The organism is Microbacterium sp. (assembly GCF_047607225.1).
Classification (GTDB): Bacteria; Actinomycetota; Actinomycetes; order Actinomycetales; family Microbacteriaceae; genus Microbacterium.
This window is the reverse complement of record NZ_JASGDO010000044.1, coordinates 51,829-109,499: the sequence shown is the minus strand read 5'-3', so window position 1 is coordinate 109,499 and position 57,671 is coordinate 51,829. Positions and strand designations below refer to the sequence as shown.

Annotated in this window: 47 protein-coding genes and 1 tRNA gene (1 of these 48 running past the window's edge); 36 read left to right on the top strand and 12 right to left on the bottom strand. The window is 68.9% G+C overall.

Translation table 11 applies throughout. The annotated features are described in order from the left end of the window. From QM591_RS08545 to QM591_RS08535, 3 genes are all read left to right on the top strand, one after another. A protein-coding gene (locus tag QM591_RS08545; protein WP_415131561.1) for an ATP-dependent Clp protease proteolytic subunit crosses the window boundary here: on the top strand, window positions 1-390 show its 3' portion. It extends 276 nt beyond the left edge of the window; the window shows 390 of its 666 coding nt (coding positions 277-666); its start codon lies off the left edge, out of view; its stop codon occupies window positions 388-390. A gap of 194 nt (window positions 391-584) precedes the next feature. Further along, window positions 585-1,853: an ATP-dependent Clp protease ATP-binding subunit ClpX gene (gene clpX, locus QM591_RS08540; protein ID WP_415131559.1), complete on the top strand. Its 1,269-nt coding sequence runs from the start codon at window positions 585-587 to the stop codon at window positions 1,851-1,853. A 64-nt stretch (window positions 1,854-1,917) separates the two neighbouring features. Next, window positions 1,918-2,478, top strand: a complete 561-nt coding sequence (locus QM591_RS08535; protein ID WP_415131557.1) for a dihydrofolate reductase family protein — start codon at window positions 1,918-1,920, stop codon at window positions 2,476-2,478. A gap of 7 nt (window positions 2,479-2,485) precedes the next feature. Here QM591_RS08535 and QM591_RS08530 read toward each other — a convergent pair whose 3' ends face one another. Then, window positions 2,486-4,561, bottom strand: a complete 2,076-nt coding sequence (locus QM591_RS08530) for a M3 family metallopeptidase (protein ID WP_415131555.1) — start codon at window positions 4,559-4,561, stop codon at window positions 2,486-2,488. A gap of 84 nt (window positions 4,562-4,645) precedes the next feature. Here QM591_RS08530 and QM591_RS08525 point away from each other — a divergent pair, with 84 nt between their 5' ends. Together QM591_RS08525 and QM591_RS08520 are read left to right on the top strand one after the other, a co-directional pair. After that, a complete protein-coding gene (locus tag QM591_RS08525; RefSeq protein ID WP_415131553.1) occupies window positions 4,646-5,242 on the top strand; it encodes a helix-turn-helix domain-containing protein in 597 nt (198 codons plus the stop codon). A 1-nt stretch (window position 5,243) separates the two neighbouring features. Continuing rightward, window positions 5,244-6,611, top strand: coding sequence for an MFS transporter (locus QM591_RS08520; RefSeq protein WP_415131551.1), 1,368 nt, complete (start codon window positions 5,244-5,246; stop codon window positions 6,609-6,611). On the opposite strand, the gene QM591_RS08515 is transcribed toward QM591_RS08520, so the two are convergent. Together QM591_RS08515 and valS are read right to left on the bottom strand one after the other, a co-directional pair. Continuing rightward, entirely contained in the window at window positions 6,561-6,809 is a 249-nt protein-coding gene (locus tag QM591_RS08515) for a hypothetical protein (protein ID WP_415131549.1), read from the bottom strand. The genes QM591_RS08520 and QM591_RS08515 overlap by 51 nt on opposite strands. 1 nt (window position 6,810) lies before the next feature. Then, a complete protein-coding gene (gene valS / locus QM591_RS08510) occupies window positions 6,811-9,381 on the bottom strand; it encodes a valine--tRNA ligase (RefSeq protein ID WP_415131547.1) in 2,571 nt (856 codons plus the stop codon). Between the two features lie 120 nt (window positions 9,382-9,501). Between valS and QM591_RS08505 the strand changes: the two genes are divergently transcribed. Then, window positions 9,502-11,430 carry a glycosyltransferase gene (locus QM591_RS08505; RefSeq protein ID WP_415131545.1) on the top strand — a complete coding sequence of 643 codons (1,929 nt, stop codon included), beginning with the start codon at window positions 9,502-9,504 and terminating at the stop codon, window positions 11,428-11,430. Between the two features lie 15 nt (window positions 11,431-11,445). Here QM591_RS08505 and QM591_RS08500 read toward each other — a convergent pair whose 3' ends face one another. Continuing rightward, on the bottom strand, window positions 11,446-12,105 hold the full coding sequence (locus tag QM591_RS08500) for a pentapeptide repeat-containing protein (protein WP_415131543.1): 660 nt from the start codon (window positions 12,103-12,105) through the stop codon (window positions 11,446-11,448). A 227-nt stretch (window positions 12,106-12,332) separates the two neighbouring features. Between QM591_RS08500 and ileS the strand changes: the two genes are divergently transcribed. The 4 genes from ileS to ndk are packed head-to-tail and all read left to right on the top strand — an operon-like array spanning window position 12,333 to window position 17,917. After that, window positions 12,333-15,755, top strand: coding sequence for an isoleucine--tRNA ligase (gene ileS, locus QM591_RS08495; RefSeq protein ID WP_415131541.1), 3,423 nt, complete (start codon window positions 12,333-12,335; stop codon window positions 15,753-15,755). Continuing rightward, window positions 15,752-17,104, top strand: a complete 1,353-nt coding sequence (locus QM591_RS08490; RefSeq protein WP_415131539.1) for a bifunctional folylpolyglutamate synthase/dihydrofolate synthase — start codon at window positions 15,752-15,754, stop codon at window positions 17,102-17,104. The genes ileS and QM591_RS08490 overlap by 4 nt, the downstream gene beginning before the upstream one ends. Continuing rightward, window positions 17,101-17,502: a DUF4233 domain-containing protein gene (locus tag QM591_RS08485; RefSeq protein WP_415131537.1), complete on the top strand. Its 402-nt coding sequence runs from the start codon at window positions 17,101-17,103 to the stop codon at window positions 17,500-17,502. Before QM591_RS08490 ends, QM591_RS08485 begins: the two co-directional genes overlap by 4 nt. Before the next feature lies 1 nt (window position 17,503). Continuing rightward, a complete protein-coding gene (gene ndk / locus QM591_RS08480) occupies window positions 17,504-17,917 on the top strand; it encodes a nucleoside-diphosphate kinase (protein WP_415131535.1) in 414 nt (137 codons plus the stop codon). Between the two features lie 22 nt (window positions 17,918-17,939). Here the strand turns inward: ndk and QM591_RS08475 are convergent, their stop codons facing one another. Then, window positions 17,940-18,557 carry a vitamin K epoxide reductase family protein gene (locus QM591_RS08475; RefSeq protein WP_415131533.1) on the bottom strand — a complete coding sequence of 206 codons (618 nt, stop codon included), beginning with the start codon at window positions 18,555-18,557 and terminating at the stop codon, window positions 17,940-17,942. Between the two features lie 291 nt (window positions 18,558-18,848). Here QM591_RS08475 and QM591_RS08470 point away from each other — a divergent pair, with 291 nt between their 5' ends. Next, complete coding sequence (locus QM591_RS08470; protein ID WP_415131531.1) at window positions 18,849-21,257, top strand: Rne/Rng family ribonuclease; 2,409 nt, start codon at window positions 18,849-18,851, stop codon at window positions 21,255-21,257. A gap of 1 nt (window position 21,258) precedes the next feature. Here QM591_RS08470 and QM591_RS08465 read toward each other — a convergent pair whose 3' ends face one another. Next, window positions 21,259-21,531: a DUF4031 domain-containing protein gene (locus QM591_RS08465; protein WP_415131529.1), complete on the bottom strand. Its 273-nt coding sequence runs from the start codon at window positions 21,529-21,531 to the stop codon at window positions 21,259-21,261. Window positions 21,532-21,738: 207 nt separating this feature from the next. On the opposite strand from QM591_RS08465, the gene rplU reads away from it, so the two are divergent. From rplU to nagE, 11 genes are all read left to right on the top strand, one after another. Then, window positions 21,739-22,047 carry a 50S ribosomal protein L21 gene (gene rplU / locus QM591_RS08460; protein WP_067160335.1) on the top strand — a complete coding sequence of 103 codons (309 nt, stop codon included), beginning with the start codon at window positions 21,739-21,741 and terminating at the stop codon, window positions 22,045-22,047. Between the two features lie 18 nt (window positions 22,048-22,065). After that, on the top strand, window positions 22,066-22,323 hold the full coding sequence (gene rpmA, locus QM591_RS08455; RefSeq protein WP_067160331.1) for a 50S ribosomal protein L27: 258 nt from the start codon (window positions 22,066-22,068) through the stop codon (window positions 22,321-22,323). A 99-nt stretch (window positions 22,324-22,422) separates the two neighbouring features. After that, window positions 22,423-23,931 (top strand): GTPase ObgE, encoded by a 1,509-nt coding sequence (gene obgE / locus QM591_RS08450; RefSeq protein WP_415131527.1) that lies wholly within the window; start codon window positions 22,423-22,425, stop codon window positions 23,929-23,931. Then, window positions 23,928-24,752, top strand: a complete 825-nt coding sequence (gene proB, locus QM591_RS08445) for a glutamate 5-kinase (protein ID WP_415131525.1) — start codon at window positions 23,928-23,930, stop codon at window positions 24,750-24,752. The genes obgE and proB overlap by 4 nt, the downstream gene beginning before the upstream one ends. A gap of 61 nt (window positions 24,753-24,813) precedes the next feature. After that, window positions 24,814-26,073: a glutamate-5-semialdehyde dehydrogenase gene (locus QM591_RS08440; RefSeq protein ID WP_415131523.1), complete on the top strand. Its 1,260-nt coding sequence runs from the start codon at window positions 24,814-24,816 to the stop codon at window positions 26,071-26,073. A gap of 44 nt (window positions 26,074-26,117) precedes the next feature. Continuing rightward, window positions 26,118-26,345 (top strand): hypothetical protein, encoded by a 228-nt coding sequence (locus tag QM591_RS08435; protein WP_415131521.1) that lies wholly within the window; start codon window positions 26,118-26,120, stop codon window positions 26,343-26,345. Window positions 26,346-26,354: 9 nt separating this feature from the next. Then, window positions 26,355-26,951: a nicotinate-nucleotide adenylyltransferase gene (gene nadD / locus QM591_RS08430; RefSeq protein WP_415131519.1), complete on the top strand. Its 597-nt coding sequence runs from the start codon at window positions 26,355-26,357 to the stop codon at window positions 26,949-26,951. Continuing rightward, window positions 26,948-28,132: a hypothetical protein gene (locus tag QM591_RS08425; RefSeq protein ID WP_415131517.1), complete on the top strand. Its 1,185-nt coding sequence runs from the start codon at window positions 26,948-26,950 to the stop codon at window positions 28,130-28,132. The genes nadD and QM591_RS08425 overlap by 4 nt, the downstream gene beginning before the upstream one ends. Next, window positions 28,129-28,506 carry a ribosome silencing factor gene (gene rsfS, locus QM591_RS08420; protein ID WP_415131515.1) on the top strand — a complete coding sequence of 126 codons (378 nt, stop codon included), beginning with the start codon at window positions 28,129-28,131 and terminating at the stop codon, window positions 28,504-28,506. Before QM591_RS08425 ends, rsfS begins: the two co-directional genes overlap by 4 nt. Window positions 28,507-28,567: 61 nt before the next feature. Beyond that, window positions 28,568-28,640, top strand: a tRNA-Ala gene (locus QM591_RS08415). 216 nt (window positions 28,641-28,856) lie between these two features. Beyond that, window positions 28,857-30,848 carry an N-acetylglucosamine-specific PTS transporter subunit IIBC gene (gene nagE / locus QM591_RS08410; protein WP_415131513.1) on the top strand — a complete coding sequence of 664 codons (1,992 nt, stop codon included), beginning with the start codon at window positions 28,857-28,859 and terminating at the stop codon, window positions 30,846-30,848. Between the two features lie 15 nt (window positions 30,849-30,863). Here the strand turns inward: nagE and QM591_RS08405 are convergent, their stop codons facing one another. The 3 genes from QM591_RS08405 to QM591_RS08395 are packed head-to-tail and all read right to left on the bottom strand — an operon-like array spanning window position 30,864 to window position 33,339. Further along, window positions 30,864-31,574, bottom strand: a complete 711-nt coding sequence (locus tag QM591_RS08405) for an SOS response-associated peptidase (protein ID WP_415131511.1) — start codon at window positions 31,572-31,574, stop codon at window positions 30,864-30,866. 40 nt (window positions 31,575-31,614) lie between these two features. Further along, window positions 31,615-32,652, bottom strand: a complete 1,038-nt coding sequence (locus QM591_RS08400) for an App1 family protein (RefSeq protein ID WP_415131509.1) — start codon at window positions 32,650-32,652, stop codon at window positions 31,615-31,617. A gap of 12 nt (window positions 32,653-32,664) precedes the next feature. Further along, window positions 32,665-33,339, bottom strand: a complete 675-nt coding sequence (locus tag QM591_RS08395; protein WP_415131507.1) for a DedA family protein — start codon at window positions 33,337-33,339, stop codon at window positions 32,665-32,667. Window positions 33,340-33,412: 73 nt separating this feature from the next. Between QM591_RS08395 and QM591_RS08390 the strand changes: the two genes are divergently transcribed. From QM591_RS08390 to holA, 5 genes are all read left to right on the top strand, one after another. Then, on the top strand, window positions 33,413-34,708 hold the full coding sequence (locus QM591_RS08390) for an anthranilate synthase component I family protein (RefSeq protein ID WP_415131505.1): 1,296 nt from the start codon (window positions 33,413-33,415) through the stop codon (window positions 34,706-34,708). A gap of 168 nt (window positions 34,709-34,876) precedes the next feature. Further along, complete coding sequence (leuS, locus tag QM591_RS08385; RefSeq protein ID WP_415131761.1) at window positions 34,877-37,393, top strand: leucine--tRNA ligase; 2,517 nt, start codon at window positions 34,877-34,879, stop codon at window positions 37,391-37,393. 140 nt (window positions 37,394-37,533) lie between these two features. After that, a complete protein-coding gene (locus QM591_RS08380; protein WP_415131503.1) occupies window positions 37,534-38,118 on the top strand; it encodes a helix-hairpin-helix domain-containing protein in 585 nt (194 codons plus the stop codon). Continuing rightward, the gene (locus tag QM591_RS08375) at window positions 38,115-40,424 is read left to right on the top strand and encodes a ComEC/Rec2 family competence protein (RefSeq protein WP_415131501.1); all 2,310 of its coding nucleotides are present in this window, start codon (window positions 38,115-38,117) and stop codon (window positions 40,422-40,424) included. Before QM591_RS08380 ends, QM591_RS08375 begins: the two co-directional genes overlap by 4 nt. Before the next feature lie 9 nt (window positions 40,425-40,433). Beyond that, window positions 40,434-41,468 carry a DNA polymerase III subunit delta gene (gene holA, locus QM591_RS08370; RefSeq protein ID WP_415131499.1) on the top strand — a complete coding sequence of 345 codons (1,035 nt, stop codon included), beginning with the start codon at window positions 40,434-40,436 and terminating at the stop codon, window positions 41,466-41,468. Window positions 41,469-41,550: 82 nt separating this feature from the next. Here holA and rpsT read toward each other — a convergent pair whose 3' ends face one another. Next, on the bottom strand, window positions 41,551-41,811 hold the full coding sequence (gene rpsT, locus QM591_RS08365) for a 30S ribosomal protein S20 (RefSeq protein WP_415131497.1): 261 nt from the start codon (window positions 41,809-41,811) through the stop codon (window positions 41,551-41,553). Between the two features lie 237 nt (window positions 41,812-42,048). Between rpsT and QM591_RS08360 the strand changes: the two genes are divergently transcribed. Beyond that, window positions 42,049-43,428 (top strand): GH1 family beta-glucosidase, encoded by a 1,380-nt coding sequence (locus QM591_RS08360; RefSeq protein ID WP_415131495.1) that lies wholly within the window; start codon window positions 42,049-42,051, stop codon window positions 43,426-43,428. Further along, on the top strand, window positions 43,368-44,660 hold the full coding sequence (locus QM591_RS08355) for an MFS transporter (protein WP_415131759.1): 1,293 nt from the start codon (window positions 43,368-43,370) through the stop codon (window positions 44,658-44,660). Before QM591_RS08360 ends, QM591_RS08355 begins: the two co-directional genes overlap by 61 nt. Here the strand turns inward: QM591_RS08355 and QM591_RS08350 are convergent. Beyond that, window positions 44,598-45,428, bottom strand: coding sequence for an alpha/beta fold hydrolase (locus tag QM591_RS08350; protein WP_415131493.1), 831 nt, complete (start codon window positions 45,426-45,428; stop codon window positions 44,598-44,600). The two genes, QM591_RS08355 and QM591_RS08350, sit on opposite strands and share 63 nt — an antisense overlap. A gap of 78 nt (window positions 45,429-45,506) precedes the next feature. Beyond that, window positions 45,507-50,261, bottom strand: a complete 4,755-nt coding sequence (locus tag QM591_RS08345) for an ExeM/NucH family extracellular endonuclease (RefSeq protein WP_415131491.1) — start codon at window positions 50,259-50,261, stop codon at window positions 45,507-45,509. Window positions 50,262-50,484: 223 nt separating this feature from the next. Between QM591_RS08345 and lepA the strand changes: the two genes are divergently transcribed. From lepA to QM591_RS08310, 7 genes are all read left to right on the top strand, one after another. Then, window positions 50,485-52,335, top strand: a complete 1,851-nt coding sequence (gene lepA / locus QM591_RS08340; RefSeq protein WP_415131489.1) for a translation elongation factor 4 — start codon at window positions 50,485-50,487, stop codon at window positions 52,333-52,335. Between the two features lie 29 nt (window positions 52,336-52,364). After that, entirely contained in the window at window positions 52,365-53,015 is a 651-nt protein-coding gene (locus QM591_RS08335) for a DUF1990 family protein (RefSeq protein WP_415131487.1), read from the top strand. Next, window positions 53,015-54,232, top strand: coding sequence for a radical SAM family heme chaperone HemW (gene hemW, locus QM591_RS08330; protein WP_415131485.1), 1,218 nt, complete (start codon window positions 53,015-53,017; stop codon window positions 54,230-54,232). The genes QM591_RS08335 and hemW overlap by 1 nt, the downstream gene beginning before the upstream one ends. 76 nt (window positions 54,233-54,308) lie before the next feature. Beyond that, window positions 54,309-55,346 carry a heat-inducible transcriptional repressor HrcA gene (gene hrcA, locus QM591_RS08325; RefSeq protein WP_415131483.1) on the top strand — a complete coding sequence of 346 codons (1,038 nt, stop codon included), beginning with the start codon at window positions 54,309-54,311 and terminating at the stop codon, window positions 55,344-55,346. A gap of 45 nt (window positions 55,347-55,391) precedes the next feature. After that, window positions 55,392-56,504 carry a molecular chaperone DnaJ gene (gene dnaJ / locus QM591_RS08320; protein ID WP_415131481.1) on the top strand — a complete coding sequence of 371 codons (1,113 nt, stop codon included), beginning with the start codon at window positions 55,392-55,394 and terminating at the stop codon, window positions 56,502-56,504. 3 nt (window positions 56,505-56,507) lie between these two features. Beyond that, window positions 56,508-57,239 (top strand): 16S rRNA (uracil(1498)-N(3))-methyltransferase, encoded by a 732-nt coding sequence (locus QM591_RS08315; RefSeq protein ID WP_415131479.1) that lies wholly within the window; start codon window positions 56,508-56,510, stop codon window positions 57,237-57,239. Between the two features lie 42 nt (window positions 57,240-57,281). Continuing rightward, a complete protein-coding gene (locus QM591_RS08310; RefSeq protein ID WP_415131477.1) occupies window positions 57,282-57,629 on the top strand; it encodes an HIT domain-containing protein in 348 nt (115 codons plus the stop codon). The last annotated feature ends 42 nt before the right edge of the window (window positions 57,630-57,671 follow it).

The following is a 57,671-nucleotide window of genomic DNA, read 5'->3' as shown; positions in this document are numbered from 1 at the left end:
GCGATCTACGACACCATGCAGTACGTCTCGCCGGAGATCCAGACCGTCGTGCTCGGCCAGGCGGCCTCCGCCGCGTCGGTTCTGCTGGCCGCCGGCGCTCCCGGCAAGCGCCTCGCGCTTCCCAACGCCCGCATCCTCATGCACCAGCCCGCCGTCGGCGAGGCCGGTCACGGCCAGGCATCGGACATCGAGATCCAGGCGGCTGAGATCCTGCGGATGCGCACGTGGCTCGAGGAGACCATGGCGCGTCACACGAAGAAGACGCAGGCCGAGGTCAACAAGGACATCGACCGCGACAAGATCCTCTCGGCGGCCGAGGCGCTCGAGTACGGCATCGTCGACCAGGTGCTCACCTCTCGCAAGCGCACGCCCGCGGCGATCACGGCGTAACGCGCACAGCGCACGAAGGGCCCCGACACGTCGTTGGGGCCCTTCGTCGTGCCACCGAGCGAGCCCCGGGTGACAGACCCGTCTCAATCCGCCTTCATGTCTCTGCCAGAGGTTAGGCTCGAACAGGTTCTGGGAATTGCCTGGATGATAAGCACCGCGACTCGGGCGGCCGGTCGGGGCACAGGAGGTTGATCATGGCACGAATCGGTGAGAGCGCCGATCTGTTCAAATGCTCCTTCTGCGGCAAGAGTCAGAAGCAGGTCCAGCAGCTCATCGCCGGACCCGGCGTCTACATCTGTGACGAATGCGTCGAGCTGTGCAACGAGATCATCGAAGAGCGCATGGCGGAATCGACCGACGGCGCCGTCGCCGAGTTCGACCTCCCCAAGCCGCGTGAGATCTTCTCGTTCCTGGAGGAGTACGTCGTCGGCCAGGATCCCGCCAAGCGTGCCCTCGCCGTCGCCGTCTACAACCACTACAAGCGCGTGCGCGCCCACGGGACCCTCCAGCCCGCAGAGCAGCGCGCCGACGAGGTCGAGATCGCCAAGAGCAACATCCTGTTGCTCGGTCCCACGGGCTGCGGAAAGACCTACCTTGCACAGACGCTCGCGAAGCGCCTCAATGTGCCGTTCGCCGTCGCCGACGCCACGGCGCTCACCGAAGCCGGGTACGTCGGAGAAGACGTCGAGAACATCCTGCTGAAGCTCCTGCAGGCTGCCGACTTCGATGTGAAGCGCGCGGAGACGGGCATCATCTACATCGACGAGGTCGACAAGATCGCCCGAAAGGCGGAGAACCCCTCGATCACGCGCGACGTCTCCGGCGAAGGTGTCCAGCAAGCGCTCCTGAAGATCCTCGAAGGAACGGTCGCCTCCGTGCCGCCGCAGGGCGGACGCAAGCACCCGCACCAGGAGTTCATCCAGATCGACACGACGAACGTGCTCTTCATCGTCGCCGGCGCCTTCGCCGGGCTGGAGGAGATCATCTCCTCGCGGGTGGGCAAGCACGGGGTGGGGTTCGGAGCCCCACTGCATGAGAAGGACAAGGACCTCGACCTGTTCAGCGAGGTGCAGCCCGAAGACCTCCACAAGTTCGGACTCATCCCCGAGTTCATCGGTCGCCTCCCGGTCGTCACGTCGGTGTCGCCGCTCGATCAGAAGGCACTCATCGAGATCCTCACGGGCCCCAAGAACGCCTTCGTGAAGCAGTATCAGCGCATGTTCGAGCTCGACGGTGTGCAGTTGGAGTTCGAAGACGACGCCCTCCGCGCCATCGCCGATCTTGCCGTGGCTCGAAAGACGGGCGCCCGCGGTCTGCGGGCCATTCTGGAGGACGTCTTGGGGCCGATCATGTTCGAGATCCCGTCCACCGAAGACGTCGACAAGGTCATCGTCACTCGCGCAGCAGTGAACGAGGGCGCTCCGCCGACACTCGTGCTGCGCCAGAAGCGCAAGAGCGCCTGACCCCCGTTTCCTGATTAGAACTCGCCCGTGGAGCGATGTCGGACGTGCTTCCTAGGGTGAGGGGATGGCTCGCGTCCTCTTCGATACCGCTTCGTCGCTCAACGGCTGGATCGCCGACGAGCACAACTCCCTCCAATGGCTCTTCGACGTCGACGGCGGAACGGAGCCGGATGCGTCGCTGCTGCCGCAGAACGCGAGCGTGCTGGTCGAAGGGTCCACGACCTACGAATGGCTCCTCCGGGAGTCCGACCTGTTGACGCACCCCGACCGCTGGCTGGAGTTTCACGGAGAGCGGCCGACGTTCGTCTTCACTCGCCGTTCCCTGCCTGTCCCCGAGGGCGCCGACGTGCGGTTCGTCTCGGGCGATGTCGGGGAGGCCATGCCCGCGATCCGCGACGCGGCGGGAGAGGGCGACATCTGGGTGGTTGGCGGGGGCGACCTGGCGGGTCAGTTTCTCGATGCCGGAGAGCTCGACGAGATCGCCGTGTCGTTCGCGCCCGTGCTGTTGACCGGTGGCGCTCCGCTGCTCCCGCGACGCGTCGAGGCCTCCTCCCTGCGGCTCGTGTCCGCGACCGCAGCGGGCCAGTTCGCGCGCGTGGTGTACCGCGTGGAGAGGTCGGGCTGACGCGCGGTCAGGCGTCGAGCGTTGCGTCCAACCCGCGGCGGGCCAACAGGGGTTCGATGCGCGCGTCACGACCGCGGAAGTCCCGGTAGGCCTCCAGCGGATCTTTGGCGCCGCCGACCCCGAGCAGCCGACGCCGGAACCGTTCCCCGTTCGCGCGGCTGAGACCGCCGTTCTCACGGAACCAGTCGACCGTGTCGGCGTCGAGCACCTCGCTCCAGATGTAGGAGTAGTAGCCCGCGCTGTAGCCACCCGAGAAGACGTGGGCGAAGTAGGTCGACGAGTACCGAGTCGGCACCGCCGGATTGTCGAGGCCGATCTCCGCGAGCGCCCGGGCTTCGAACTCCGCGACGTCGATGCCCTCCGCAGCGGAGGCGACATCGAGCGAGTGCCACGCCTGGTCGATCCACGAGGCCGCGAGGTACTCACTCGTCGCGAATCCCTGATTGAAGCGTTCGGAGGCGTGCAACCCGGCGACCACCTCGTCGCTCAGCGGTTCGCCGGTGTCGACGTGCGTCGCATACGCCGCAAGGATCTCGGGCCACAGGATCCACATCTCGTTCACCTGGCTGGGGAACTCCACGAAGTCACGCCGGACGTTCGTCCCGGCGAAGTGGGGGTAGGTCACCGTAGCGAACAGCCCGTGCAGCGCATGCCCGAACTCGTGGAACAGCGTCGTGACCTCGTCGAGCGTCAAGAGCGTCGGCTCACCCACCGCGGGCTGGGGAACGTTGAGGTTGTTGACGACGATGGGGGAGGTGCCCTCCAACCGTGACTGAGTGACGATGGAGTTCATCCACGCCCCGCCGCGTTTGGTGTCGCGCGTGTAGAGATCCAGGAGGTAGAGGCCGAGCCCCGTGCCGTCCTCCTCGATCACCTCGAACACGCGCACGTCGGGGTGGTATCCCGGGATGTCGGGGCGCTCCGTGAACGTCACGCCGTACAGCGCCGTCGCGGCGCGGAAGACGCCGTCGACGAGCACACGCTCTGCCTCGAACCACGGACGGAGAGCCGTCTGGTCGAGGTCGAATCGAGCGGCGCGAACGCGTTCGGTGTAGAACGCCCAGTCATGGGGCTCCAGCGGGAACGGCGCGTCGCTCGCGTCGATGATCTCCTGCAGCGCACGCTGCTCCTCGCGCGCGTTCGCGGCGGCGGGGAGCGCGAGGCGTCGCAGCATCTCGTGTACGGCGCCGGGAGTGCCCGCCGTCTCATCGCTCGTCACGTACGCGGCGTGGCTGTCGAATCCCAGCAGGGCGGCGCGTTCGGCGCGCAGACGCACGATCTCACGAAGCACGTCGCGGTTGTCGTTGGCATTGCCGCGGGATCCTCGCGATCGAGACGCCGTCATGATGCGCTCGCGGCTCGTCCGCCGGGTGAGGGTGGACAGGTACGGGTGCCCCGTGAAGAGCGTCAGCGTGACCACGTACTTACCCTCGAGTCCTCGCTCCGTCGCGGCACGGGCAGCCGCGGAGAGCTCTCCCGTGGTCAGCCCGTCCAGTTCGCCGGCCTCGTCGAAGACGACCGCGAGCTCGTTGGTGTCGGCCAGCAGGTTCTTCTCGAAAGTCGTGGTCAGCACCGACAGCCGCTGATTGAGCGTGGTGAGGCGGGCCTTCTGCTCCTCGTCCAACCCGGCGCCCGCGTGCGACATCTCCCGGAAGTGGCGTTCCACGAGGTACCGGGACTCGTCGTCGAGCTCCAGGCTCTCGAGCTGGTCATGAAGGGTGCGGATGCGCCAGAAGAGGGAGGGGTCGAGCTGGATGGCGTCGTGGTGCGCCGCCATCAGCGGGGCCAGGGCCTCATCGATGGCCTGGATCTCCGGCGTGGCGTCGGCGGACGACACCGTGTAGAACGTCCGCGCGATGCGGCTGAGCAGTGCACCCGAGCGTTCCAGCGGAACCATCGTGTTCTCGAAAGTAGGCATCGATCGCACCCGCGTGATCGCCTCGATCTCTCGCCGATGTTCGGCGAACGCGTGCTCGAAGGCCGGCAGGAAGTGCTCGGGACGGATGGTGCGGTAGTCCGGCAGGCCGAACGGCAGCGCGGAGGTGAGGGAAAGCAGGGGGTTGGACAAGGAGGCATCCGTCATGTCTCCAGCCTAGGCGGGGCGACTCTGTCGCCGTCGACAAAGATCTCTTTGCAAAATACTACTTGCAAAGGTATCTTTGCATTCATGACGGAACCCGCCGAGATCCCCAGTCCCGAGCGCGTGCTCGACGCCGGCGCCCTGCGGGCGCTCGCACATCCCTTGCGCGTACGGATGTACGACATCCTGTCCCAGTTCGGTCCGCAGACGGCCAGCTCGCTCGCACAGTTGACGGGGGAGTCGTCGGGGGCGACGAGCTACCACCTGCGGGCGCTCGCCAAGCACGACCTCATCCGTGAGGTCACGGGCCGAGGATCCTCGCGCGAGCGGTGGTGGGAGCGGCCGAAGGGCTCGGTCTCCTTCACCAACCCCGCAGTCATGAAGACCCCCTCCGGTCGAGCGGCGACCCAGGTCATCATGAGCGAGTTCCTCAACCGCCGCCATCAGCAGCTCCTGCGGTACGTCGGCGACAGCATCAAGACCCCGGAAGACCTCTACGACGCCGCGGCGGTGATCTCCAGCACGACGATCCGCGTGACCGAAGAGCAGGCGCGCGAACTCGCTGAGACGCTCATGGCGGTGCTCAACGATGCCAGCGACCGCTACCGCGATCAGGAAGGCGAGGGTGTCGTTCCCTTCTCCCTCCGCGTCGACCTCTTTCCCCTCCCTCCCGAGAGCAACTGACATGCGCGATTCATCCACCACCGGCCGCCTGCCCCTGGGCGGCGACTTTCGAAAGCTCTGGACCGCAGCCGCGTTCAGCAACCTCGCCGATGGCCTGGGACGCACCGCCGTTCCCCTGGCCGCCACCACCCTCACTCGGGATCCGCTGCTGATCTCGGTGATCGGCGCTCTGGCGTTCCTTCCGTGGCTCGTCTTCGGACTCCCCGCCGGAATGATCGTCGACCGTTACGACCGGCGCGTCATCATGGCCATCGCCAACGCCCTCCGTGGTGGTGTGGCAGTGTGGCTCGCCGTCCTCGCGGTCACCGGTCAGCTCTCGTTGTGGGCGCTGTTCGTCGCGACCGTCGTCTTCGGACTGGGCGAGACGCTGTTCGACAACGCCACGAACGCAGTGATCCCCGGTGTCGTGCGGCGCGAGCAGCTCGACCGAGCCAACGGCTGGATGCAGGCCGCCCAGGTGACGATCGACAGCTTCATCGCGACACCGATCGCCGGAGTCCTCTTCGCCGCTGCGTTGGCACTACCTCTCTGGGTGGGCGGCGCCGGCTACGTGATCCCGATCGCCCTCGCGCTCTTCCTGCCTCTCTCGGCGGCACGCCCGTTGCGCGATCGACCGGGGCCGGCCGCGCGCGATGATGGGGATCTGGCGGCGGGGGTCGTCGTGGAACCGCTGACGGGTGTGCTCGCCCCCACGCCGATCACGACGCGCGAAGCCTTGCGCTACCTGTGGCGCCACCGGTATCTGCGCGCGATGGTCGTGTTCACGTCCGTGATCGGTTCCTCGCTGGCGTTCGCGCAGGCCGTGCTCATCCTCTTCTTCCTCGACACCCTTGACGTTCCGCTCGTGGCCGTCGGCTTCGTCACGGCGGGCATCGGAGCCGGCGCCCTCGTCGGGTCTCTCGTGGCCGCCCGCCTCGTCAGTCGTTTCGGACGGGGTCCGGTGATGGCGGTCGCCATGATCACGACCGGCGTCACCCTGGTGCTGACCGGTCTCGCCCCGACGGCGTGGATTGCCGTGGCCGTGTTCGCGGTCTCGGCCGCGGCAGTCTCGGTGTGGAATGTGCCGTGGGGGAGCCTTCGGCAGCAGATCGTCCCTCAGGAGATCTTCGGGCGCGTTCTCGGTGTCATCCGAACCGTGACCTGGGGCCTGTTTCCCGTCGCCACGCTCCTCGGAGGCATGGTGGGCCGCGTCGACCTGCGACTTCCCTTCTGGATCGGCGGAGCGGTCGTGGTCGTGGTGTCGCTCCTCGCCCTCCCGCTCGTCGTCGGCGGCACCCGTCGAGCGGGCGCGGAGGCGGACTCGGCCTCCGGCGACGCGTCAGGCGAAGTCGTCGTCGACGTCGTGCCGCACGACGACCTCGCCCGATGAGGTGAGCTCGACGAGCACTCCGGTGTCGAGCTCGGCGACGGGTCGGTTCTCCAAGAAGGTCAGCGTCCAGGACGGCCGCGGCTGACCGAGGAGGTCCCGGGCGATCGCCGTGTCGACCGCCGCGATCTGAGCGCGAAGCTCGCTCGGCACGGCCGCAGGAACCGGATCACCGCTGAGCCAGCGCGTTCCCAGTCGCATGTCAGCCCTCCGCCGGGGCCAGGACGACACCGCTCACGGCGAGCTCCTCGGCGCTCTGATACGAGACCTCGGTGATGCGGCCAACGGCCTTCAGATCGCCTTCGGCGGCCCGCAGAGCGGCGAGCACCTCATCCGGCCCGGCCAGGGTGATCGTGTCGACGGGCGTCTTCTGCGAGGCCTTGGCCTCGGTCTTGGCGCGCCGCACTCCGATGAGCGCTTCCCCGACGATCCGCAGGACCGCAGGGTCCCCCTCGATCTCGAGCGGGACCGGCCACGCGGCGGTGTGGATCGATCCGTCTTCGAACCAGGACCACGCCTCCTCCGCGGCGAAGGACAGGACCGGTGCGAGCAGGCGAAGGAGAGTCGAGAGAGCGAGTCGCAGGGCCAGCGCCGCGGAGGGTTGCCCCGCATCCGTCTGGTCATAGGCGCGCTCCTTGACGAGCTCGAGGTAGTCGTCGCAGAACGTCCAGAAGAAGGCCTCGGTAAGTTCGAGCGCACGCGCGTGGTCGAACTCCTCGTACGCGCGGGTCGCGTCGCGAACGACCCGGTCGAGCGTGGCGAGCATCGATGCATCGAGGTCGTGCGTGATGCGCGCCCCTTCGGGCACGGGGAAGGAGAGGACGAACTTTGCGGCGTTGAGCACCTTGATCGCCAGCCGGCGGCCGATCTTCACCTGAGTGGGGTTCTGCGGATCGAACGCCGCGTCCGCCCCCAGCCTGCTCGACGCCGCCCAGTAGCGCACCGCGTCGGTGCCGTGCGAGGAGAGGATGTCAGCCGGTGTGACGACGTTCCCCTTCGACTTCGACATCTTCTTGCGGTCGGGGTCGACGATGAAACCGGAGATCGCGGCGTCGGACCACGGCGCACGTCCGTCTTCCAGGGCCGAGCGGACCATGGTCGAGAACAGCCAGGTGCGGATGATGTCCTGGCCCTGGGGGCGCACGTCGAACGGCGCCACGAGCGACCAGAGCTCGTCGTCGCGCTGCCAGCCTCCCGCGAGCTGCGGGGTCAGGGACGACGTCGCCCAGGTGTCGAAGATGTCCCTCTCGGCATCGAATCCGCCCGGGACACCGCGCTGCGACTCGTCGTAGCCTGCAGGTGCGTCGATCGTGGGGTCGACAGGCAGCTGGCCGAGATCGGGCGTGATCACCCGTGTGTAGTCGCGCTCCCCGTTCTCGTCCAGGCCGTACCACACGGGGATCGGCACGCCGAAGAACCGCTGCCGTGAGACGAGCCAGTCACCCGTCAGCCCGTTGGTCCAGTTCTCGTAGCGCACGCGCATGAAATCCGGGTGCCAGCCCATTTCACGGCCGAGCTCGATGAGTCGCGCGCGGAAGTCGGCGTCACGGGCGCCGTTGCGCAGATACCACTGCCTCGTCGAGACGATCTCCAGCGGGCGGTCGCCCTTCTCATAGAACTTCACGGGGTGCGCGAACGGCGCCGACACCTGGAGGAGCTCGCCCGATTCCTCGAGCAGTTCGACCATGCGCTTCTTGGCACTGAACACGGTCTTGCCCGCCAGTTCGGCGTAGGCGGCTCTGCCCTTCTCCGAGACGATCACCTCGGGAGCATCGGGGAGCACGCGCCCGTCCTTGCCGAGGATCGTGCGGTTGGGGAGGTCGAGTTCGCGCCACCAGATGATGTCGGTGACATCGCCGAACGTGCAGATCATCGCGATCCCCGATCCCTTGTCCTTCTGCGCCAAGGGATGGGCGAGGACGGGCACCTCGACGTCGAACACGGGCGTGCGCACCGTCGTGCCGAAGACGGGCTGATAGCGTTCGTCGTCGGGGTTGGCGACCAGCGCGACGCACGCGGCGAGCAGCTCGGGTCGCGTGGTCTCGATGTGGATGTGGCCGGAGCCGTCGGTCTTGTGGAAGGCGATGCGGTGATACGCGGCCTGCTGTTCGCGATCTTCGAGCTCCGCCTGAGCGATGGCCGAGCGGAAGTCGATGTCCCACAGGGTGGGTGCGAGCGCCTGATAGGCCTCGCCCCGTTCCAGGTTGCGGAGGAACGCCAGCTGGCTGGTGCGGATCGTGTCGTCGGAGATGGTCCGGTAGGTCTGGGTCCAATCGACCGAGAGACCGAGCTGGCGGAAGAGGTCTTCGAACAGCTTCTCGTCCTGGAGGGTCAGCTCTTCACACAGCTCGATGAAGTTCCGGCGGCTGATCGGCACCTGGTCTGCCGGCTTGAGGCTCTTGGCGTCTCCGGCGAAGGGCGGCGTGAAGTCGGCGTCGTAGGGGAGGGACGGATCGCAGCGGACCCCGTAGTAGTTCTGAACCCGGCGTTCGGTCGGTAGGCCGTTGTCGTCCCACCCCATCGGATAGAAGACCGTCTTGCCGCGCATCCGCTCGAAGCGGACCTTCACGTCGGTGTGGGTGTAACTGAAGACGTGACCGATGTGCAGCGAGCCCGACGCGGTCGGCGGCGGGGTGTCGACCGAGAACACGCCGGAGCGACCCACGGCCTTGGCGGCTTCGCGGTCGAAGAGATAGGTGCCCTGTGTGGACCACTCGGCATCCCACTTCTGCTCGAGGCCTTCCAGCGCGGGCTTGTCGGGAATCTGCGGCATGGGTCTCTCCTCGAACGGTATGTGCGGCACTGTGTCAGCGTGCCTGAATGTGGGTTTCCGATCGATTCTAGCCGCCGTGCCGCGGACGCTGATCGGTGCCTGGCCCGATAGCCTGGCGCGGTGCCCAAGGTCACCGTCGTCGTCCCGACCTACCGTTCCAGCCACCATCTCGACGAGCTCGTCGCGAGTGTGGACCGTCAGACCATGCCGCAGGAGGACATCGAGGTCCTGCTGATCGACGATGGTTCACCCGACGACACCGCGAAGCGGCTCCGGGCTTTCGCGGCGACCCGCCCGAACTATCGGGTGTTCGAGCTGCCCCCGTCTGGATGGCCCTCGCGGCCGCGTAATCACGGCATCGATGAGGCACGCGGCGAGTTCATCGCGTTCATCGATCATGACGACCGCCTCTATCCGGACGCTCTGCGCGCGGCCTACGACTTGGCGACACGCACGGGCGCGGACGTCGTGGACGGCAAGGAGTCCAAGAGCAACACGCCGGGGTGGGCGATGCGCGACGTCGATCACGACGTGGAGAACGCGATCGACTGGACGGATACCCACCCGCTCCTGCCGATGAACCCACATAAGTTCTTCCGCACTCAGTTCTTGCGGGACAAGGACGTGCGTTTCCCGGAGGGTGGTCGCCAGATCTGGGAGGACATCGCTTTCGACATCGCGGCGCACGCCCGAGCGGAGGTCGTCTCCCTGATGGTGGAGACCCCGTACTACCTGTGGAACCGCACACCGACCGCGACGACCAGCGCGTCCTTCCACGACGACCTGGGCGAGTACCTCGACGCTGTATCCCGGGTCTTCACCTGGATCGAAAACGACCTCCGACAGCCGCGCTTCGCCGAGCTGTACCCGCGGTTCCTCGCCTATCAACTCCACATGCGGGTGCTGACGCTCTTCAGCGGCTCGCCGCGGAGCGACGCGGACCAGGAGCGGATCCGCGCGTTCGTGACGGACTTGCTCCCACGGGTCAGCCGCGATGCCGACGTGCATCTCGACCCCTGGCGGCGCATCAAAGTGGCACTTCTGCGTGCCGGCCGCTTCGATCTGGTGCCGATCCACGAGGCGACGATGCCGCGCCTACGGGTGGCGCCGACCGTTCGCGAACCGATCTGGACGCGCGAGGGAATGGACTTCTCCGTCGAGGTCGAGTGGCGGTCGGAGACGCAGACGGGCAGTGCCGTGCGTTATCGCGACGGTCGCGTCGTCCTCGAGCTGGCCCCCGAGATCTCCGACTTCGCGACGGCGGCGGGACTGAGCGACGATGTGACCGATCTCCTCCCGGAGACCGGATGGTCGCTGGAGCGTCGCTCTCGTTCGCAGAAGGTCGATTGGGCGTGGGCGCGAGGCACCGCACCCTCCATCACGGGCGGCATCGATCCGCTGATGACCGACACGATCCGCGTGCAGTGGCGGATGTCCGAGGACGGACGACTGCATGACTCGGTCTGGGATGCGCACCTGCGTTCCACGTTCATGCGCACACGCGTGGTGCGGCCGGTCAAGGCGGCGTTCTCGGATCATCGTTGGGCGGTCGTCGCCGGTCGTCTCGCGGTCGCCTACCGAAGTCAGGCCGGCAACCTCGCCATCGACGTCGGTGAGCAGGTCATGACGGCGGTCGATGAGGCTCCGCAGCCGCCGCGCGCCGTTCCCGGCTCGCATGGCCACGGCTTCGTCCTCGCACTTCCTCACGTGGAGGTGCACGGCGACGTGGACATCGCGGGCCGCCTCGTGACGCGCTCGGGGCGGGTGGTGGGCTCGTGCCGTGCGACGGTCGGCCCCTCGGGGCTGGAGATCCGCGGAGATGCGCCGACGCGAAAGCCGTTCTCCATCCAGCTGGGGGGAGTGCCGTCTCGCACGCTCTACTCGATCGACCGCCGCGGCCGCGTGCGCACCGGAACCGCCGAACCTCCCCGGTGGATCACGCGTGTGCGCACGGCGAGACCGGCGTGGCTGCGTGCCGTCTGGGATCGCCTTCCGTCGCGTGTCCGGCGCGCGATCCTTCGACGTGGGATGTTCGGGATCGGACGCTGACAGCACCCGCGCGGCTCAGTCGAGAACCCGTATGCCGAGCGTGGCCGCGAGGGCGACGGCGTGGGCGCGGGCCTGCTCCACGTCCAGGGCGACACCACGAAGCGCGGCGTAGTCCGTGAACGCCAACGCCTCCAGGCCCCGGAGATCGACGTCGGATGTGCGCATGCCGCGACAGTCGACCTCGTCGGCCACGCAGGCCTCGAAAGCGACACGCTGCAGCTGTGCTTCGGGAAGATCGAGTGTGCCGATCCGGCAGTCGATGAGACGGAGGTCGGTGACCGTGGCCGAGGCCAGCGAGAGGTAGTCGATCCTCAGCCCGCGCAGCACGACGCCGGTCAGTTCCGCGCGCACCAGGTCGAGCGCGCCGAGGCGTCCACCGATCACCTCGACGTCGCGCCACCGGGCCTCACGGGCGACCACCTCGGTGATCCGGGGCTCACGCCACACGACGTCGGTGAGCACGGAACCACGAAGATCGAGGCGAGCGAGCATCGACTCGGCCCATTCGCATTCCACGATCCGCGCGTGCGCGGCGTCGACCTCGCCCGTCAGGCCATTGATCCGGGCCCCCGAGATGTCGGCGTGTCGTCCGATGTCATCCACAGGCTCCAAGACGCTCGGAAGATCGGGAACGACGGTGCGCGGGGGAGCGGGGGCGGAAGAGCGTGCTGCCATCCTGCGACCCTATCCGCCGCGTATGATGGTCGGATCAGCTGTGAACCGGCCATCACCGGGGAGCTCTCGGAAGAACGCCACCCCGGTGGTCACTAGAACCGAGCGGGTCAGGCCCGTGACAGCCGCGGTGAGAGAGGCCCACCGATGTGGGCAACGCGGGGTGGTACCGCGGCCCGTCACACCCACGGGTCGTCCTCGCAGGAAGCGACGCAACCTGCTGGAGTGACATGACCTACCCACGACGTCCGTCGGCCGACACAGCCACGACCGGTGCCGCCTTCGGGCCGGCTGCCGTCGTCCCCACCCCCCGCTTCCCGGACATCGAGGCCGAGATCCTCGATTTCTGGCGCAAAGACGACACGTTCCGCGCCTCGATCGCTCGCCGCGAGGGCGCTCCGGAGTGGGTGTTCTACGACGGGCCACCGTTCGCGAACGGCCTGCCCCACTACGGCCATCTGCTCACCGGCTATGCGAAGGACCTCTTCCCGCGCTTCCAGACGATGCGGGGCAAGAAGGTCGACCGCGTCTTCGGGTGGGACACGCACGGGCTCCCCGCCGAACTCGAGGCGATGAAGCAGCTCGGGATCACCGAGAAGAGTCAGATCGAGGAGATGGGGATCGCGGCATTCAACGCGAAGGCGAAGTCCTCCGTTCTCGAGTACACCCGCGAGTGGGAGGACTACGTCACCCGCCAGGCCCGCTGGGTCGACTTCGAACGGGGATACAAGACCCTCGACACGGGCTACATGGAGTCGGTGCTGTGGGCCTTTGCGCAGCTGTGGGACAAGGGGATGGCCTACGAGGGCCACCGCGTCTTGCCGTACTGCTGGCGCGACGAGACTCCGCTGTCCAATCACGAACTGCGCATGGACGACGACGTCTACAAGATGCGTCAGGATCCCTCCGTCACCGTGACCTTCCCTCTCGTCGGCGCGAAGGCGGAGAGCCTCGGTCTCACGGGCGTCCGTGCCCTGGCGTGGACGACCACCCCGTGGACGCTGCCGACGAACTTCGCCGTTGCGGTCGGCCCGGACATCGCCTACGTGGTCGTACCCGGCGGGCCGGCCGGCGCCGCCGACGTGCACGAGGACCGCGCCGAGGGCGCCTCCCATCGCTACCTGCTGGCGGAAGAGCTGCTCGGCGGCTATGCGAAGGACCTCGGTTACGGGTCGGCGGAGGAGGCTCACGCCGCCGTCGAGCGGACACTCCGCGGGGAAGAGCTCGCCGACGTCCAGTACGACAGGCTCTTCGACTATTACGCCGACACCGAGACGTGGGGCACGCAGAACGCGTGGCGAGTGCTCGTGGACGACTACGTCACCACGAGCGACGGCACCGGCATCGTGCATCAGGCCCCCGCGTACGGCGAGGATGACCAGCGCGTCACCGAGGCCGCGGGCATCCCGCTCATCATGAGCCTCGACGACGGGGGGCGTTTCCTTCCGCAGGTCACCGACGTTGCCGGACAGCTCTGGATGGAGGCCAACCGTCCGCTCATCCGGCTGTTGCGCGCGGAAGGGCGCCTCCTCCGCGAGGCGAGCTACGAGCACTCGTACCCGCACTGCTGGCGCTGCCGCAACCCTCTCATCTACAAGGCGGTGTCGAGCTGGTTCGTGCGGGTGACCGCGATCAAGGACCGCCTCGTCGAGCTCAACGAGCAGATCACCTGGGCGCCCGAGAACGTCAAGCACGGACAGTTCGGGAAGTGGCTCGAGGGAGCGCGCGACTGGTCGATCAGCCGCAACCGGTATTGGGGATCGCCCATCCCGGTGTGGAAGAGCGACGACCCGGCCTACCCCCGGGTGGATGTGTACGGCTCTCTTGCCGACCTCGAGCGGGACTTCGGACGACTGCCGACCAACGAGGCGGGCGAGGTCGACCTCCACCGTCCCTACATCGACGGTCTGACCCGCCCGAACCCGGACGACCCGACGGGGCGGAGCACCATGCGCCGGATCGAGGACGTCTTCGACGTGTGGTTCGACTCGGGCTCCATGCCCTACGCGCAGGTCCACTATCCGTTCGAGAACCGCGAGTGGTTCGACTCGCACGCTCCCGCGGATTTCATCGTCGAGTACATCGGCCAGACCCGCGGCTGGTTCTACGTCATGCACGTCCTGTCGGGTGCGCTGTTCGACCGACCCGCCTTCGCGGGTGTGGCCTGTCACGGCATCGTTCTCGGCAGCGATGGCCAGAAGATGTCGAAGTCCCTGCGCAACTATCCGGACGTCAGCGAGGTGTTCGACCGCGACGGATCCGACGCGATGCGGTGGTTCTTGATGAGCTCCTCCGTGCTGAGGGGCGGAAACCTCGTGGTCACCGAGGAGGGGATCCGCGCGGGCGTCCGAGAGTTCCTGTTGCCGTTGTGGAACGCGTGGTACTTCTTCGCCACCTACGCGAACGCGGCCGGCGGCCCCGAGGGAGACGGCTACACGGCCCGATGGCGCACCGACTCGACCCATGTGCTCGACCGGTACATCCTCGCGCTCACGGGCGATCTCGTGCGGGACGTCGCGGGACACCTCGAGGCGCTCGACTCGACGATGGCGGCCGCCACGCTGAGGGAGTTCGGCGAAGCCCTCACCAACTGGTTCATCCGGCGTTCGCGAGACCGCTTCTGGGTGGGGGTCGACGATTCCGACGCGGCCTCGACAGAGGCGTTCGACACGCTGTACACGGTCCTCGAGACCGTGACGCGCGTCGCTGCGCCTCTCATCCCGCTGGTGGCGGAGAAGGTCTGGCAGGGCCTCACCGGAGAACGCAGTGTGCACCTGGCCGATTGGCCGGATCCCGACGCCTTCCCTGCGGCGGAGGACATCCGCACCGCGATGGACGCCGTCCGCGAGGTCTCCTCGGTCGCCAACGGGCTCCGCAAGAAGGAAGGCAAGCGCGTGCGTCTGCCGCTGTCCTCGCTGACGGTCGCGGTGCGCAGCGCCGACGCGCTGGCGCAGTTCGAGGACATCCTCCGAGACGAGCTCAACGTCAAGGAGGTGAGGCTGGTCGAGCTGGTGGACGGCCTCGGCGAGAGCTACGGCATCAGCCAGCGCCTCGCCGTGAACGCGCGCGCCGCCGGGCCCCGTCTGGGCAAGCAGGTCCAGCACGTGATCGCCGGGGCACGCGCCGGAATCTGGACGGTCGAGGACGGCACGGTCGTCGTCGACGGCGTTGCTCTGGAAGAGGGCGAGTACGAGCTGACCCTCGAGGCGGGCGGCGTCCAGGAGGGTACGGCGATCGCGCTCCTGGAAGGAAGCGCCGAGCGCCCGGGCGGTTTCGTGCTGCTCGACACCGTCACGACGCCGGAACTGGAAGCGGAAGGGCTCGCCCGCGATGTGATCCGTGGCGTGCAGGACTCGCGCAAGGCGGCCGGCTTCGATGTGAGCGACCGCATCCGACTGCAGCTGCTGTTCACTGACCAGACGGACGCCCGGGCCGTCGCCGATGCGTTCGAGGCCGCGCAGGTCGCTGCCGAGACCCTCGCGATCGACTATGCCGTCGTCGGTCCCGACGGTGACGTGCTGATCGGCGACGGCTCCGTGCTGGCCTCGGGAATGACCGTGGATGCCGACCACGTCGTGACGGTCGCCGCGGGCGACTTCGCGAACGCCGGGGAGTTCACCATCGCCGTGACGAAGATCGGAGGGCCGGCATGAACGACAAGGATCGTGCCGATGCGGTCTACACCGCATTGCTCACGCGCCAGGGGGAGCGCTGGGTGCAGCCTCGGGTCGATCGCACGCGCCGCGTGCTCGAGCTGCTCGACGATCCGCAGCGGACGTATCGGGTCGTCCATGTGACGGGCACCAACGGGAAGACCTCGACGAGCCGGATCATCGAGAGCATCGTGCGGGCCCACGGCCTGCGTACCGGCCTGTTCACGAGTCCGCATCTCGAACGGTTCACCGAACGCATCATGGTCGACGGCGAGCCTGCCGACGACGCGGCGGTCGCGGACGCCTGGGAGGAGATCGGGCCGTTCGTCGACCTCGTGGATGCAGAGCTCGCCGCTGCCGGTGATGCACCGCTCACCTACTTCGAGCTGCTCACGGTGCTCGCATTCGTCGTCTTCGCCGACGCTCCCGTCGACGTCGCCGTGATCGAGGTGGGCATGGGCGGCGCATGGGACTCGACGAACACGGCCGACGGAGACGTAGCCGTCATCGCCCCCATCGACATCGACCACGCGGACCGTCTGGGAGAGACCGTTCGGGAGATCGCGACCGTGAAGGCGGGAATCATCAAGCCCGGGGCCGCCGTCGTCTCCGCCGTCCAGCAGCCCGACGCGCGCTCGGTCATCGACGAGGCAAGTCGCGCGGCCGGGGGGACACTCGCGGTGGAAGGCGAGGCCTTCGGCCTGGAGGCGCAGCACCTCGCCGTCGGCGGGCAGCAGCTGTCCGTGCGCGGGCGCGCGGCGGTGTATGACGAGCTCTATCTCCCTCTCTACGGCGCGCATCAGGGGCGCAACGCCGCCCTCGCCATCGCCGCCGTGGAGTCGTTGATCGGTGACGGCACGCAGCCCATCGCGTCCGAGGTCCTCACCGAGGGTCTCGCCCAGGTGACCTCGCCCGGACGGCTCCAGCTTCTGGGGGTGGCTCCGACCGTCCTCGTCGACGCCGCGCACAACCCGCACGGGGCCCGGTCGCTCGTGGCCGCCCTCAGCGAGTCGTTCGACTTCGACGAGTGGGGCGTCGTGCTGGGGATCCTCGGGGACAAGGACGCGGCCGGGATCGTGACGACGCTGGCCCCTGCCGCGGCGCGGGTCTTCGCGACCGCTCCCGACTCGGACCGCGCCGCCGATCCCGACGCCCTTGCGGACATCGTCGAGGCCACGGGGGTTCCCGTCACCGTGCATCCCGCGCTGGCGGATGCGGCCGACGCGGCCCGGGAGTGGGCCGCGGCGTCAGACCGACGCGCCGTCGTCATCGCCGGAAGCGTCGTGCTGGCCGGCGAGGCCCTCCAGCTCGCCGCCGACGAGGACTGGAAGGACGGGTGGCGCGGATGACGACCGCCGAATCACCTCGTCCGCGGCGCCCGCGCGGGGCTCGCGAGTCACTGGCCTCCGTGGTCCTCGGCTTCGAATCGGTGATCGTTTTCCTCGGAGGGCTCGTCGTGTTCGGCCTGGGCGTCCTCCCCGCGGGGATCCCTGACTGGTGGGGGATCGTGGCCGGCTCGGTGCTCGCCGTCGTGATGATCCTCGCCGGCCGCTGGGTGCGCCACTCCTGGGGGATCGTGGTCGGCTGGGGATTGCAGCTCATCGTCGCGCTCGGGGCGATCCTGGTGCCGGCCCTCGGGATCGTCGCGCTGGTTTTCGGTGGCCTGTACGCGTATGCGACGATCAAGGGCGGCGAACTCGATCGCCGCAATGCGCGACGCGCCGCAGACGTGACGAACGGAGACTGACATGCCCACCGAAGAGACCCTCGTCCTCATCAAGCCCGACGGCGTCGCACGGGGACTCACGGGCGCGATCCTCGCCCGTATCGAGGCGAAGGGCTACGCCCTGGTCGACATCAAGCTCGTCGAACCCGACCGCGACACCCTCGAGAAGCACTACGCCGAGCACGCCGGCAAGCCGTTCTACGAGCCCCTTCTCGAGTTCATGCTCTCTGGCCCCTCGGTCGCGATCCGTCTGGCCGGCAACCGCGTGATCGAAGGGTTCCGGTCACTGGCCGGCACCACCGACCCGACGACCGCGGCTCCCGGAACGATCCGTGGCGACTTCGGGCGAGACTGGGGCGCGAAGGTTCAGCAGAACCTCGTCCACGGCAGCGACAGCGTGGAGTCCGCGTCCCGAGAGCTCGCGATCTGGTTCTGAGGAGCCGATTCCGCAGCCGCGTCTACAGGCCGAAGAGCTTGGAGACCTCGGCGATCCAATTGAGACGCGCCTGGGCGATGGCCGCGACCACGATGTAGCTCAGGATCGCCAACAGGGGCGTCCATCCCATCAGGGTGGACGCTCCTGCGCGTGCGCGCGCACCGATCGGAACCACGCCGGAACGGACCAGGTGAATCGTCACGGCGTAGAACGTCGGAATCGTGACGATCCAGGTGACCATGCACCACGGGCAGAGCGTCCCCAGCACGAAAACGCTCTGACTGATCAGCCAGAGGACGAATCCGAAGGCGAACGCCATGCCCGCCCAGAACGCGAGCCAGAACCAGCGGGCGAATCGGGCGCCCGCGAGGATCGCCGCCCCCACGACGATCGGCGCGATCCACCCCGCCAGACCGAGCAGCGGGTTGGGGAACCCGAAGACCGCGCCTTGCGACGAGGTGAGGTTCGCTCCGCACTGCACGAGCAGGCTGAAGTCGCACGATGCTGAGGAGCCCGGATTCTCCAGCAGATGGAACTTCTCGAGGGTGAGGGCGAAGGCAGCGATCCAGCCGATCGCGCCCGCGATGATCAGCCAAACGGCGAGTCCGCGAGGGTGGCGGTGGGAGGGGGCCGTGGTCATCCGCTCAGTATTCCACCCGGTGTCGATGACCCCGCTGTGACGCCCGCGGGTGGCGCGCCGCACATCGCTCGATCGCGGATTCGGTTCGGATGGTGCGATAATGGCTGTCGACGCTCGTGCGGCCGCGCCGACACCCGCGTCATACAGAGACTTCGGGCGATGAACGCCCTTCGCAGCCAGAGCCTCGCGCCTGCTGCAGACCGAGAGAGTTCGCGGCTCGTCCCTACGGAGCGGCGCCGCCAGATTTACGCCAGACGGCGCGCGGAGCCGTCGGCTAGGAGTAAGCCAGTGATGGCCGATGAACACGACGACCACAACCCCCTCGAGCCGGCGGAGTCCGAGACTCCGCTGACCCCGACCGGCACCGACACTCCGAGCGCGGACGCGCCGGTGGAGGCTGCCCCGGCAGCCCCTGACGGCGCACCGGAGGCCGAAGAGCTCGCCGCGGCTCCTGCCGCGAACGACGCGGAGACCGCGGCGCCCGCTGCCGCCGAGGTGTCGGCCGAACCGGCGGGAGCCGACGAGGATGCCGACGCCGAGGAGACGACTGCTGAGAGTACCGGCGGCTCCGGCGATTCCGCAGGCACGGAGGCCACGAGTGCGGAGGTCGAGCAGGCCCCGGCCGAAGAGCCGCCGACGCAGGAGCCGGTCACGGCCGTGTCGCTCGGTCTCCTCCCGGCGGAGTTCGTCTCGACCGTGTCGACCACGCTTCACTTCTACGCTCCCGAGATCGTGCCGTTGCCGGCGCGCCCCGGAGCAGACCGCGATGACGACGCCGGCGACGACGCTTCGTCCAGCGCCCGACGGCGCAACCGGCGCCGAGGTGGCGGTTCCGGCGGCAACGGTGACGCAGAGCCGAGCGGCAGTGCGCCGCGTCGGCGCGCGGTCGAGCTCATCACGGAGCCGCAGCGCATCAAGGGGTCCACGCGCCTGGAGGCCAAGAAGCAGCGCCGACGTGATGGCCGTGAGGCCGGACGCCGGCGCGCGGTGGTGACCGAGGCGGAGTTCCTCGCCCGTCGCGAAGCCGTGGATCGCGTGATGATCGTCCGCTCCAAGAACGGTCGTGTTCAGATCGCGGTCCTGGAGGACAACGTCCTGGTCGAGCACTACGTTGCGCGCAACCAGGACGCATCTCTCATCGGGAACGTGTATCTGGGACGCGTCCAGAACGTGCTCCCGAGCATGGAAGCGGCCTTCGTCGACATCGGACGCGGGCGCAACGCCGTGCTCTACTCCGGCGAGGTGGACTGGGATGCCGTGGAGACCGGCAACCAGCCCCGCCGCATCGAGCTCGCCCTCAAGTCGGGCGATCGCGTTCTGGTCCAGGTCACCAAGGATCCGGTCGGGCACAAGGGAGCCCGTCTCACGAGCCAGATCTCGCTCCCCGGTCGATACCTCGTGTATGTCCCCGGTGGCGCGATGAACGGGATCTCGCGGAAGCTCCCCGACACGGAGCGATCGCGCCTGAAGAAGATCCTCAAAGAGGTGCTGCCGGAGTCCAGCGGCGTGATCGTGCGCACGGCCGCCGAAGGGGCGACCGAGGACCAGCTCACGCGCGACGTGCAGCGGCTCACCTCTCAGTGGGAGCACATCAGCTCTCAGGCCGAGTCGGGCCAAGCGCCCTCTCTGCTGCATTCCGAGCCCGACCTCTTGGTCAAGATCGTCCGCGACGTGTTCAACGAGGACTTCTCCAAGATGCTCATCCAGGGCGAGGAGGCGCACCAGACGATCACGGCGTACCTCACCGGCGTCGCGCCCGACCTGCTCGAGCGGGTCGAGAAGTACGAAGGCGACCACGATCCGTTCGACGAGTTCCGCGTCACCGAGCAGATCGAGAAGGCCCTGGACCGCAAGGTGTGGCTGCCCTCCGGCGGCTCCCTCGTCATCGACCGCACCGAGGCGATGACCGTCGTCGATGTCAACACGGGCAAGTTCGTCGGATCCGGCGGCAACCTCGAAGAGACGGTCACCAAGAACAACCTGGAGGCCGCGGAGGAGATCGTCCGTCAGCTGCGCCTGCGGGACATCGGCGGCATCATCGTCGTCGACTTCATCGACATGGTGCTCGAATCCAACCGTGACCTCGTGCTGCGGCGCCTGGTGGAGTGCTTGAGTCGTGACCGCACGAAGCACCAGGTGGCAGAGGTCACCTCACTCGGGCTCGTGCAGATGACACGCAAGAAGCTGGGTCTCGGTCTGCTCGAGACCTTCAGCGAAGCGTGCGAGGTGTGCGCGGGACGCGGCGTCATCGTTCACCACGACCCGGTGGTCAAACACCGGTCCGCGTCGCAGAACGGCTCGGGACGACGCTCGCGCGGGGGAGCGCCGGGCGGCGCGCAGGGGCAGAACGGCGGCACTCACGTGATCACCGAGGGGGCCAAGTCGGCCCTCGCGCAGATCGCGGCCTCGACCATCCACCCCTCGGCGAACGAGCCGGCGGCCTCGGCGTCGAGCCCCAGCATCGAGCTGCCGATCGAGCTGCCGGAGAGCGAGGCACCCGAGCGCGCGAAGAAGCCGCGGAAGAAGCGCCCCGAGAAGCCGCGCACCGAGAAGGACCTGCTCCTGGACTCCGTCCTCAATGCGCTCCCCGAGCCGAAGGCTCCCGGGCAGGGGCGTTCGCGCCGACGCGTCACGACGGCGGCGCTCAGCGGAACTCCCGTCTCCGCCGTGACGGACGAGGCCCGCGTCGACGAGGGCTGAGTCAGTGACCGCGCCGTTCGCGCGCGGTCACCCGGAGGCCGGAGGCGATCAGGCGCCGTACGAGTTCATGGCCGCTGACATGCTCGGCCCCGCCGGAGACGAGCCGTTCGACGGACTCCTCGGGTACGTCGTAGTGGTCGCGGTCGAACGCGCGAGGCGGGATCTGGTGCGCGCGAGCGAAGCGGTGCAGCTCGTCGAGGTTGTCGTCGCTGACGAGGTGCGCCCAGAGCCTGCCGTGCGCCGGCCAGCGCGCGTCGTCGATCAGAATGGCCATCGATGAGATCCTACGGCGACACGCGGTCCGCGGGCTTTTGCCCATACCCCCGGCATCCGGTAAAGTAGAACCTCGGTGCGTCCGCGTCGCCTTCCGTGGCGATGCATCCAGCTTCTCGAGAGTGCTCTGTCGAGACCCGCACCGCAGACTTCCCAGTCTCATACAGACAATCGGAGCCGTGCGCTCCACAGAAGAAACAGGTGTGAAGTGGTTTACGCAGTTGTGCGCGCCGGCGGCCGTCAGGAAAAGGTCGAGGTCGGCACGATCGTCGTGCTCGACCGTCAGCAGGCGAAGGTGGGCGACACGCTCTCCCTCCCCGCGGTGCTGCTCGTCGACGGTGACGCCGTCACGACCGACGCCGACAAGCTCGCGAAGGTGACCGTCACCGCCGAGGTGCTCGGCGAGGAGCGCGGCCCGAAGATCGTGATCCAGAAGTTCAAGAACAAGACCGGCTACAAGAAGCGCCAGGGGCACCGTCAGGACCTCACGCGCGTCAAGATCACCGGCATCAAGTAAGCCAGGGAGACACTTCAGATGGCACACAAAAAGGGCGCAAGCTCCACCCGCAACGGTCGTGACTCCAACGCTCAGCGACTGGGCGTGAAGCGCTTCGGCGGCCAGACCGTCAACGCCGGCGAGATCCTCGTCCGCCAGCGCGGCACGCACTTCCACCCCGGCGCGCTCGTGGGGCGCGGCGGTGACGACACGCTGTTCGCTCTCGCTGCAGGCGCGGTGGAGTTCGGCACCAAGGGCGGCCGCAAGGTCGTCAACATCGTTCCGGCCGCGGAGTAACCGCGCCAGACACCGGCTACGTCAGCACACTGTGCTGCACACCCAACGCGAGGGGCGGGCTTCGGCTCGTCCCTCGCGTCTTTTTCTGAGGAGACCGACATGGTGACGTTCGTCGACCGGGTCACGCTGCATCTGCGTGCCGGCAAAGGCGGGAACGGCTGCGTGTCGGTCCGCCGCGAGAAGTTCAAGCCCCTCGCCGGGCCCGACGGCGGAAACGGGGGCAACGGGGGTGATGTCGTACTCGTCGCCGATCCTCAGGTGACCACGCTGCTGTCCTACCATCACTCGCCGCACCGCTCGGCGGGCAACGGCGGCTTCGGCATGGGCGACAACCGCTCCGGTGCTGCCGGGGAGGACGTCGAGCTCCCGGTGCCGGTCGGCACGGTCGTGAAGGACGCCGACGGTGAGGTGCTCGCCGACCTCGTGGTTCCGGGGACGCGGTTCGTCGTCGCCCCCGGCGGTCAGGGGGGCCTCGGCAACGCGGCTCTCGCTTCGCCGAAGCGCAAGGCTCCGGGCTTCGCTCTGCTCGGAACGCCCGGGTGGGAAGGCGACGTCCTTCTGGAGCTCAAGACGGTCGCCGATGTGGCACTCGTGGGGTTCCCCTCGGCGGGCAAGTCGAGCCTCATCGCCGCGATCTCGGCGGCGCGCCCCAAGATCGCGGACTACCCGTTCACGACGCTGCACCCGAACCTCGGCGTCGTACAGGCCGGCGACACGCGTTTCACCGTCGCCGATGTGCCGGGCCTCATCGAAGGGGCGAGCGAGGGCAAGGGCCTGGGGCTCGAGTTCCTGCGTCACGTGGAGCGATGCACCGCGCTCGTTCACGTGCTCGACTGCGCGACCCTCGACCCGGGGCGTGACCCGCTGAGCGACCTCGAGGTCATCCTGGAGGAACTGCGCAACTACCCGGTGCCAGAGGGGCAGGTTCCGCTGCTGGAGCGTCCCCAGCTGGTGGCACTCAACAAGGTCGACGTGCCAGAGGCCCGGGACCTTGCCGAGCTGGTGCGCCCCGATCTCGAAGCCCGCGGGTATCGCGTGTTCGAGATCTCGACGGTGAGCCACGACGGGCTGCGTCCGCTCACCTTCGCACTGGGGGACATCGTTGCTCAGCATCGCACCGAGCAGGCGGCAGCGGTGGAGCCCGAGCGCATCGTCATCCGACCGCGCGGCGCGGACCGCGACTTCACCGTGCGCGTGGAAGGCGGCACCTACGGCAACGTCTACCGCATCCTCGGCGCGAAGCCGGTGCGCTGGGTACAGCAGACAGACTTCCAGAACGAGGAAGCGGTGGGGTTCCTCGCCGACCGGCTCGAGAAGCTGGGCGTCGAAGACGAGCTCTACCGCGCGGGCGCTGTGGCCGGCTCCACCGTCGTGATCGGCGAAGGCGATGGCATCGTGTTCGACTGGCACCCGACGTTGTCGTCGGCGGCTGAGTTGATGACGGCGCCGCGCGGCACCGATCCTCGACTGGACCTCAACCCCCGGCGGACCACGTCGCAGCGGCGCGAGCGCTATCACGAGCGCATGGACGCCAAGGCGGAGGCGCGCGCCGAGCTGGAAGCGGAGCGCCTCGCCGGCGGGCGCGACGGCGAGGAGGACGCGGAGTGAGCGTTCGGGAGCGCGCAGGCCTGCTCGGAGCGCGACGGGTCGTGGTGAAGGTGGGGTCCTCGTCGATCAGCGGGGAGAATGCCCACAAGATCGCGCCGATCGTCGAAGCCCTCGCGCAAGCGCACGCTCGGGGCACCGAGGTGGTCCTCGTCTCGTCCGGCGCGATCGCGACCGGTATGCCCTTTCTCGATCTGGACGAACGCCCGAGCGATCTCGCCACCCAGCAGGCGGCTGCTGCCGTGGGCCAGAACATCCTGATCTATCGCTATCAAGAGGCGCTTCGGCCGTTCGCGATCGTCGCGGGCCAGGTGCTGCTGACGGCCGGCGACCTGGAGAACCCGACGCATCGCTCCAACGCACGCCGCGCGATGGAGCGACTGCTGGGGCTGCGCATCCTGCCGATCGTGAACGAGAACGACACCGTCGCGACGCACGAGATCCGCTTCGGTGACAACGACCGGCTCGCCGCCCTCGTCGCCGACCTCGTGGGTGCGGACGCTCTGGTGCTGTTGAGTGACATCGCGCACCTCTACACCCGGCCGCCGAGCGAGCCCGGGGCAGAGCCGATCGACCGCGTCGCCCCCGACGACGACCTCTCCGCCTACGAGTTCGGTTCGGTCGTCGTCAACTCCGTCGGAACCGGCGGCGCGGCGACCAAGGCGTCGGCGGCCAAGCTGGCTTCGGCAGCCGGTATCGGGGTCCTCGTGACCAGCGCCGATCTCGTCGCGGAGGCGCTGACCGGCGCGGCAGTGGGTACGTGGTTCGCCCCCGACCCGGCAGCCGTCCGGCCGACGGGAACAGCCCCCATCCGCACGTCCTGACCCCCGCCGGCACGGCCTCGACCGCGCCGAGGCTGCCCCTGCCGCTGGATAGACTGACGCGATGACCTCCCCTCGCGACACCGCTCAGGAACGTATGGCGCGCGCGAAGGAGGCGTCGCGACAGGTCGGACTGATGACCGACGCGGAGAAGGCGAACCTGCTGCACCGGATCGCCGACGGCATCGAAGCTCGGATGGACGACATCGTCGCCGCGAACTCCGTGGATCTGCAGCGCGGCGAGACCGACGGGATCGGAGCGGGCCTGCTCGACCGTCTCCGCCTCGACGAGGCCCGGGTTCGGGCTCTCGCCGCCGCCGTGCGCGAGGTGGCCGCCCTGCCGGATCCCGTGGGAAGGGTGCTGGAGGAGCGGACCCTCGCCAACGGACTCTCTCTTCACAAGGTGTCGGTGCCGTTCGGCGTCGTCGGCTCTATCTACGAGGCGCGCCCGAACGTCACGGTCGACATCACCGCCCTCGCACTGCGCAGCGGCAACGCCGTCGTCTTGCGAGGAGGCAGCGCCGCGCAGTCGACGAACGCCGCTCTCATCACCGTCATGCGCGAGGCGCTCACGGAAGAGGGCATCGATGCGGAGGCGCTGCAGACGGTCGACGATTTCGGGAGGGACGGAGCGCGAGCGCTCATGCGCGCCCGCGGGCTCGTCGACGTGCTCATTCCACGCGGAAGTGCGCAGCTCATCGAGACGGTCGTCACCGAGTCCCTCGTCCCGGTGATCGAGACGGGAGCGGGTGTCGTCCACATCGTGCTCGACGCGTCAGCTCCCCTCGAGTGGGCGCGCGACATCGTGGTGAACGCAAAGGTCCAGCGTCCGAGCGTGTGCAACGCCGTGGAGACCCTCCTCGTCGTCCGCGACGGGGCCGCGCGGCTCTTGCCGGAGGTGGGCCGCGCACTCCTGGAGAGCGGCGTGACGATCCATGGCGACGAGGACACGCGCGCGCTGGTGCCGGAAGCCGTGCCGGTGCAGGACGCCGACTGGGCGACCGAGCACATGAGCCTCGACATCTCGGTGCGCGTCGTCGACGACCTCGACGAGGCTCTGTCGCATGTTCGCACCTACTCCACCCAGCACACGGAGTCCATCGTCACCGCCGACACCGCGCATGCGGAGCGCTTCCTCGCAGAGGTGGATGCCGCCGTGGTGATGACCAACGCCTCCACGCGGTTCACCGACGGCGGGGAGTTCGGATTCGGCGCGGAAGTCGGGATCTCCACGCAGAAGCTGCACGCGCGAGGCCCCATGGGACTGCCCGAGTTGACGAGCACGAAGTGGCTCGCCCGCGGTGCCGGGCAAATCCGCGACTGACGGCCTAAACTGGAACCTGCGCACCCGAACCGAACGGAGCCCGAATGACCCTCGCCACGATCGTCGCCCTTGCTGCAGGGGAGGCGGAGCACCACGGAAACGTCCAGGCAGAGACGTTCATCTTCGGCGTGATCGCGTTCGTCGTCTTCCTGCTGCTCGGGCTGGTCACGCTGTCCTACCGGAATGTCGCGAACCGGCACTCGCACAAGGCCGACGCCTACGCGAAGTCGCACGCCGCCGAACTCTCGCAGGCGGGACACGGCCACCACTAGGCCGCCGTGATGGCATCGGCGCGCGCCCCGCGGATCGGGGTGATGGGAGGGACCTTCGACCCGATCCATCATGGACACCTCGTGGCCGCCAGTGAAGTCGCGCAGTCGTTCGATCTCGACGAGGTGCTCTTCGTCCCCACGGGCCAGCCGTGGCAGAAGGAAGACGTCACCGAGAGCGAACATCGCTACCTCATGACGGTCGTGGCCACCGCGTCCAACCCGCGATTCAGCGTGAGTCGCGTCGATATCGATCGATCCGGACCGACCTACACGATCGACACCCTGCGCGATCTGAAGAAGCAACGGCCAGACGCCGACCTCTTCTTCATCACGGGGGCCGATGCGATCGCACAGATCCTCGGTTGGCGCGATCACGGGGAGCTGTGGGACCTCGCTCATTTCGTGGCTGTCTCCCGGCCCGGGCACGAACTCAGCACCGACGGACTGCCCAGCGACGATGTGAGCCAACTGCAGATCCCCGCCCTGGCCATCTCCTCGACGGACTGTCGCGAACGCGTCCGTCGCGGAGAGCCGGTCTGGTACCTCGTTCCCGACGGGGTCGTCCAATACATCGCGAAGCACCACCTCTACCGGAGCAAGCCATGAGCACACCCGAAGAGCCGCCGCAGCTGACCCGGCGACAGCTGCGCGAGCTGCGTAACACCGCGGCGAACCAGATCATCACCGAGAACCCCGCCGCGCCGGCCGATTCAGAGCCGACAGCGCCGTTGCCACGCGCCGCGGAGCCGGTCTCGTTGCCGGCGCCGACTGAGGCTCCTCCCGCAGGACACACGGGGGAGCGGCAGCTCACGCGACGCGAAGTGCGTCAGCGCGAGCGCCTCCGGACGGCTTCGGTACCCGTCATCACCTCCGACATCATCGCGGCAGCCCAGCGCGACGCAGCCGAGCGCGATGGGGCCGAAGCGGCGGGGGAGGCGGAGGTCGCCGAGCGGATCAGCGAACCGGCCCCCACCACGGCTACGGACGAGTCTGCCGACGCCGATTGGACCCCTCCCGCGGCGTGGGCACCGGCCACGTCGCCGGACCAGCACCCCGGCGAGCCCGTGGTCGCCGAGACGGGCGCGCCGTCGGACGAGGATGCTGCCGTACGCCGTGAGGAAGCACCGTCGGTCGGGGGAGCCGGCGAGACCGCCGCCACCGTCGAGCCCGATGCCGACGAAGTTCCCGACGATGACAGCGCAGCAGTCGCCGTCGGCGCGGGAGCCGGCGAGACCGCCGCAGAAGGAACCGATTCTGAGACCGAGGCGGGAGAGGAGCGGCGCACGGTCGCCCCGGACCTCGGGGCAGACCTGCTCGCGGGTGAGGGCGCCGACATCGAGGTACCGGCGTCCTTCGATCAGCTCCTCACGCGCGGAAGCGCCGCGACGGGCGCGCTGTCGATGCCGAATGCGCTCATCCTGTCGCAGACCCCTGAGTCGGGGCCGTCTCTCGTGTCACCGATCACGGCAACCGGCGAGGTTCTCATCACCGGCACTTTCGCGCTTCCGGACACCTACGGGTCGACGGGAACCGTTCCCGGACGCTCGGAGGGCTCCGACGTCGATGCCGTCCTGGTCGACGGCGAACTGCCGGCCGCGTCTTCACCCACCCCCATCGCGGCAAGTGCCGCCATCAGCACGATCAAGTCCGCCGAGGAGATCATCAAGCCGCCTGCTCCCGAGAAGGGGAGCCGCTTGATGGTCGTTCTCGCGATCACCGCAGGTGTGCTCGCGGTGGCCCTGGCCGGCGTACTCATCGTTGCCATCACGACAGGAGTCTTCCGATGACCGTTGCCGACTCGACCGTCGAGCTCGTCCAGGTGGCCGCCGCTGCTGCGGCCGCGAAGGGCGGAGAGGAGTTCGTCTCGTTCGACGTGTCCGAACCGCTCCCGCTGGTGGATGCCTTCCTGCTCGTCACCGGAACGAGCGAGCGGAACGTGGCCGCGATCGCGGACTCGGTCGAGGAAGCGATGCTCGAGGCCGGAGTGAAGCGGCTGCGTCGTGAGGGACGGAACGAGGCGCGCTGGATCCTGCTGGACTTCGGTGACCTGGTCGTCCACGTCTTCCACGAGGAGGAGCGCGCCTTCTACGGGCTCGAGCGCCTGTGGAAGGACTGCCCGATCATCCCGGTGAGCGTGCCGAGCGCCGTCGCCTCGGAGTGAGTGGTTCGTCGCCCGCTTTCACATGTAGTAAGCTGGTGGAGTTGCCGCGAGCGGCGACCATGGGCCTGTGGCGCAGCTGGTAGCGCACCTGCATGGCATGCAGGGGGTCAGGGGTTCGAGTCCCCTCAGGTCCACAAAAACCCCGGTTCGTCCGGGGTTTTTGTCATTCCCGGCGACGTGCGCGCGCCTCGGGTGCGAGTGCGCCCGGCCGCAGAGACCACGAGGTAGGCGGCCTCGTGAGACCTGCGCCGAAGCCCCGCCGACCGGTGGTGCGTGAACCAGCCCGGGGAGTACGTTCGTGGCACACGTGACGATGCAGTCGCGTGGCCTTCACGGATGGAGTGTCACGGATGAAGTTCTTTCAACGTCTCGGTCGATCGATCATGCTCCCGGTCGCCGTGCTTCCTGTCGCAGCGATCCTCTCAGGCGTCTCCTACTGGATCGCCTCTGTGACCGGGGGCAACGTCGTCTCGACATTCCTCGGCGCAGCCGGTGGTGCCCTCCTCGACAATCTGCCGCTCTTGTTCGCGGTGGGCATCTCGATCGGCATGGCCAACAAGACCGACGGGACGTCCGCTCTCGCCGGATTGGTGTCGTGGCTGACGATCGTGACGCTCCTCAGTCCGGCGAACGTCGCCGGGTTGCTCAACATCGCTGACCCCGAGACCGTCGATCCCGCTTTCGGCCGTGTCCAGAACGTCTTCGTCGGCATCATCGCGGGTCTCATCGGCGCCTGGTGCTACAACCGCTTCAAGGACACGAAGCTCCCCGACGCGCTGTCGTTCTTCTCGGGCCGCCGATCTGTCGCCATCGTCACGGCAGGCGTCTCGCTGATCGTGGCCGTGGCCCTGCTGTTCGTCTGGCCGGTCGTGTACGGCGGGCTGGTGGCTTTCGGAGAGTGGATCGCGACGCTCGGGCCCTTCGGCGCGGGCATCTATGGGTTCATGAATCGCCTCTTGATCCCGACGGGACTCCACCACGCACTGAACTCGGTGTTCTGGTTCGATGTGGCGGGAATCAACGACCTGTCGAACTTCCTCAACAACACCGGCGAGTACGGCGTCACGGGGCAGTACATGGCGGGCTTCTTCCCGATCATGATGTTCGGGCTTCCGGGTGCCGCCTTGGCGATGTATCTCACGGCGCAGACCAAACGCCGCAAGGTCACCTACGGCATCATGCTCTCGGCGGCGTTCGCATCGTTCTTCGTGGGTGTCACGGAGCCGCTCGAGTTCGCCTTCATGTTCGTCGCCCCATGGCTCTACCTCATCCACGCGGTGTTCACGGGCATTTCCGTGGGGCTGGCGGCTCTGCTGCCCACCCGCCTCGGGTTCGGCTTCTCCGGCGGCTTCATCGACATGGTGCTCCAGTGGGCCAACCCACTCGCTCAGAACCCCTGGATCCTGCTGCTGATGGGCGTGGGCTGGTTCTTCATCTACTTCTTCACGTTCTACTTCTTCATCAAGCGCTTCCGGCTGAAGACTCCCGGGCGCGAGGACGACGTCGACACACAGGATGCCGACAACATCGGCACCTCGCTCTCCGGCTACCACGGCACCGCCGAGAAGTTCATCGCGGGATTGGGCGGCAAGGACAACATCGTCGAGCTCGACAACTGCGCGACCCGGCTCCGCATGGAGATCGCCGACGTGTCGAAGGTCGACGAGCATGCGCTCAAACGCGCGGGCGCCGCAGGAACGATGAAGGCGGGTGGGCACTCCGTGCAGGTGGTCTACGGCCTCAACGTCCAGTTCGTCAAGGACGCGATGGAAGACATCATCAACGACCGCACCGAACGGATCGAAGCGTTCCGTGGGGCGGATGCCGGGCAGACGGGTGCGGTGGCGGGCCTCGCCACCGCCGTGGGCCTTCCCAACGTCGCGGCGGCCGCCGTCGCTGCCGGAGCCGCCGCAGAGCAGCGTCTGCGCTCGCGCGGGAAGCTCGTCCGGCTCCGGCAACCGCTGGCGGGGCGCGTCCTGCCGCTCTCGGAGGTTCCCGACCCGATGTTCGCTCAGGGGACGATGGGGCCGGGCGTGGCCATCGATCCCACCGGCGACACCCTCGTGGCACCCGCCGATGCCACGGTCGCCTCCGTCTTCCCGACCGGCCACGCGATCGGCCTCGTGCTGGCGGACGGGGTCGAACTCCTGCTCCATGTCGGAGTGGACACCGTCGTCCTCAACGGCGATGGCTTCCAGGCCCTCGTGGCACCAGGCGAAGACGTGGCGGAGGGCACACCGCTCCTGCGCTTCGACGCCGACAAGATCCGTGCGGCCGGCTTGTCGCCGATCACTCCGATCGTCGTCGTCAACGACGAGACGGCGCGCGTCGAGTTCGCGTGATCGACGATCCCTCGCTCACGCCACCGGGGCGATGAGCGAGGGATCGTTGTTGCGGACGTTGCCCACGGCGGAGCCGACCGGGTGAAGGGTCATGGAATCGGCGAGAAGTGGGGCGGCATCGATGGCCGCGTCCAGCACGTCGCCGACGTTGTCCGTCGTCGGGTCGAGCCACGCGTCGGCGTGATCGGCGTCGAGGAAGAGCGGCATGCGGTCGTGGATCGAGCCGAGCTCGCCCACGGAGGCGCGCGTCATGATGGTGAAGCTCAGGAGCCAGCGCGCCGGATCGTCGTCTGCTTTCGCGGGATCCTTCCACCACTCGTACAGACCCGCGAAGAAGAGCGGGGCACCGTCGGCGGGGGAGATGAAGTACGGCGTCTTCACGCCCGCCTCGGTGTGCCACTCGTAGTAGCCCGTCGCGGGCACGATCGCACGGCGCTTGATGAGCGCCTGGCGGAACATCGGCTTGTCCTCCACCTCTTCCGAACGCGCGTTGAAGGCGCGAACGCCGAGGGACGGATCCTTCGCCCACGAGGGCACCAGGCCCCACCGAGCGGCCTCGAGCCGGCGCGTCGGAGGCTCCGTCTTGGCCGAGTCGAGCACGATCGCCACGCGATCCGTCGGCGCGATGTTGTAGGAGGGCGCCGGGAGGTCTTCCGCCACCACGTCCACGCGCAAGACGCCGACGAGCTCAGAACCGTCTTGGGCAACCACGAACCGACCACACATGAGCCAAGCCTAGACAGGGCGGCCGACACCCGGCAGCGGGTCAGGGCGTCACGTCGACGACGCCCACGTCAGCGAGCCGCTCCAGGAGCTCTGCGCCGTCGGGCCCGGTGACCCATGGCACTCGCGCGGCGGAGTGATCGTTCACCGCCGTGCGGCCTCCCGCGAGCACTGCCTCGGCGGCCGACAACTGGCGGATGGCGACTGCCGTGACGTGGTCGGGGAAGTCGCTCGTGAACGCGGTGTACAGGTCGTCGTCGTGCTGCCCGTCGTCGCCGATCAGCATCCACTTCACGTGGGGGAACTCGCGCGCCAAGCGGCGGAGGTTCTCGCTCTTGTGCGCCCTTCCGCTCCGGAACCAGCGATCGTGAGTGGGACCCCAGTCGGTCAAGAGCAATGCGCCGGGGGGGAAGAGATGCCGGCGGAGAAAGCGGACGAGCGTGGGGGCGACGTTCCAGGCGCCGGTGGACAGGTAGACCACAGGGGAACCGGGATGATCGCGCACGAGCCGTTCCAGCAGCACAGCCATGCCGGGGACGGGCTGACGGGCGTGCTCGTCGAGCACGAAGGAGTTCCAGGCCGCCACGAGGGGCCGCGGCAGGGCGGTGACCATCACCGTGTCGTCCACATCGCAGACGATCCCGAAGGAAGTGTCCTTGCCCACCACGAATGCGCGGGTCTCGACCGGGTCGCTGCCCTCGACCGACATCGTGAGCGGTTGCCACCCGGGCGCTTGCCTCGCCGGGAGCACGGTGTCGATCACGCCACCGCGATCGGCCACCACCTCGTGAGAAACGCCGTCGATCGTGACGGTCACCTGTGCGAAGCCGACGGGAACCGACGCGAAGCTGCGCCATCCGCGGACGCCCGCGAACTCGCCACCACGGCGGGAGCGCAACGGCGGAACGATCAGTACACGACCAAGGACGCGAACCCAGTCCTCACCGCCGTAACCGGGAAAGGCCGCAACGGTCGGCTTCTGTCCACGGGCGCGGGCGCGCCGTTCTCGCCACGCATGGAAGCGGTACTCCCACCGGGCGAGCCACAGCACCTTCGGGCCGGAGGGGGGAGCGCCAGACATCACCTCAGTCTTTCATGCCCGCTCGTCCGCGTCGTGGTTCTCCTCGTCGTCCAGGCGCAGATGACGCGACTCCCGGGCCACGATCACCCGCTTGGCCGCGTACACCAGGATGAGAAACAGTGCGATGACGGCGACGAAGATGTAGCCCGCGAAGTGGATCCGGTCGGCCAGCTCGCGATAGGTGCCGGCGGCCGCCGCGGCCACCGAGACGTACAGGATCGACCACAGGGTGCAGGCGGGCGCGGTCCACGCGAGGAACCGGCGGTACGAGAAGCCGCTCATGCCCACAGTGAGGGGGACGAGCGAGTGCAGCACGGGGAGGAACCGCGACAGGAAGATGGCTGGCCCACCCCGCCTCCGGAGATACAGCTCCGCACGGGTCCAGTTGTCCTCGCCCACCTTGGCGCCCAGGCGGGAGAAGCGAATGCGGGGTCCCAGCCAGCGACCGAGCCAGAAGCCGATGCTCTCGCCGGCCAGAGCGCCCACGATGACGATGAGGATGAGGGCCCCGGCCTCCCACGGTGAGGCCACTGCGGTCCCTGCCACGATGACGACCGTGTCGCCGGGAACGATCAGACCGACGAGGACGCTGGTCTCGAGCATGATGGCGACCCCGGCCAGCAAGGTCCTCACCACGGGATCGACACTCTGCACGGCATCGAGCAGCCAGGTAAGGAACTCGTTCACCGCTACAGCCTACGACCCGGGTCGGGCCGCGACTGAGCGTTCGCCGGAGGGCTCGACGATCTAGCCTGGTACGGTGCCGTCACCTCTCGTCACCCGCGAGCTCGAGGAGTGGGTCGACCCCGTCGAGCTCTACCTCAGCGGCCCGGCCCGGAGCGATCTGGGCTTCTGGTTGGATGCGGGACCGAGCGCAGGCACGGGCTGGAGTTATCTCGGCATCGGCGACGCCGCCGCCCGGGCGCCGCGGGATCTCGTCGTCGGCGGCCGAACGGCCGATACCGGGGCACTGCCGTTCCGAGGCGGCTGGGTCGGTTGGCTCGACTACGACGATGCCGCAGAGCGCGCGGGGGCGCCGTCCCGCCACGATGCGGGGTCTCCCGGCGGCGCGGGCATGCACGTGCGGCGGTTCGTCGCCGCCGACCACGCCGCACGCCGGCTCTGGCTCTGCGCCCCGCCCGACGACATCGATGCGTTCGCGCAGATCGTCCGGTCGTGGCGACGCGAAATGCCCGCACTCGGCACCCCGGATCAGGTCCAGGCGACGGCTCGGCACACCGCGACCGCGTACGCGCGACTGATCGCCCGCTGCCGGGAAGCGATCCGGCAGGGCGATGCCTACCAGCTCTGTCTCACGACTCGATTCACCGTCGATGCAGCGGCAGACCCCGTCACCGCGTACCTCCGACTCCGCGCCGCGACCCCCTCTCACCACGGCGGCATCATCCGGGTGGGCGCCACCACGCTCGTGAGCGCGAGCCCCGAGCGCTTTCTCGAGATCTCGTCGGGAACCGTCCGCACGCATCCGATCAAGGGCACCCGACCGCGAGGCGCGACGGCGGAGGAGGATCAGCGGCTGGTCGATGAGCTGCGCGACAGCGCTAAGGAACGTGCCGAGAACGTGATGATCGTCGACCTGATGCGCAACGACCTGCAGCGTGTCTGCGTTCCCGGTTCCGTCGTCGTCGATCGGCTCCTCGACGTGGAGTCCTACGCCGCCGTGCACCAGCTGGTGAGCGCGATCTCGGGGACGCTCGACGCCGACGCCCGGATCGGTGACGTCCTGGACGCGACGTTTCCCGCCGGCAGCATGACCGGGGCTCCGAAGCTCTCCGCGATGTCGATCCTGCACGCGCTGGAAGGGGAGTCTCGGGGCGTCTTCGCGGGGTGCTTCGGATGGATCGGACAGGACGGCGCAGCTGACCTCGCGATGGTCATCCGCTCCATCGTCTTCCAGCCGGGCGGCGCCTACGTGGGAGCCGGCGGTGGGATCACCTGGCACTCCGACGCGAGCGCCGAGGTGCGGGAGGTCGGTGTGAAGGCGCGGGGTCCGCTGGCGGCCCTCGGCGCAACGCTCCCACTCGGCTGGGACTGAGCCGGGTCCGCTAATCTGGAAGGACGCCTTTGCGCGTTCCCGAACTCCCACGATTGGTGCTCTGTGTCTTCGACGTCCCCCTCGGCCCCTTCATCTGCTCCTGCCTCCGGGACGGCATCCGGTCCTGCCGTCGGCGCGGGCGAGGGCGGAGGCTTTGATCCGGCGGGAATCCAGGAGAAGTGGCAGCAGCGGTGGCGCGACGCTGACCCGTTCCGCGCCGGAGGCGAGGACGACACGCGTCCCCGCAAGTATGTGCTGGGCATGTTCCCGTATCCGTCGGGCGACATGCACATGGGTCACGCGGAGAACTACGCATACGTGGACTCCGTGGCGCGGTTCTGGCGCCACCGCGGGTACAACGTTCTGAACCCGATCGGCTGGGACTCGTTCGGTCTGCCCGCCGAGAACGCCGCCATCCAGCGCGGCGCGGATCCCCGCGAGTGGACCTATGCGAACATCGCGCAGCAGAAGGCGAGCCTGCAGCACTTCGGCACGTCGTACGACTGGAGCCGTGTTCTGCACACGAGCGACGCCGACTACTACCGCTGGAACCAGTGGCTGTTCCAGAAGCTGTATGAGCGGGGACTGGCGTACCGCAAGGAGAGCCCCGTCAACTGGTGCCCTCACGACCAGACGGTGCTCGCCAACGAGCAGGTCGTCGACGGCCGGTGCGAGCGCTGCGGCCACGAGGTGGTCAAGAAGAAGCTGACCCAGTGGTACTTCAAGATCACGGAGTACGCCGATCGCCTCCTCGACGACCTGAACCAGTTGGAGGGGTTCTGGCCCTCCAAGGTGATCCGGATGCAGCGCAACTGGATCGGCCGCTCGGTGGGAGCCGACATCGACTTCGAGATCGAGGGTCATCCCGAGAAGGTGACCGTCTTCTCGACACGACCCGACACGCTGCACGGAGCGACGTTCTTCGTCGTCGCTCCCGACAGCGACCTCGCGGCGGAGCTCGCCGCAGGTTCGAGCGCGGAGGTGCGGATGCGCTTACAGGACTATCTCGATCAGGTGGGCAAGGCGAGCGAGATCGAGCGCCAGGCGACCGATCGCCCCAAGACCGGAGTGTTCCTGGATCGCTACGCGATCAACCCCATCAACGGCGAGAGGCTGCCGATCTGGGCGGCCGATTACGTGCTCGCCGACTACGGCCACGGCGCGGTGATGGCGGTGCCCGCCCACGATCAGCGCGACCTCGACTTCGCGCGCGCCTTCGGGCTGCCGGTGAAGGTCGTCGTCGACACGACCGCGCCCGTCACCGGGGCGATCACGGTGATCGACCTCGACGAAGACGGCAACCCCATCGACCCGGGAAGCGACCTGTCCGAGATCGACCCCGCCGTCACCGGCACAGCGCTCACGGGCGAGGGGCGGATGATCAACTCCGGGCCGCTGAACGGCTTGAGCAAGCGCCACGCGATCACGCGCGCGATCGACGAGTTGGAGCGCCTCGGCGCCGGACGCGCCGCCAAGTCGTACCGGCTGCGCGACTGGCTCATCTCGCGACAGCGCTTCTGGGGCACCCCGATCCCGATGATCCACACGTCCGACGGGCGCATCGTCCCGGTTCCGGAAGACCAGCTTCCGCTGACGCTTCCCGACGCGCACGGCCTCGACCTGGCACCCAAGGGCACCTCGCCGCTCGGTGGCGCGTCCGAGTGGATGCAGACGACCGACCCGGCGACGGGCGGGCCCGCACTCCGAGACCCGGACACGATGGACACCTTCGTCGACAGCTCGTGGTACTTCTTGCGGTTCCTGTCACCCGGTGACCCACGAGAGGCGTTCTCCGTCAAGGAGGCCGCCCGCTGGGCGCCCGTCGACTCCTACATCGGCGGAGTCGAGCATGCCATCCTGCACCTGCTCTACGCGCGGTTCATCACCAAGGTGCTCTTCGACATGGGGCTCATCGACTTCACGGAGCCGTTCAGCTCGCTCATCAACCAGGGCATGGTCTTGCTCGACGGCTCCAAGATGTCCAAGAGCAAGGGCAACCTGGTGGAGTTCGCGGCGAGCATGGTCGACCCGGGAGCCGACGCGGTGCGCGTCGCCATCGCCTTCGCCGGGCCCGTGGAGGACGACATCAACTGGGAGGACGTCTCGACCACAGGTGCCCAGAAGTTCCTCGCTCGTGCATGGCGCGTCGCGAAGGATGTCAGCAGCGCGCCGGATGTCGTATGGGCCGAGGGCGATGTGACGTTGCGCCGCGTCACGCACCGGCTCCTCGCCGATGCCCCGGGCCTGGTCGAGCAGACCAAGTTCAACGTCGTGGTCGCCCGCCTGATGGAGCTCGTCAACGCCACGCGCAAGACGATCGACACCGGGGCCGGGCCAGCCGACCCGGCAGTCCGGGAGGCCGCCGAGGCCACGGCGATGATCCTCGACCTCTTCGCCCCGCACACGGCGGAGGAGATGTGGGAGATCCTCGGTTACGAGCCATTCGTGGGACTCGTGCCGTGGCGCGCGGCCGATCCCACACTTCTCGTGGAGGAATCGGTCACCGCCGTGGTGCAGATCGACGGCAAGGTCCGCGGCACCCTGACGGTCCCCGCGCGCATCTCGGCCGATGAGCTCGAGGCCCTCGCGCGCGCCGATGAGAAGGTGCAGCGCTCGCTCGCCGGCCGCGAGATCGTCCGTGCGGTGGTCCGCGCTCCGAAGGTCGTCAGCTTCACCACCGGTTGAGGCCTCCGTCGGCGATCATCTCGACGACGGCGAGCATCGACGACTCCCCAAGAGGCCGCGCCGCCGGGAATCTCCCCGCGGAGCGATGAGGCCACGCGGGTCCCGTTGCGCCCTGACAGCCTCTGGGGATGCACGGGGGGATGGACGGGAGGAAGGCCGGGGCAGGGCGCCGGCTGGGCGTTGGTGCGGCGATCGTTCTCGTCGTGGTCGCCCTTGCGGTCACCGTCGTCCTCGGTATGGTGCGGACCGCCGGTTCCCCGGTCGAGGACCTGTCGTCCCTCGTGCCCACGCCGGGAGCGACGCTGCCTCGTGGTACGCCCTTGTACGTCCAGGTCGACGGCGCCGTGGCGGAACCCGGGTTGTACCGGCTGGACCCCGGGTCCCGCGTGGTCGACGCGGTCGGCGCGGCGGGCGGCTTCACACATGACGCCGATCGGCAGGGCGTCAACCTCGCTCGGGAACTGACCGACGGCGAGCAGCTGCTCGTCCCGCGCCAGGGCGAGAGTCCGCCGCCCCCGACTTCCGTCGGTCCCGCCCTCGTGAACCTCAACACGGCGGACGCGACCGCCTTGGAGGCCCTGCCTCGGATCGGGCCGGCCCTCGCCGCACGGATCATCGCCTGGCGGGAGGAAAACGGGCGCTTCAGCAGCGTCGACGACCTCTTGGCCGTCCCCGGAATCGGTGACCGTCTCCTGGAGGGTCTTCGCGATCTGGTGACGGTGTGAGCGACCGGCTCGCGGCGCGAGACCTTCGGTTGCTGCCGATCGCGGCGGCCGTATGGGCAACGGCGGGTGCCGCAGTGGCTGCGCCACACGCGTCGCCCGTGCTCGCTGCCGGGTCCGTGGGGCTCGCCCTCGTCGCCCTGGCCGTCGCCGTCCTCCGCACGGGAGCCTCGCGGTCGGGGCTCGCTGCCCTGTGTGCGGTCGCGTTCGCGGCTATGACCGCCGCCGCCGGTCAGGTAGCGATGGCTGCACCGGAGCGGGCCGCCGCCGCGGGGCTTCCCGTCGACGGCGGCAGGACGGTCACCGTCGAGGCGACCGTGGTCGGCAAGATCGAGCCGCGAGGGCGAGGCTGGGCGTTCGACGCCGTCACCGACTCCGTCCGCATCGGCGGCAGCGGACGCACCCTCACGGTGCCCATCGTCGTGCGCCTTTCCGGTCACCCCGACGATGTGCAGATCGGCGCCACCATCGTTCTCGCGGGCACCGCGGAACGCGCCGAGCCGGCTCGGCGGGAAGTCCTCGTCGTCACGGCACACGACGACGTGCAGGTCTCCCAGCCCGCCGTCGGGGTCTTCGATGTCGCCGCCTCGCTGCGAAGTCTCCTGCTGCACGTCGTCGACGGGCTGCCAGACCCGGGCGCACAGCTCATTCCTGGTCTCGCCGTCGGAGACACCTCTCTGGTCACCGCGCAGCTCGACGAAGCGATGAAGACGTCCTCGCTGTCCCACCTCACCGCGGTCTCCGGGGCCAACTGCGCGCTCGTGGCGGCCGCCGCATTCGGTGCGGGGGCGCTGATCAGGCTCCCGCGTGCGGGCCGGATCGCACTCTCGGCGGTCGCCCTCGGCGGGTTCGTCCTGCTGGTGACGCCCGAGCCCAGCGTCGTCCGGGCCGCCGCCATGTCGGGGATCGCGATGATCGCGGTTCTCATCGGGCGGCGGGCCGTGGGTGTGTCCGTTCTGGGGACCGCGATCATCGTGTGTCTGATCGCCGACCCCTGGTTGTCGGTCTCGCTCGGGTTCGCACTGTCGGCCGCGGCGACCGCGGCGCTTCTTCTCCTCGCACCCCTGCTCGCGCACGGCCTCACCCGCTGGATGCCCGAGCCGATAGCCCTCGCCCTCGCGGTACCGGCCGCCGCACAGTTGGCCTGCGGGCCGCTCCTCATCCTCGTCGCCCCCGCCGTCCCCGCATACGGAATCGTCGCGAACCTGCTGGCAGGTCCCGCGGCGCCGGCAGCGACGGTGCTCGGCCTCCTCGCCTGCCTCTGCGCCGGAGTACCCGTGATGGCGCACGGTCTTGCGGCTCTGGCATGGGTACCCGCCGCATGGATCGCCGCGACGGCATCGACGATCGCCGACCTTCCCCACGCGACCGTGCCGTGGTGGGAAGGGCTTCCAGGGGTTGCGGCTCTCACCGTCTGCAGCGGCGCCATCGTCGTCGCGGTGACGCTCCGCCGCGGCCCCCTGCGCGCCACCGCCGTGCTCCTCCTCGCCGCGGTCGCCGGGGTCATCCTCGCGGTGGGCCCGATCCTGACCGGCCTGGAGCGGTGGCGAACGCCGGGATCCTGGTCGATCGTCGCCTGCGACGTCGGACAGGGCGACGCGATCCTGCTGCGAGACGCGGGGCACATCGCTCTGATCGACACCGGTCCCGACCCCGAACGCCTCACGCGGTGCCTCGATCGCTTCGGCGTCGACCGGGTGGACGTCCTGATCCTGACCCACTTCGACGCGGATCACCGCGGGGGACTGACCGCGGTACGGGGCCGCGTCGGCCTCCTGCTCCACGGCCCGGTTCCCGATGCGGACGCAGCAGGTGCGCTGGCAGCGGCCGCGCGCGACGGGGCGTTGCTGAAGGAGGCGGCCGCGGGGGACTCCGGGCCCCTGGGCGATGCCGTCTGGGAGGTGCTGTGGCCGCGCGCCGACGCCGCAGGCTTCGAAGGGAACGACGCGAGCATCGTGATCGACATCCGAGGCGGGCGGATTCCCACCACCATCCTGCTCGGAGACCTCTCCGCCACGCCGCAGCTCGTCTTGTCGCCCCGCGTCCGGCCGCCATATGAGGTCGTCAAGGTCGCCCACCACGGCAGCGCCGACCAGGCGCCTGCGCTGTACGCGCGGATCCGGGCGCCGCTCGCGCTCTTCACCGTCGGCGAGAACACGTACGGCCACCCGCGACAGGAGACGCTGGACCTGCTCACGGGCCTTGGTGCACGCGTGCTGCGCACAGACCGTTCGGGGGCGCTCGCGGTGTGGCGCGACGGAGACGCAATGCAGCTCTGGCGCGAACGGGGTGTCGATGGCGCTCGGTAGGCTGAAGGAATGGCGACCTCCTCCCGCAAGCCCGCCGGGCGCGCCGCCACGAACATCCCGCAGATCTCGTGGCGCGCACCGCAACCGGCGCCGATCGTCCTCGTCTCCGGCCCCGAGGAGGTCTGCGCCGAGCGCGCGATCGCGGGAGTCCGCGACTTCCTGCGGGCGGAGGACGACAGTCTCGAGGTGTCGGATGTCCGCGCCGACGACTACACCGCGGGAACTCTGCTCACCACGACTTCACCGTCGCTGTTCGGCGAGCCTCGGCTCGTGCGCGTCGCGGGTGTCGAGAAGTGTTCGGATGCCTTTCTCACCGAGGCGCTGGCTTACCTCGACTCACCGCAGGACGGAGCCACTGTCGTGCTGCGCCATACCGGCGCATCGGTGCGCGGCAAAAAGCTCCTCGACGCCATCCGCGCCGGTCGGGGCGGGGGAGTGGAGATCGCGTGCCCCGCGGTCAAGCGTGATTCCGACCGCTTCGACTTCGCCGCCGGGGAGTTCCAGACGGCACGCAAGCGCATCGCTCCCGCCGCGCTCCGCGCCCTCGTCAGCGCGTTCACCGACGACCTCACCGAGCTCGCCGCCGCATGTCAGCAACTCATTGCCGACGTGCCGGGCGACATCTCCGTCGAGACTGTCGAGCGCTATTACGGAGGCCGCGTGGAGACCACGGCGTTCACCGTGGCCGACACCGCGATCGCCGGACGATACGGCGACGCGCTCATCGCCCTCCGCCACGCACTCGCGAGCGGTGCCGACCCGGTGCCCCTCGTCGCGGCGATTGCATCGAAGCTCCGCACGATGGCGCGCGTGGCGGGCTCCCGGGAGCCTGCCGGAGCATTGGCGTCGCGTCTCGGGATGAAGGACTGGCAAGTCGACCGCGCGCGACGCGATCTGTCCGGCTGGAACGAGACCTCTCTCGGAATGGCGATTCAGGCAGCTGCGCGAGCCGATGCCGAGGTGAAAGGCGCCTCCCGGGATCCGGTGTTCGCGGTCGAACGACTCGTCACCGTGATCGCCACGAGGGCTCCGTTCGGCGACTGACCGCGCGCACGTCGCAGCAACGGCGCCGGGGTACGCAAAAGGCCCGCCACTCGTGGGAGGGCGGGCCTTTACGGAAGACGGCTCAGAGAGCGGCGACCTGCTTGGCGATGGCCGACTTGCGGTTGGCCGCCTGGTTCTCGTGGATGACGCCCTTGCTCACGGCCTTGTCGAGCTTCTTGGACGCCTTGGCGAGAGCCTTCTCGGCAGCAGCCTTGTCGCCGGCCGCCACGGCCTCGCGGGTGCGACGCACCTCGGTGCGGAGCTCACTCTTGACGGCCTTGTTGCGCTCGCGCGCCTTCTCGTTGGTCTTGTTGCGCTTGATCTGCGACTTGATGTTCGCCACGTTCGACGGTTCTTTCGTTCGGAGTTTTTCGATGGATGTGTCACGCGACAGAAGAGGGTTGTCTCGCGACGGTCGTGTGAGGGAGAAGCCCACACGCAAGCCAAAAGCCGAGTCTACCAGGTTTCACTGCCGCGCCCGAGACGGCCGGCATCGTCCGCGGCAGGTGCGAGATCCCCCTCGCAACCGGCATGATCATGACATCCGGCGCGTGCGCGCCGCTCCAACGAAGGAGAAGCCGTGACAGATGATCCGTCCCGTTCGCGTCATGCCCGCGATCTGGCCCCGTTGCGTTGGTCGGTCGCGACCGCTGCCTTTCAGATCGAGGGTGCGCGACATGCGGATGGTCGCGGCCGCAGCATCTGGGATGACTTCGTCGAGAGCCCCGGCGCCGTCCTCGACGGCGCGACGGCCGAACCCGGGCCGGATAGCTGGCACCGCTGGCGCGAGGACATCGCGTTGGCCGCCGCGCTCGGTGTCGACCGCTACCGCTTTTCGCTCTCGTGGGTACGTGTCCAGCCGGAACACGGCCGTCCTGCGAACAGGCTGGCCATCGACCGCTACTCCCGCATGGTCGACGTGCTTCTGGAAGCGGGGGTGACGCCGTTCGTGACGCTCTATCACTGGGATCTTCCCTCCGCGCTGGAAGAGCGGGGAGGCTGGCTCGATCGAGCAACGTCCTTCGCCTTCGCCGATTACGTCGAGGTGGTCGTCGGTGCGCTCGGGGACCGCGTGTCCGACTGGTACACGATCAACGAACCGGTCTCGACGACCCTGCAGGGATACGCGATCGGAGAACTGGCGCCCGCCCGGACGCTTCTGTTCGACGCCCTGCCCACCGTCCACCACCAGCTGCTGGCCCATGGACTCGCGCAACAGATCATCCGCTCCGCCGGCGCCGGGCGGGTCGGGATCGTCAACAATCACACCGCCGTGCGATCCGCGTCGGAAGGCGATGACGACGTCGCGGCCGCAGGCGTCTACGACCTCCTTCACAACCGGCTGTTCGCTGATCCGGTGCTGCGGGGGGAGTATCCGGACGTCTCGATGCTGGGGGTTCCCGACCTGCCGGTCGCGGACGGGGATCTCGCCCTGATCTCGCACCCATCCGACTTCTACGGGGTCAACTACTACAACCCCACCCGCGTGGGTGCTGCGGCGCCCGACAGCCCCATCCCCTTCGAGCTCCTTCCGATCGAGGGCGTGCCGACGACCGGTTTCGGCTGGCCGATCGACCCGCAGGGGCTCCGCGTCGTGCTCGACCAGCTCGCCGCCCGCTACGGCGACGCACTGCCACCGATCGTGATCGGGGAGAACGGAGCGTCGTTCCCCGAGCCCGACCAGACATCGCACGCGATCGACGACGCCGCGCGCATCGACTACCTCGCGCGACACCTCGACGCCGTCGATCGGGCCAGAGCGGACGGGCTCGATGTCGCCGAGTTCACGGTCTGGTCACTCCTGGACAACTTCGAGTGGGCAGACGGCTTCACCCAGCGATTCGGTCTTGTCCACGTCGATCACCGCACCTCCGTCCGGACGCCGAAGGCGTCCTACTCCTGGCTCCGAGACCGCATCGCCGCCGTCCGCGGGCGGCGCGAGGCGGGGGTGGGCGCGTGAATGTCCGTCGGGTGGGCACCGCCTGGTTCGTGCTCTTCACGGCGGCGTGGCTGGCTCTGTGGACCGTGCAGCTCACGCCCCTACAACTGCTGATCCCGCTGCAACTGGACACCCCCGACGACGCTGGCGGGTGGATCTCCGGCGTCGTCTCCTCGGGGATGGTCCTCGCCATCGGGGGATTGGCCGGCGTGATCGCGGGGCCCGTCGCCGGCGGCCTCTCCGACCGGACGCGGGGCCGGCGCGGGCGACGACGCCCCTGGGCCGTGGCAGGGAGCGTCGTCGCCTCGGCGTCCCTCGTCGCGCTCGCCTCCGCCGAGGATGCCTGGAGTGTGGGGGCGGCATGGGTCGGCGTCTCGGTCGGTGTCGCCGTCGCCTCCGCAGCCTTCACGGCGCTCATCGCCGATCAGCTCGACACCCAGCGAGGGGCAGCCTCCGCCGCCGTGTCGTCGGCGCAAGCCCTCGGGATCGTGGTCGGAGTGGGCGTCATCGTCATCGGCGGCCTCAGCGTCTGGAGCGGCTACCTCGTCCTCGCGGTCACGCTGCTCGTGGTCGGCACCGGCGCCGCGCTTCTCCTTCCCGATCCGCCCTCGCGGGAGGCGACGCGCGCGGCCCGCGGGGTCCGCTCGCTCCGGGACCGGACCGCAGCCCTCCGCGACCGCGATTTCGCCTGGGTCCTCGGCGGCCGCTTGGTCGTCAACATCGGCAACGCGCTCGGGACGGGGCTGCTGCTGTTCTTCCTCCTTTACGGACTCGACCGGGGGCCTGCTCGTGCGGAGGACGATCTCCTCCTGCTGATCGTCATCTACACGGTCTTCGTCGTCGTCGCGTCGGTCGTGAGCGGCCGCCTCTCGGATCGCTCCGGACGTCGCGTCGGGATCACCGTCGCCGCAGCGCTGGTCCAGGCGGCCGCCTCTCTCCTGCTCGCGGTGGTCCCCGCGTTCGAGACGGCGCTGGTGGCGGCAGCCCTCCTCGGCGTCGGGTACGGCGCGTACATGTCGGTCGGGCTCGCCCTCGCCACCGAGGTCCTGCCGTTCCCGGACGACCACGCGCGCGACCTCGGCTTCGTCAACGTCGCCGCAAGCCTGGGACAGCTCGTCGGACCCCTCGTGGGCGCCGGTCTCGTGGCGGCGGTGGGAGGGTTCTGGCTCCTCTTCCTCGTGGGCGGAGGCCTATCGGTTCTCGGCGGCCTGATGACCCTTCGCGTGCGACACCGAGCCGTTCGCCGAGTCTGAGCGTGCCGCGGTCGCGGTCGCGACATCGAGGAGGGCGTTGAAGACGCGGGGGCGCATCGCCGTGACGAGGTGACTCGTGCGGGGGACGACGATCAGCTCGGCACCGGGCACGAGAGAGACGAACAGGCGTTCGCTCACGCGCAACTGGTCGTACTGTCCGTTGATGAACCAGGTCGGCGCGTGGATGCGACGCAGGGCTGCGAGCAGATCGAGCACCGAGAGGCTCTTCAGCGCGACATCCTGAGCGTCGTAGGCATATCCGCCCGCACCGAAGTCGGGTCGCGTGTCCTCCGGAAGCGTCCGGTCGAGTACCCAGTCCGCGATGCGCTGGCCACGTCCGGGAAGCCGGTCGAATCCGCGTGCGAGTGCGCGGTAGGTCGCGAGCCCCACACCCCGCGGGATCGCGGTGCACGAGGCGGCGATGAACGCGGAGACCGGAGGCGCCGGCTCGCTCCCCATGTACGCGATGCAGAGGAGCCCTCCCATCGAATGACCGACGAGGAGGACGGGCCCGCGGTCCGCGGCATCGGTGACCGCGTCGCCGATCGTCTGCATCGCACCCTCGAGGGTGAACCGCTCGCTCATGCGTGAGCCGTGTCCGGGAAGGTCGACGGCGACCGCGGGGACCGCGCGGTCCCGCAGGTGCGCGAGCTGGGCACGCCACATCGTCGCCGACGTCCGGATGCCGTGGACGAAGACGACCTGCACCGGCCGCTCGGCGGCACGCGGGCGATCAGCCGGGGATGATGCAGCAGCCAAAGGGGCCATGCGCTCAGCCTAGATCGCACCGACGACGATGGGCGGAGCGCCGGCCGTGCCCGCGCTCCGCCCATTCGCCGGCGGGCGTCAGAAGAGGACCACGACCTTCCCGGTGTTGCTGGTCGAACCGGCCGAGACCCTCGGGTCCTTGGGCACGAACACCGCGGTGAAGGTGTGCGCTCCGCGAGTGAGCTTGCCGAGAGTGAAGGTGGCCACTCCCCGACGGACGGTCGCGGTGCCGACGACGGTCGCCCCTTCTCGGAACTCGACGATCCCCTCTGGCGTCCCCTCCGCCTGGTCGACCAGGGCGATCAGCGTCGTCGGCAGGAAGCGGTTGATGTGGAGGGGGAGGACGGGGACGAGGGTCGTCGAGGTCTCCTGCGCCACCTCTCCGGCCTCGATCGTGAGGGGCACGCGCACGACGGTGCCGGATGGCGAGGCCGTCATGGTGAGCACTACGGACCCCGCAGCCTGGCCGGCCGGCACGGTGACCGACACGGTCGCCCTGCCCCCGGTCACAGCACTCTCCCCGAGCGGCGCATCGCCGAGGGCCACCTCGAGCGAGGTGTTTTCCGGAGCACCACGGCTGGTCATGTTGAGTCCGCTGACCTCGAAGGAGAGCGTCTCGCCCGCCGTCACCGTCTCGGGGACCCCGGTCACCTCGACCGCGTGCTTGGCGTAGTCCGGTGCGAGCGGCGAGTTGTCCGCGATGTAGTCCATCCAGGCCTCGTAGTCGAGGAGCCCGGTGTCGACGTAGTTCGTCCCCTCCGTGAAGACGCGGAAGTTGTCCCCGCCGGTCGCCAGGAAGGAGAACGTGCCGATGCGGTACTCGGCCTGCGGGTCGAGCGGCTCACCGTCGATCGTGACGGACGTGATGCGGTCACCCTCCGGGCGGTCCGCGTCGTACGTGTAGGCGACGTTGTCGGAAAGACCCAGCTGGAGGTAGGGACGCTGGGGCACCGAACCGTCGGCGGCCCGCTGCCACTGCTGCTCCAGCAGCGTCGTGAACTGCTCTCCCGTGAGACTGACGAGCGCCAACGTGTTGTTGAACGGCAGCACGGCGTTCGCCTGGGAGAAGGAGACGGTGCCGTCCGCCATCCCCGGAATCGCTGTCGCCCCGAACTCCGCCTGCGTGTCCCACAGGTCTGCGCGCAGGCCGCCGGGATTCGTGACGCCGATCTGCGCTCCCTGCGGAAGCGTCGAGAGGGAGTCGCGGAGCATGTTGGCGACCGTGTTGCCGAGCGCGGACTCCGACGCACGATCGTCGCGCGCACCCCCGGTCCATACGCCGTCGACGAACGATCCGCCCGCGAACGCCGTGGTGATGTCCCCGGACACCTCGCCGACGGCCGTGTTCCCGATCTCCGCGGCCGCGGCAAGGGCGTCCTTCACGATCGCGTCGACCTCCGCGACACGCGGGTAGGCGGCGATGAGGTCCGCCGCTGCCGTGGTGGTGCGCTTCACGAGCTGTTCAGTGTGCGCAGAGACGGCGCCGCTCTCCCCATCCACGGTCAGCACGATCTGACCGATGTTGGTCCCGTACGACCCGGTCTGGACGACGGGGCGCGTGCGATCGCTCCCGGGGATCGGAGCCGACCACGCGTACTCCTTGTGCGTGTGGCCCGTGAAGATGGCGTCGACCTCGGGGGAGGTGTCCGTGACGAGAGCGCCGAACGGCCCTCCCGCCGCGAGCTCCTCTTCGAGGGTGGCCCCGTCGGGAGTGCCCGCCCCCGCGCCTTCGTGATAGAGCGCGACGATCACATCGGCCTCACCGTTGGCGGTGTCGCCGTCGGAGAGCTGAGCAGCGACACGGTTGACCGCTTCGATGGGGTCACCGAATTCGAGCGCCTCGATCCCGGCGGGGGAGACGAGAGTGGGGGTCTCCTCCGTGACGGCACCGATCACCCCGACGGTGAGGCCCCCGGCATCGAGCAGGGCGTACTCCGGAAGCGCCGGCGTGTCCGTGCCGGCCAGGTAGACGTTGGCTCCCAACTGCGGATAGTCGGAGGCGTCCGTCACGCGTCCCGCGAGGTCATCCCAGCCACGGTCGAACTCGTGGTTCCCCACCGCGGACGCCTGCAGGCCGAGCGCGTTGAGCACGTCGATGGTGGGCCGGTCCTGAGCCACCGAGGAGGCGAAGAGCGAGGCCCCGATGTTGTCACCGGCAGAGAGGAACAGCGTGGGGCCGTCGGCCTGAGCCCGCAGTTCCTCCACCGTTCCGGCGAAGGCGACCGTGTTGTTGTCGATGCGACCGTGGAAGTCGTTGATCCCGAGAAGGGTCAGCTCCGTGTCCGGCTGGTCGGCGGACAGGCCCACGATCACCGGGTCGTGATCGCTGGAGCGGTAGACGTCGGCCGCATAGAACTCCGTCCCGTGGCTGCGGAAACGGCTGTACTCCAGCGCAACCGACTCTCCCGAGTTGATGTTCCACACGTCGGCGCCCGTCGCGCGGCCCAGCGCCGCCTCGTTGAGGAGCACGTGATCCAGTGACCCCGACAGTCCGGAGAACACATAAGAAGAGGAGTCCACGTCGAAATGGCCGGCGGCGTCGGCGTAGCCGGCGTCGTACAGCACCTGCAGCGGGTCCTCCTTGCCGTAGGAGTTGAAGTCGCCCACCAGGGCGACGGCAGCGACGTCCCCCTGGATCTCGGCGACCCAGTCACGGAGGGCAGTGGCCTGGCGCACCCGGGACTCGTTCGACTCGCCCTGACCGTCGCCGGCATCGACATCGCCCGGCCAGGGTCCGACGGAGCTCTTGGACTTGAAGTGGTTCACGACGAACAGCACCGGCGCACCACCGTCGACCGGCTCGAACACCTGCCCGATCGGCTCACGGGCGTTGACGAAGGCCTGGCCCTGACCGCTCTGATCCCCGAGGGCACGAGAGTCACCCACCGGCGACACCACGGCACGCTGGTAGATGATCGCGTTGGTGATCACGTCCTGCTCGCCGGCCGGCGGAAGCTCGTCCGAGGACGGGACGAACGCCCAGCGTTCCTCGCCCGCGGCAGAGTTGAGCGCGGCGACGAGCGTCGCGGTGGCCTCGTCGGTCTCTTCGCCCAGGGCCGCGGAGTTCTCGATCTCCATGAGACCGACCACGTCGGCGTCGAGCGCATTGATCGCCGTGACGATCTTGTCCTGCTGGCGCTGCAGATCCGCGGCGTCCCAGGCCCCGCGCTGGGCACAACCTTCGCGCACGGTGACGCCGTCGCCGAAGCGGTCTCGGTACGGCACGCACGCCGGGTTCTCGGTGCCCAACGTCGTGAAGTAGTTGAGGACGTTGAACGATGCGACCGTCACGTCGCCGCCCACCGCGGCGGGGGCCGACGTGCGCGGATCCTCGAACACGACACCGTCGGTGCCCGAGCCGTCACCGGCCAGAGGCTCGGTGGGATTGAGCTTCCAGGTGTTGTTGCGGTAGTCGACGATCACCGGCTCCGTGAAGGTCACCGATGCCCCGACGACGATCGGTTCGGCGAGGGAGACGTAGGCCGGGGTCAGTGAGGAGTTCGCGGAGGAGAGGTAGTTGATGCTCGTGCCGTCGTCGAGGATCACACCGCGCGCGGCGTTGTCCTCGGCGACCGCCGCAGCCTCGTCGCTCCCGGGGCGCGCGACGTCGGTGGGCTGACGCAGGGGGGTGGTCCCGGAGGCGAGGCCCACCTCGCCGTACTGGTTGGTCGCGTACGTGTTGCTGACGGTGAAGTCGCCGGTCGGTGCGAGCAGCATGGACTCGAGAGACTCGCGCTGCGCCGCGCTCGCGGGCCAGGTGACCGACGCGGGGACGGGCGCTTCGGCGTCGGCGACCACGCGCGCGTCGCCGGGGGCGACCGTGATCTCCGTCAGGCCGTTCCACTCGGACACGACGCCGGTGATCTCCACCGTGTCGCCGAGTGCCACCTCACCCGTGGCGCCGGGGGCGTAGACGAAGACCGCGTCGGACGCGGTGTGTGACGCGAGGTCGAGCTCACCACCGGTTCCCGGCGTCTGCACGACGTAGCCGTCGTAGCCCCCGGTCGGATAATGCGCCGTCACGACACCCGTCGTCGTCACGGTGGCACCGGCGACGGGGGAGGCGTCGCCCTCGCCCTGGATCTCGGCGATGGTCAACGTGGGCACCGGCTCCGGCTCGCCGGGGGTCGCGGTGGGGGTCGGAGACGGGCTCGGCGACGGCGAGGGGCCGTCGGGCTCGAGCCCCTCCGGCGTCGGAGCACCGGCGCGGAAGTCGGCCGCGTTGTCGGCGGTGTTGGTGGCACCGTCGGTCCGCGCGATGCTCGTCGCGTTGGTCGTCGCAGGTGCCGGCGCCGATCCTGCGAAGTGGGTCGCACCGCCCCAGCCGACGAGGTCGATCACATCGTCGCGCGAGGCGATACCGGTCGCACCGGAGAGCGCGGTGATGGAGGAGACCAAGGCGACCTTGCCCTGGCTGCCGCTCATCGGGATGGAGCCCTCGACGTCGGCGTCGAACGACGGCAGCGACCGGTTCTCGCCGTACGCCTGGCCGACGAGCAGGCTCTGCCCCGCCGGCACGCTCACGCCTGTCAGGGGAGTCACCTGCCACGAGGTCCCGGTGGCGGAGGCGTACTGAATGCTCCACCCGTCGAGGTCGATCGCGTCCGCCGACGTGTTGACCAGTTCGACGAAGTCTCGGTTGAACACGGCTCCGTTGTTTCCGCCACCCCCGTAGACCTCCGAGATCACCACGGGGGCATCGGGGCCGACGGCTGCCTGCACAGCTGTCGGGGCGAGGGCCAGCCCGGCCAGCGACAGGGCGGCCGCCGTCAGGACGGCAACCCCTCTGCGGGCGGGACGATGGGCGTGCGGGCTCAGTGCTGCGTGCGTCACGACGTCTCCTGGAGGCGGTCCGCGCGCGGGAGGAGGATCGCGCAGCCATCGGCCGCCGATTTGAGCATTGTTGGGGTTCGAGGCCCGCGACAAGTGTCAAATCGGTTAACTCTTTCTCATGTGCCCGTTCGCTGGCGTGTCCCTCTCGCGCTCGGGTAAGGTCCGGCGAACCCCGCCCAACGCCGCGGTCGGCGGTCCGGTTCGCCGGTAGACTGCTCGGGACATGTCACCGCGCGCCCTGAAGCCTCTCGAGCCGTCTGCGACCCCTCCAGAGCTGATCCGCAACTTCTGCATCATCGCCCACATCGATCACGGGAAGTCGACCCTTGCCGACCGCATGCTGCAGATCACTGGCGTGGTCTCCGACCGCGACATGCGCGCGCAGTACCTCGACCGGATGGACATCGAGCGCGAGCGCGGAATCACCATCAAGTCCCAGGCCGTCCGGATGCCGTGGGCGTCGGGCGATGCCACCTTCGCCTTGAACATGATCGACACGCCCGGCCACGTCGACTTCACCTACGAGGTCTCGCGCAGTCTCGCCGCCTGCGAAGGAGCGATCCTGCTCGTCGACGCAGCGCAGGGCATCGAGGCTCAGACCCTCGCCAACCTCTACCTGGCGCTGGAGAACGACCTCCACATCATCCCGGTGCTCAACAAGATCGACCTTCCCGCCGCCGATCCCGAGAAGTTCGCGGCAGAGCTCGCTGGCCTCATCGGCGGCGATCCCGACGACGTGCTCCGTGTGAGCGGCAAGACGGGACAGGGCGTCGAGGAGCTCCTCGACCGGATCGTCGAGCGTATTCCGGCTCCGACGGGCGATCCTGCCGCTCCTGCGCGAGCGATGATCTTCGACTCCGTCTACGACTCCTACCGCGGCGTCGTGACCTACGTCCGGATGGTCGACGGAAAGCTCGAGCCTCGCGAACGCATCCAGATGATGTCGAGCAAGGCCACCCACGAGCTGCTCGAGATCGGCGTCTCGAGCCCCGAGCCCGTACCGACCAAGGGGCTGGGGATCGGAGAGGTCGGCTACCTCATCACGGGTGTGAAGGATGTCCGCCAGTCGAAGGTCGGCGACACCGTCACCAACCATCGCAAGCCCGCGACGGTGCCCCTGTCGGGCTACACCGATCCGAAGCCCATGGTCTTCTCGGGCATCTATCCGATCGACGGCAGCGACTACGCAGATCTTCGCGAGGCCCTCGACAAACTGAAGCTCTCGGATGCGTCGCTGCAGTATGAGCCGGAGACCTCGGTGGCGCTCGGGTTCGGATTCCGTTGCGGCTTCCTGGGGCTCCTGCACCTCGAGATCATCACCGAGCGGCTGTCGCGGGAGTTCGGCCTCGACCTCATCACGACGGCTCCGTCGGTGACGTACGAAGTGGCCACCGACACGGGCGAGACGGTGACGGTGACCAACCCCAGCGAGTATCCCGACGGGCGAGTGGCCTCTGTCTCCGAGCCGGTCGTGAAGGTCGGCATCCTCCTTCCGAAGGACTACGTCGGCACCGTGATGGAGCTCTGCCAGTCGCGACGTGGCACCCTCCTGGGCATGGACTACCTCAGCGAAGACCGCGTCGAACTCCGCTACAACATGCCGCTCGGCGAGATCGTCTTCGACTTCTTCGATCAACTCAAGTCGCGGACGCAGGGGTACGCGAGCCTGGACTACGAACCGGCAGGCTCGCAGACGGCCGACCTCGTGAAGGTCGACATCCTGTTGCAGGGCGAGAAGGTCGATGCCTTCAGCTCGATCGTCCACCGGGAGAAGGCGTACTCCTACGGCACGATGATGACCGAACGGTTGCGAAAGCTGATTCCGCGGCAGCAGTTCGAGGTGCCCATCCAAGCGGCGATCGGCGCACGGATCATTGCCCGAGAGAACATCCGCGCGATCCGCAAGGACGTACTGGCCAAGTGCTACGGCGGTGACATCACCCGCAAGCGCAAGCTCCTCGAGAAGCAGAAGGAGGGCAAGAAGCGCATGAAGATGGTCGGCCGTGTCGAGGTCCCGCAGGAGGCCTTCATCGCCGCACTGTCCGGCGACGTCGAGGGCAAGGACAAGAAGTAGGCGATACGCAGCGGGGATAGGGTGGTCGAATGCGTCGCGGGAGCTTCCAGGAAGGCACGGTGGACTACGCCGCTGTCGGGGCCACCCAGGCCGCCGACCTGATGGGCTATCCGCCCGAGAAGAGCATCCCCGCCGAAGCGAGTTGGCGCATCGGCAGCGGCGAGGCGCGGTTCACGTCGTCGGCGGACACTCTGCTGTCGTGGGCGCCGTTGCGCGGAGCGGGCCTGCGGGTCAGCGATGTCCGCCCGGCGTCGGGACCCATGTACTCGGGCGTCAGTTTCGACGCCGAGGGGTCCCCCGTCGCCCCGAGCCGGCTGGAGGCGGACCAGCGCTTCGACGCGGACGGCACGCCATACGTCGGAGCCGGCACGACCATCCGCGTCCACGGCCGGGTCAAGGGCCTCCGGGCCGACGCGCAACTACGGGTGATCTCGGTCACCGAGGAACCGCGACGCGTCGGATATGCCCTCGGAACGGTCGATGGGTCCGTCGTCAGCGGCGAGGAGTCCTTCGCGGTGGACTGGCGGGACAACGACGAGGTGTGGTTCACGGTGCGCGCCTTCGACCGCCCCGTCGCGGCGGTCTATCGGATCCTGCCCCCTCTCGTACGGCGCCGTCGGCGCGAGCTGTTCCAGGGCTACCTCCGCGCAGTCTCGCCGCTGTTCGCCTCACCGAGCTAATGGGATCGGCACTCCCGCTCGGCGATCCCGCTCCCTCCGACGGCGCACTGCCTGACGATCTGGTGGTCGAGCCCGGCGCACCTTTCAGCGTCTACCTGCACGTTCCGTTCTGCCGCGTCCGTTGCGGCTACTGCGACTTCAACACCTACACGGCCACCGAACTCCGCGGCGCACGCCAGGACACCTACGCCGAGGAGGTCGGACGCGAGATCGATCTGTCCGTCGGCGTGCTGTCCGCGCGTGGCGCACTCCGCCCCGCCTCGACGGTCTTTTTCGGCGGCGGCACCCCCACCCTCCTTCCCCCCGGCGACCTCGCGCGGATGCTGGACGGCGTCCGATCCTCCTTCGGGCTCACCCCACAGGCCGAGATCACGGTCGAAGCCAACCCCGACACCCTCGATCAGTCGGTGGCCGACCGGCTCGCCGACGCGGGCGTCACGCGGGTCTCGATCGGCATGCAGTCCGCCGTTGCGCACGTCCTCGCCGCGCTGGATCGCACGCACGACCCCGCCAACGTCGCCACCGCCGTCAGCGCCGCGCGCGCGGCGGGCATCGCCGTGAGTCTGGATCTCATCTACGGAGCCCCGGGGGAGACCGAGGCCGATTGGCAACGATCGTTGGACACCGCGATCGCGTTGGCCCCCGATCACATCTCCGCCTACGCGCTCATCATCGAAGAGGGGACGAAGCTCGCGCGGCAGATCCGTCGCGGTGAGGTCGCCGAACCCGATGACGATCTGCAGGCGGCGATGTACGAGGCCGCCGACGCCGCCCTGGCCGAGGCGGGATACGCCTGGTACGAGGTGTCGAACTGGGCACGTCGACCGGAGGACCGTTCGCGGCACAATCTCGCGTACTGGCGAGGCGACGACTGGTGGGGCTATGGCCCCGGTGCGCACAGCCACATCGCCGGGCTCCGGTGGTGGAACGTCAAGCATCCCGCCGCGTACGCGCAGCGCCTCGCCGCGGGAGAGTCACCGGCCGCAGGGCGAGAGCGCCCCGACGAGGCATCTCGGGAGCTGGAGAGCGTGCTCCTGCGCACCCGCATCGCCGAGGGTTTCCCGATCGACGAGCTCGCAGCGCGGTCGCGCCCGGCCGTCGCGGGGCTCATCGCCGACGGCCTGGTCGAGGGGCCGGCGGCCGTGCGGGGGCGCATCGTGCTGACCCTGCGCGGTCGTCTGCTGGCCGACGCCGTCGTCCGGGCTCTCACGTCGTAAGCCTGGCGACCGACGATCGGGGCTGCGCGCGCTAGAATTGGCACTCACGCATCGGGAGTGCCAGCGAGGAGGGGTCATGGTTTCGGAACGCGGTCTCCAGGTCCTCCGGGCCATCGTCCAGGACTACGTCGACACCCACGAACCGGTGGGCAGCAAGTCGATCGTCGATCGCCACCAGTTCGGTGTCTCGGCCGCGACGATCCGCAACGACATGGCGCTGCTGGAGGACGAGGAGCTCATCGTGGCTCCCCACACCTCCTCCGGTCGGGTTCCCACAGACAAGGGCTACCGCGTCTTCGTCGACCACCTCGCCGAGCTCCGTCCGCTCACGCCCGCCCAGCGCGCCGCCATCTCGTCGTTCCTCGACGGCACCGTGGACCTCGACGACCTCCTCGTCCGCACGGTCCGATCGCTGACGCAGCTGACCGGGCAGGTGGCGATCGTCCAGTATCCGTCGTTCGCCCGCGCCAATGTCTCCCACGTCGAGTTCGTCCACTTGGGAGCGACGCGGATCGTCGTCATCGTCGTGACCGACACCGGCCGCGTGTCGCAGCGCCTCGCCTTCCTCGCCGAAGAGCTCGACGAGGCGGAGGTCGCCCGCGTCAAGGTCGCCATCGCCGACCTCGTCACCGGACGCAGCGTCCGCGACGGCACCCAAATGCTCGGCGAGTTCCTCTCGCAACCGGCCGGCGCCACTCGCATCGATCGCGCGGTACGCACCGTCGCCGGGATCGTGGCAGAGGAGCTCGACGAGTTCCGTCAGGACCGGCTGGTCATGGCCGGGAGTGCAACGCTCGCGCGACGGGAATCGGATTTCCGCGGCAGTATCTACCCGCTCCTGGAGGCGATCGAGGAACAGGTGACTCTCCTGCGGCTCATGGGCGAGATGGTCGCCGACGAGCAGGGCCTCGCGGCGAGCATCGGGCGGGAGAACGAGCCCTTCGGACTTCCGGAAGCCTCCGTCATCGCGGGCGACTACGACGCGACCGGAACCCGCGCGCGGGTGGGCCTTCTCGGGCCCACGCGCATGGACTACCCCACCAACCTCGCGGCGGTCCGTGCCGTCGCGCACTATCTGAGCCGGCTGTTGGACGAGGACGAGAAGTCCCGGTGACGCCGTCGACGGCAGACCGCGCCCTGAGCGGCGGGAAAGGCGATTGTGGCTGACCACTACGAGGTGCTCGGAGTGTCGCGCGAGGCGACGCCCGACGAGATCAAGAAGGCGTACCGCCGACTGGCGCGCGAACTCCACCCCGACGTCAACCCGGGCGAAGATGCGGCGGAGAAGTTCAAGCTCGTCACGCACGCGTACGACGTGCTGAGTGATCCCGAGCAGCGTCAGCGCTATGACCTCGGCGGAGACAACAACCCGTTCGGCGGTGGCGCCGGCGGATTCGGCGGGTTCGGCGACGTGTTCGAGGCGTTCTTCGGCGGCGGGGGAGCCCGGGCCGGGCGCCCACGGTCACGCCGGGAGCGCGGTCAGGATGCGCTGGTGCGCGTGACCCTCGACCTCGGCGACGTCGTCTTCGGCGCCCATCGCGACGTGGAGGTCGACACCGCCGTGCTGTGCGAGACCTGTCAAGGGTCGTGCTGCCAGCCGGGCACCCAGCCGGTCACGTGCGACATCTGCCATGGATCCGGCCAGGTCCAGCGGACGGTGCGGAGCCTCCTCGGCAACGTCGTCACCTCTCAGCCCTGCACGACCTGCCAGGGCTACGGCACGACGATTCCCTACCCGTGCGGAACGTGCGCCGGACAGGGGCGCGTGCGTGCGCGCCGCACCGTGTCGGTCGACATCCCCGCGGGCGTCGAGACCGGCCTCCGTCTGCAGTTGCCGGGATCCGGCGAAGTGGGCCCTGCGGGAGGACCCAACGGCGACCTCTACCTGGAGGTCACCGTCACGCCCCACGAAGTGTTCAGCCGCGAGGGCGACGACCTGCTGGCAACGCTCGAAGTGTCCATGCCCGACGCCATCCTGGGCACCACGACGACGATCGAGTCGCTGGATGGCCCCGTGGAGCTGGAGATCAAGCCGGGCTCTCAGTCCGGCGAGGTCCTGACGACCCGGGGACGCGGCATCACCCCGTTGCGCGGCGGCCAGCGCGGCGACCTCCGCGTCGGCATCCACGTCGTGACACCGACACGTCTGGACGCGCGGGAGCGTGCCCTCATCGAGGAGTTCGCCAAGAAGACCAAGGCACCCGGGCCGCGGCTGGCGGAGTTCCACCAGGGGCTCTTCTCGAAGTTGCGCGACCGCTTCCGCAACGGCTGATTCGTGGCTCTCCATTTCCTCCTCGACGACCGCGACCTCTCGTCGGTCGGGACGGGCGACGTGGTGACGTTCGGGGGAGCCGAGGCACACCACGCCGCGACCGTGCGACGCGTTCGCACGGGCGAAGAGGTCACCCTCGGCGAGGGTGCGGGCTCATGGGTCGAGGCAGTCGTCGAGTCGGCGGCCCCGCGTGAGGTCTCGGTGCGTGTCCGCTCGGTCCGCCACGAGCCACGCCCGTCTCCGCGGGTGACCTTGGTTCAGGCGCTCGCCAAGGGCGACCGCGACGAGCTCGCCGTCCAGGCGGCGACGGAGCTCGGCGTCGACCGGATCATCCCGTGGCAGGCGGCCCGAAGCGTGTCGCGCTGGGATGCCGCCAAGCGCGATCGCGGCGTCGCACGGTGGCAATCCATCGTCCGAGAAGCGGCCAAGCAGGCACACCGCGCGTGGGTGCCTCGCGTGGAGGCGCCCGTCTCGACGGTCGAGCTCCTGCCGCTCGCTGCCGCTTCACTGGTCCTCGAACCGACCGCACAGACGCCGCTCAGCGCCTTCGAGCCCGCCGACGTGGACGACATCGTGCTGCTCGTGGGGCCCGAGGGCGGGATCGCGCCCGACGAGCTGGAGCGACTGGACGACGCCGGTGCCGCGCTCGTACGGCTCGGACCGACCGTCTTGCGCACATCGACGGCAGGCCCCGCGGCCCTCGCCCTGCTGAACGGACGGCTCGGCCGCTGGTGAGCGTCCCCCTCGGGCCACGCCACCGCGGATAGACTCGTGAGCATGAGTGAGCCGTCGATCTTCACGCGCATCCTCGAGGGGGAGATCCCGTCGGAGATCATCGCCGAGACCGAGAACGCGTTCGCCATCCGTGACATCGCCCCCCAGGCACCCGTTCATCTCCTGGTGATCCCGAAGTCGGCGGAGTATCGCAACGTGGTGGAACTCGCGGCGGGCGATCCGGCGCTCCTCGCGGAGATCATCGGATTGGCGAACTCTCTCGCGAGCGAACATGCCGGCGGCGACTTCCGTCTCGTCTTCAACACGGGGCCGGCCGCGGGGCAGACCGTCTTCCACGTGCACGCGCACGTGTTGGCCGGCGACCTCGACGAAGGGAGCCTCGGTGGCTGACGCCCCCGAACCGACCGTCGCGCAGCTCCACGCCGACGGCGT

Coding starts and splice junctions, on each gene's coding strand:
- ileS (WP_415131541.1), top strand. CDS start 12,333: ATGACCTACCCACGACGTCCGTCGGCCGACACAGCCACGACCGGTGCC.
- QM591_RS08425 (WP_415131517.1), top strand. CDS start 26,948: ATGAGCACACCCGAAGAGCCGCCGCAGCTGACCCGGCGACAGCTGCGC.
- holA (WP_415131499.1), top strand. CDS start 40,434: ATGGCGACCTCCTCCCGCAAGCCCGCCGGGCGCGCCGCCACGAACATC.
- rsfS (WP_415131515.1), top strand. CDS start 28,129: ATGACCGTTGCCGACTCGACCGTCGAGCTCGTCCAGGTGGCCGCCGCT.
- QM591_RS08470 (WP_415131531.1), top strand. CDS start 18,849: ATGGCCGATGAACACGACGACCACAACCCCCTCGAGCCGGCGGAGTCC.
- QM591_RS08350 (WP_415131493.1), bottom strand. CDS start 45,428: ATGGCCCCTTTGGCTGCTGCATCATCCCCGGCTGATCGCCCGCGTGCC.
- valS (WP_415131547.1), bottom strand. CDS start 9,381: ATGCCGCAGATTCCCGACAAGCCCGCGCTGGAAGGCCTCGAGCAGAAG.
- nadD (WP_415131519.1), top strand. CDS start 26,355: ATGGCATCGGCGCGCGCCCCGCGGATCGGGGTGATGGGAGGGACCTTC.
- QM591_RS08465 (WP_415131529.1), bottom strand. CDS start 21,531: ATGGCCATTCTGATCGACGACGCGCGCTGGCCGGCGCACGGCAGGCTC.
- QM591_RS08515 (WP_415131549.1), bottom strand. CDS start 6,809: ATGCGACTGGGAACGCGCTGGCTCAGCGGTGATCCGGTTCCTGCGGCC.
- hrcA (WP_415131483.1), top strand. CDS start 54,309: ATGGTTTCGGAACGCGGTCTCCAGGTCCTCCGGGCCATCGTCCAGGAC.
- QM591_RS08335 (WP_415131487.1), top strand. CDS start 52,365: ATGCGTCGCGGGAGCTTCCAGGAAGGCACGGTGGACTACGCCGCTGTC.
- QM591_RS08500 (WP_415131543.1), bottom strand. CDS start 12,105: ATGGCAGCACGCTCTTCCGCCCCCGCTCCCCCGCGCACCGTCGTTCCC.
- QM591_RS08380 (WP_415131503.1), top strand. CDS start 37,534: ATGGACGGGAGGAAGGCCGGGGCAGGGCGCCGGCTGGGCGTTGGTGCG.
- QM591_RS08435 (WP_415131521.1), top strand. CDS start 26,118: ATGACCCTCGCCACGATCGTCGCCCTTGCTGCAGGGGAGGCGGAGCAC.
- lepA (WP_415131489.1), top strand. CDS start 50,485: ATGTCACCGCGCGCCCTGAAGCCTCTCGAGCCGTCTGCGACCCCTCCA.
- QM591_RS08440 (WP_415131523.1), top strand. CDS start 24,814: ATGACCTCCCCTCGCGACACCGCTCAGGAACGTATGGCGCGCGCGAAG.
- rpmA (WP_067160331.1), top strand. CDS start 22,066: ATGGCACACAAAAAGGGCGCAAGCTCCACCCGCAACGGTCGTGACTCC.
- QM591_RS08525 (WP_415131553.1), top strand. CDS start 4,646: ATGACGGAACCCGCCGAGATCCCCAGTCCCGAGCGCGTGCTCGACGCC.
- nagE (WP_415131513.1), top strand. CDS start 28,857: ATGAAGTTCTTTCAACGTCTCGGTCGATCGATCATGCTCCCGGTCGCC.
- QM591_RS08405 (WP_415131511.1), bottom strand. CDS start 31,574: ATGTGTGGTCGGTTCGTGGTTGCCCAAGACGGTTCTGAGCTCGTCGGC.
- QM591_RS08530 (WP_415131555.1), bottom strand. CDS start 4,561: ATGACGGATGCCTCCTTGTCCAACCCCCTGCTTTCCCTCACCTCCGCG.
- QM591_RS08475 (WP_415131533.1), bottom strand. CDS start 18,557: ATGACCACGGCCCCCTCCCACCGCCACCCTCGCGGACTCGCCGTTTGG.
- QM591_RS08400 (WP_415131509.1), bottom strand. CDS start 32,652: ATGTCTGGCGCTCCCCCCTCCGGCCCGAAGGTGCTGTGGCTCGCCCGG.
- QM591_RS08535 (WP_415131557.1), top strand. CDS start 1,918: ATGGCTCGCGTCCTCTTCGATACCGCTTCGTCGCTCAACGGCTGGATC.
- hemW (WP_415131485.1), top strand. CDS start 53,015: ATGGGATCGGCACTCCCGCTCGGCGATCCCGCTCCCTCCGACGGCGCA.
- QM591_RS08520 (WP_415131551.1), top strand. CDS start 5,244: ATGCGCGATTCATCCACCACCGGCCGCCTGCCCCTGGGCGGCGACTTT.
- QM591_RS08310 (WP_415131477.1), top strand. CDS start 57,282: ATGAGTGAGCCGTCGATCTTCACGCGCATCCTCGAGGGGGAGATCCCG.
- obgE (WP_415131527.1), top strand. CDS start 22,423: ATGGTGACGTTCGTCGACCGGGTCACGCTGCATCTGCGTGCCGGCAAA.
- QM591_RS08485 (WP_415131537.1), top strand. CDS start 17,101: ATGACGACCGCCGAATCACCTCGTCCGCGGCGCCCGCGCGGGGCTCGC.
- QM591_RS08490 (WP_415131539.1), top strand. CDS start 15,752: ATGAACGACAAGGATCGTGCCGATGCGGTCTACACCGCATTGCTCACG.
- ndk (WP_415131535.1), top strand. CDS start 17,504: ATGCCCACCGAAGAGACCCTCGTCCTCATCAAGCCCGACGGCGTCGCA.
- clpX (WP_415131559.1), top strand. CDS start 585: ATGGCACGAATCGGTGAGAGCGCCGATCTGTTCAAATGCTCCTTCTGC.